Origin of the sequence: Pseudomonas sp. Marseille-Q5117 (assembly GCF_946901175.1) — a bacterium.
In the GTDB taxonomy this organism is placed as follows: Bacteria; Pseudomonadota; Gammaproteobacteria; order Pseudomonadales; family Pseudomonadaceae; genus Aquipseudomonas; species Aquipseudomonas iranensis.
Genome location: NZ_CAMPPP010000004.1, coordinates 1 through 57671, shown reverse-complemented (window position 1 = coordinate 57671; position 57671 = coordinate 1). Strand labels below are relative to the sequence as shown.

Sequence of the window (57671 nt, the reverse complement as noted above, 5' to 3'; positions counted from 1 at the left end):
AGTGATCGGCAACGGCGTGCGCCTGGCCAATGTGTCCCAGCAGTTCACCCAGGGTGACATCAACAACACTGGCAACGTGCTGGACATGGGGATCAACGGTTCCGGCTTCTTCACCATGAGCAACAACGGCTCGATCTCGTACACCCGTGCCGGTACGTTCAAGGTCGACGACCAAGGTTTCATTACCAATACCGACTACACCTCGCGTCTGCAGGGTTACGGTGTGGATGCCAATGGCAAGATCATCAACGGTGTGCTGACCGATTTGAAGATCGATACTTCGAACCTCGCGCCGAAATCCACTTCGGCGGTGACCTCGAGCATCAACCTGAATTCGTCGGCACCGAAAATCATCGATACTGGCGCCACTGCCGTCGTGTTCGATCCTTCCAAGCCTGAGACTTACACCAAGTCCTTCAGCACGCCGATCTATGACACTCAGGGCAACTCGCACGTCATGGATCAGTACATGGTCAAGACCGGCGACAACGTCTGGAAGGTCTACACTCTGGTTGATGGTCGCAACCCGGACGCTACCGGTACCAACCCTGTCACCACGCCGCCGGTGGCTTCGACGCTGACGTTCGACAGTTCAGGCAAACTGGTTCAGGTGAGCACGCCTAACCCGGCTGATCCGACTAACCCGATCATTAGCAGCGATCTCACGTTGAAAAACTGGGTGCCGGGCACCGTGACCAATGGCAACTTCACGCCTAATGGCGCAGCGGCGAACCCGAATGGCGTGACCATTTCCATGGCCAGCACCACCCAATACAACGCCGACACCTCACGCACGATCCCGACTCAGGATGGTTACGCTACCGGCCAGATCACCAACCTGACCATCGACGGCACCGGTACCCTGTTCGCTAACTTCAGCAACAACCAGAACAAGGCCATCGGCCAGGTCGCATTGGCCAGCTTCACTAACGAGCAAGGTCTGCAAGCTGTCGGCGGCACCAGCTGGAAGGAAACCTTTGCTTCGGGTATCCCGGGTTATGACGCTCCGGAAACCGGCACGCTGGGCTCCATTCAATCCAACTCGCTGGAGGAGTCGAACGTCAATCTGACCAATGAGCTGGTTGATCTGATCAAAGGCCAGAGCAACTATCAGGCGAACGCCAAGACCATTTCGACGCAGAGCACGATTATGCAGACCATTATTCAGATGACCTGACATTGATGTTTTGTAAAAAGCTGTAACGCAAAGCCCCTCTTTGAGGGGCTTTCTTGTTTAATGCGCAGCACCGGGCCAGTCATGCTTGACGAACCCGTCTCCTCGAGCCGGTTCATTTGCCTGCTCGCGCAAATCCGGGCCCCAATGAGCGGCTGGCCCAACTGCTGACAAGGACGCAACGATTCATGGTTTTTTCCTCTCGCTTGCGAATTGCGTTCGGAACGCTGTTCGTGACTGCTCTTCTGGTCTGGGTCTCGTGGGGTAATCAATGGGGCGCCGCGCCAAAGAAATACCTGACCGCGACCGTCGTCATCGAAGACATTGAAGAAACCGTGTTGGCCAGCGGTACGGTCAAACCTTTCCAGCAAGTGAGCGTCGGTGCGCAAGTCAATGGACAACTCCAGAGCCTGAAGGCGGGGCTGGGCGATACGGTGCACCGAGGTCAGTTGCTGGCTGAAATCGACCCGTTGCTACCTCAGAATGAACTGCTCAAAGCGCGAGCCGCATTGCTCAGTGTGCGGGCGCAGTACAAGGCCCGACAGGCGATGATTCGCCAGTACCAATTGGACTTTCGTCGCAAGCAAAGCCTGGTGGCCAGTGAAGCTGGGTCGCGTGCCGATCTCGAAATAGCCGAGGCGCAACTACAAAGCTCGCGCGCGGAATTGGCTTCCTTGGCGGCACAGATTTCCCAGGCAGAGATTGAAATCAGGATCGCCGAAGTCAATTTGGGCTACACGCGTATCAGCGCACCGATGGACGGGGAGGTCATCGCCGTAGTCACCAGACAAGGCCAGACGGTCGTGTCAGCACAGAGTGTTCCGACATTGCTGATTCTTGCCCGGCTGGACCGTATGACGGTCGAGGCTCGGATATCGGAAGCCGATGTAGTTCGAGTCAAGCCTGGTCAAACGGTGTCGTTCAATATTCTGGGCGATCCAGACCGACGCTTCACAAGCCATATTCGTGCAGTTGAACCGGCGCCCGAGTCCATTGCCCGGCAGGAGCAGTCGCAGGGAGCGAGCGGCTCGACTGGCGGCGGTGCAGACGCAGCGGTTTATTACAATGCGCTGTTTGACGTGCCGAATGACGACCGTTCGTTACGTCCCTCGATGACGGCACAGGTCAGTGTTCTGCTTGAATCAGCACAGAAAGCCACCACGGTCTCGGTGGCCGCGCTGGGTCGGCGCGCCGCTGACGGCCGCTACGAAGTGCGCCGAATGACAGGGGGCCAGCCGCAGACAGTGCTGGTCACAACCGGATTACGCAATGACCTTAACGTTCAGGTGCTGGAAGGGCTCAAGGAGCATGACGAGGTTGTCATCGGCGAAGAGCCGGAGCCGCAATGAACAGCTTTAACGAGCCCGAGCGCTCTGCGTCAGATCCGATGAAAGAAGCACGCTCTGTCATACCGCTGTTACGCTTGGAGGACGTGCAGCGTTGGTTCGCTGATGGCGAGGCGAGGACGCAAGTACTGCGTAATGTGAATCTGACCATTGGTGCCGGTGAAATGGTGGCCATCATCGGGCCGTCCGGTTCCGGCAAGTCCAGTCTGATGAACATTCTCGGATGTCTGGACCGCCCCTCTGCCGGTCGCTACTGCATCAATGGCGCCGACGTCTTCTCAATGAGCAGCGATGAGCTGGCGACGTTGCGACGCGAGCACTTCGGCTTCATTTTTCAACGTTTTCATTTGCTCTCGCATCTGAGTGCGGCAGCCAATGTGCAGGTCCCGGCGATTTACGCCGATCAGCCATCTACCCTGCATCGGCAACGAGCCGAAGAGCTGTTGCAGCGGCTTGGATTAGGGCAGCGGATGCAGTATCTGCCAGCGCAGCTTTCCGGTGGTCAGCAGCAACGAGTCAGCATTGCCCGTGCATTGATCAACGGCGGCCCTGTGATTCTGGCCGACGAACCTACCGGTTCGCTGGACTCGCGCAGTGGTGAAGAGGTAATGGCGATCCTGCGCGAGCTGCATCGCAGCGGTCATACGATCATCATCGTGACCCATGACTTGCAAGTGGCGCAGTGCACCGATCGCATCATCGAAATTCGTGACGGCGAGATCGTCGCAGATCAGGTGAATGCTGGCCGCAAACTTGTTCAGAGGCCGTCCGGCGAGCGCGCAAGCAAATCGCAGGATCAGCAGCGCGAGCCAGTGGCGGCGGTGCAATGGCGACGTTTGCGCGAAGCCTTCAAGATAGCTTGGGCTGCCTTGTGCAGTCATCGCATGCGCACGTTGTTGACCATGTTGGGGATCATCATCGGCATTGCCTCGGTGGTTTCGGTAGTGGCGCTGGGGCAGGGTGCTCAGACTCGAGTATTACGCGACATCAGTACCATGGGCACGAATACAGTCGATGTGTATCCAGGCAAGGACTGGGGTGACGAGCAGGCGAACTCGATACGAACATTGCAGCCAGTAGACTTGCAGATCATTCAGGCGCAGCGCTGGGTCGACAGCGTTTCACCGATGGTCAATGCCAGTCGGACGATCCGCTACCGCAACGTGCATGTCAGCGGCACCGTCAATGGTGTTGGTCAGGATTATTTCCAGGTGATGGGCATCCGCATGGTTCGAGGGGTAGTGTTCAGTGCCAGCGATGCAGTGCGTCGCGGTCAGACTGTGATCATTGATCACAACACTAGAAAACGATTGTTCAAGGACTGGGAGGAAGCGCTGGGCCAAGTGATTCTGGTGGGCGGGCTGCCTTGCACGATAGTCGGAGTCATGGAAAATCGCGATGACGGTTTTTCAGGACCGAGCCTTCAGGTTTATCTGCCCTACACGACGGTGATGAGTCGTTTGCTTGGGCAGAGCCATTTCAGTTCCATCAAGGTTCGGCTCAAGGATCAAGTTGTCAGCGCCGCGGCGGAACAAGCGCTGCAGACGCTATTGGTGGCGCGGCATGGGCGCGCCGATTTTTTCCTCAGTTCCAGCGACAGCATCCTGAAAATCGTACAGAAAACCACAGATACCCTGACCCTGCTGATTTCCGCCGTGGCGTTGATTTCGCTCATGGTGGGAGGTATCGGCGTGATGAATATCATGCTGGTATCGGTTACTGAGCGAACCCGGGAAATAGGCCTGCGCATGGCCGTCGGCGCACGGCGTGCGGACATCTTGCAGCAATTTCTGATCGAGGCGGTGCTGGTGTGCCTGCTGGGGGGGCTGCTAGGCGTCCTGTTGTCCTTGCTGGTCAGTCAGGTATTTGGCTATTTCGTGCAGACGATCGTGATGGAGTTCACTGCGCTGGCGATGATTTCAGCCTGTCTGTGCTCGCTTCTGGTGGGCGTTCTGTTCGGCTATATCCCGGCGCGCAATGCCGCCAGACTTGATCCGATTCAGGCGTTGTCCCGCGAATGACGCGCATCAACTTCAACAGTGCCTGGGCATTGCTGTTGCCTCTTTGCCTGGGCGGCTGTGGCACTTTGTTGCACAGCGATTATCGGCAGCCGGAAGTCCAGACACCCGCTTTCTGGTTCGGTGACATCGCGCACGAACGCTCATTGGTTACCAAGGCGCGATGGTGGGAAATTTTTTCCGATCAGTGCCTGAGCACGTTGATCGACGACGCACTGGTGCGTAATAACGATTTGGCTGTTGCTGGCCTGAGGGTGCGCCAGGCCACACTTCAGGCAGGACTTACAGGCACTGATATCGCGCCGGATCTTGATGTGGGGGCGGGGGCGGATTGGAGTCGTGGCCTTCATCGCGGCAATTCAAGTCAGCGTCGATTTTCAACCTCTTCATCGGTGCGTTATGAGATCGACTTGTGGGGGCGACTGGCGAGCGCGCGCGATGCTGCACAATGGGCATTACTGGCGACTGACTTTGATCGACGCGCCAGTTCTCTGAGCCTGGTCGGTAACACCGCGCGCTTGTATTGGCGAATTGGTCTCTTCAATGAACTGGCCAGTTCGGCGCGGGAAAGTATCCGCTACGCCGAGCAAACTTTGCATTTGGTGCAGGCCCAACATCGAGTTGGCGCGGCAACTGGGTTGGAAGAGGCGCAAGCCGAACAGGTGTTGGCCACTCAGCGTGCTGTGCTTAGCGATTATCTGCAGCAACTTGAAGTGGCGCGCAATGCGCTGGCTATCATTTTCAATCAGGCGCCCGAGCATCGCTTTTCCGAACTTGAAAAATTACCATCGTCGCCCTTGCCTGATGTACCGGCAGGCTTGCCTGCCGAATTGATTGCTCGGCGCCCCGATCTGCAAGCTGCGGAATGGAGGTTGCGGCAAGCGCTGTCAAACTATGATGCAACGCGTGCCAGCTTCTACCCAACTTTCTCGCTCACCGGCAATTTGACAACTGGCGCAAGTCAGCAGTTACGCCAAGTACTCAGTAATCCGGTTGGCTTATTGGGCGTTGGCATTAGCTTGCCGTTCGTTCAATGGAATGTTCGAAAGTACACAGTTGGCCTGTCTGAAGTGGACTATCAGGTAGCGGTTATCGAATTTCGGCAAGGACTCTATAGCGCTTTGGCGGAAGTCGAAGATGCGCTGTCGGCACAAGTTCAGCTAGCTGAGCAGGGAAGGCGACGTGAGCAGGCACTGGCGGCGGCAACCCAAGCCGAAGGATTGGCCGAGATTCGGTATCGCAGCGGGCAGACGGGTATAAAAGAGTGGCTGGATCTGCAAGAAAGTCGTCGGGCGGCGCAAATTTCTCTAGCACAGAATCGCTTCGAGCGTCTTCAGGCCCAAATGACGTTGCACCTGGCGCTAGGTGGAGGCTTTGCGCCTTGAGCGTTTGCCTAAACTTTATCAATGGAAGTTTTATCGTTAAGGAAGATGCCGTGATGGCGCGTTTGGATTAACCACTTTGCTTTTTTAGTTGATCCATTTATGCAACTATCGTTGTATGTTTTTTTGTGCCTGGTTGCACGGTTTTTAAGTATTTAATAGTTAGATAGTTACGTTGTTCTGATCTTTTGAGTGTTGTTATTGATTGCGCGGTGGCGTAAGGTTCGCCCTCTTTCGTCGAGTCTTTTGATGATTGATAAGTGCTGGGTTTCGGCACTTCTAATATCGTTTCTGCTTGAGTCGGCAAGATGCTTGTCTTGCGCTGTTCGTGTTGGAGACATTCACGTGAAATGGAGATCGTTATGTCGCTGCGTATGGGTTTTGGTCTGACTTTGGCCGCAAGTTTGTTGCTGGGTGCTGTAATCGCTCAGGCGGCACCGGCTTCCTGGTGGTTGTATGAGTCGGCTTCGACCGGCCGCACTATGTGCAGCAATGTCCCGCAAGCCAGCGGCTGGGTCCGCGTGGCAGGTCCTTTCAATAACGGCGGTTGCCGCCGTTAAGCACTGTTAAAGACTCTTTCAGTTGAGGAGTCTTTTTGCCGGTTCGTTAGAGCCGCAGTGTTTCAGGAAAAAAGAAAACCCCCGACAAACAGCAAGTCTGTCGGGGGTTTTCTTTTTTCTCGAGATATCAGGCGTCTCGCAACGCCTGAATCAGCTCAGCTTATTGGCAAGCTTCGCAATCCGGCTCGTCAATCGCGCAGGCCTTTGGCACTGGCGCCGGACCTGCCGGAGCGGCCAGAACCGAATCGTCGCCGTGGTTGCCGCCGCTGGAAACAGCGTTCAGTTTACCGGTGTTGATGGTCGACTTCTCGGTGCTGGTCGCGGCCAGGGCACGGAGGTAGTAGGTGGTTTTCAGACCGCGGTACCAGGCCATGCGGTAGGTCACGTCGAGCTTCTTGCCCGATGCGCCGGCGATGTACAGGTTCAGCGACTGGGCCTGGTCGATCCACTTCTGACGACGGCTGGCGGCGTCAACGATCCACTTGGTGTCCACTTCGAACGCGGTCGCGTAGAGCTCTTTGAGTTCTTGCGGGATGCGCTCGATCTGCTGCACCGAACCGTCGTAGTACTTCAGGTCGTTGATCATGACCGAGTCCCACAGACCGCGAGCCTTCAGGTCGCGAACCAGGTACGGGTTGATCACGGTGAATTCGCCCGACAGGTTCGATTTCACGTACAGGTTCTGGTAGGTCGGTTCGATCGACTGCGAGACGCCAGTGATGTTGGCGATGGTCGCGGTCGGTGCGATGGCCATGATGTTCGAGTTACGGATGCCTTTCTGTACACGGGCGCGAACCGGTGCCCAGTCGAGGGTTTCCTTCAGGTCGACGTCGATGTACTTCTCGCCACGCTGTTCGATCAGGATCTGTTGCGAATCCAGTGGCAGGATGCCCTTGGACCACAGCGAACCGTTGAACGTCTCGTAGGCGCCGCGCTCGTCGGCCAGGTCGCAGGAAGCCTGGATCGCGTAGTAGCTGACCGCTTCCATCGACTTGTCGGCGAACTCGACGGCAGCGTCGGAGCCGTAGGCGATGTGCTGCAGGTACAGAGCGTCCTGGAAGCCCATGATGCCCAGACCGACCGGACGGTGGCGGAAGTTGGAGTTCTTCGCTTGCGGCACCGAGTAGTAGTTGATGTCGATCACGTTATCGAGCATGCGCACGGCGGTGTTCACGGTGCGTTGCAGCTTGGCGGTATCGAGCTTGCCGTCGACGATGTGGTTCGGCAGGTTGATCGAGCCCAGGTTGCAAACGGCGATTTCGTCCTTGTTGGTGTTCAAGGTGATCTCGGTGCACAGGTTCGAGCTGTGGACCACGCCGACGTGCTGTTGCGGGCTGCGCAGGTTGCACGGGTCTTTGAAAGTCAGCCATGGGTGGCCGGTTTCGAACAGCATGGACAGCATCTTGCGCCACAGGTCTTTGGCCTGGATGGTCTTGAACAGCTTGACCTTGCCCGGGTACTCGGTCAGCGCTTCGTAGTACTCGTAGCGCTCTTCGAAGGCCTTACCGGTCAGGTCGTGCAGGTCCGGTACTTCGGATGGCGAGAACAGGGTCCACTTGCCGTCATCGAAGACGCGCTTCATGAACAGGTCAGGGATCCAGTTGGCAGTGTTCATGTCGTGGGTACGACGACGATCATCACCGGTGTTCTTGCGCAGCTCGATGAACTCTTCGATGTCCATGTGCCAGGTTTCCAGGTAGGCACACACCGCGCCTTTGCGCTTGCCACCCTGGTTCACGGCCACGGCGGTGTCGTTCACCACTTTGAGGAACGGCACAACGCCTTGCGACTTGCCGTTGGTGCCCTTGATGTACGAACCCAGCGCACGAACCGGCGTCCAGTCGTTGCCCAGGCCGCCGGCAAATTTCGACAGCATGGCGTTGTCGTGGATCGCGTGATAGATGCCCGACAGGTCGTCCGGCACGGTGGTCAGGTAGCAGCTCGACAGCTGTGGACGCAGGGTACCGGCGTTGAACAGGGTCGGGGTCGAAGCCATGTAGTCGAACGAGGACAGCAGGTTGTAGAACTCGATCGCACGGTCTTCTTTCTGCTTCTCTTCGATCGCCAGGCCCATGGCCACGCGCATGAAGAAGATCTGCGGCAGTTCGAAACGCACGCCATCCTTGTGGATGAAGTAGCGGTCGTACAGGGTCTGCAGGCCCAGGTAGGTGAATTGCTGATCGCGCTCGTGGTTGATCGCCTTGCCCAGTTTTTCCAGGTCGAAGGTGGCCAGCACAGGGTTCAGCAGTTCGAACTCGATACCTTTGGCGATGTACGCCGGCAGAGCCTTGGCGTACAGGTCGGCCATTTCGTGATGGGTGGCGCTTTCGGCGACTTCGAGGAAGTTCAGGCCTTCGGCACGCAGGGTGTCCATCAGCAGGCGGGCGGTGACGAACGAGTAGTTCGGCTCGCGCTCGACCAGGGTGCGGGCGGTCATCACCAGTGCGGTGTTGACGTCGGTCAGGGCCACGCCGTCGTACAGGTTCTTCAGGGTTTCGCGCTGGATCAGGTCGCCGTCGACTTCTTCCAGGCCTTCGCAGGCTTCGGTGACGATGGTGTTCAGGCGGCCCATGTCCAGCGGCGCGAGGCTGCCGTCGGCGCGGGTGATGCGGATCGACGGGTGCGCGTTGACTGCTGCTTCGGCAGGAGCGTGCGCTGCGCGCTCTTTCGAACGGCCGTCACGGTAGATCACGTAGTCACGGGCGACTTTCTGCTCGCCGGCACGCATCAGGGCCAGTTCGACCTGGTCCTGGATTTCTTCGATGTGGATGGTGCCGCCCGATGGCATGCGACGCTTGAAGGTCGCGGTGACCTGCTCGGTCAGGCGCGCAACGGTGTCGTGGATTCGCGACGAGGCGGCAGCGGTGCCGCCTTCAACTGCGAGGAACGCTTTGGTGATAGCGACGGTGATCTTGTCATCGGTGTAAGGAACGACAGTGCCATTACGCTTGATCACGCGCAGCTGGCCAGGCGCGGTGGCTGCCAGATCCGAAGTCGAATCGGCGGCCTGCGGCAAGGTGCCCTGCGGGTTCTCGCGAGTTGTGTCGGTTTGCATGGGGGGTGGTCTCCACATTCTCTATGTTTGTTTGGCACCGTCATGGTGCTCACCGTTCTGTACCGAAGCACTGCAACCGACGGGCGTCGGCATTAAAAACTTCGGAACAGTAGGAAAAAGGCTGCAACGCCGCATCCTTGCCGAAGTTTTGGTTACGAGCCGAAGCTCGCCACCGGATTCCTTCGCGGGTGGCAGTCATGACTGCAACACCCATACCGTTTTGTCCGTTTCGGACCAAATAAAACGGTGCCATCCGCCAGTGCGGTTTGGGCTTGAAAAAACTCGCTTGTTCTACCGGAAACTGGCCATAAAGCACTTGAGTTTCAGGTCTGAAATGTGGTTGGGCGTTTTAGGTGAAAACCCTATATGTAGGGTCTCTGTTTTCGCCGTGCTACAAGATAATGCGTTTCAGGGGGGGATTGCAACGTACTACCTGTGGATAAGCCTGTGCGTAATTTGTGTAAGAAACAGCGAAAACGCGTGTAGGCCGCGAACTTGCTGAGCCAGACCGTTTGTCACTGTTTTTTTGCCTGGAAAAACGCTTCAGCGGTTTTTTAAGGGCGCGAACCCTATCACAGAATTCCGCCTTGTCCGAACGCATTTACCGACTTGTTTTCCGGGTGAGCGGCGTTTATACAATCGCTGGGTGCATGGGCATTTTTATCCTCCTGAAACATGACAGATGATCGGGAGGTACACGCAGGATTGTGGGAGCGAGCCTGCTCGCGAATCGGTTGACCACTGAGCTGGTGCAACAGACGCTTTCGCGAGCAGGCTCGCTCCCACAGGTTTTGTCCGTGTCAGGCGATTGTCTTTCTTCTTTTAATAAAAACAGCAAGCAGAGGTCACCGGTGGAGCAACAAACCTGGCAGGTATTGATCGTCGAGGATGACCAGCGACTGGCCGAGCTCACCCGCGATTACCTGCAAGCCAATGGCCTGCGCGTGGAGATCGAAGGCAACGGCGCGCTGGCGGCGGCGCGGATCATCAAGGAGCAGCCGGATCTGGTGATCCTCGATCTGATGCTGCCCGGCGAGGATGGCCTGAGCATCTGCCGCAAGGTGCGCAGCCAGTACGACGGGCCGATCCTGATGCTCACCGCGCGCACCGATGACGCTGATCAGATCCACGGCCTCGACCTCGGTGCCGACGACTACGTATGCAAACCGGTGCGTCCGCGCTTGTTGCTGGCGCGGATCCAGGCTTTGCTGCGCCGCAGTGACACACCGGAGCCGGTCGCGGAAAAATCCCGGCGTTTGCAATTCGGTCCACTGGTGGTCGACAACGCGTTACGTGAAGCCTGGCTGAGCGACAACGGCATCGAGCTGACCAGCGCCGAGTTCGACCTGCTGTGGCTGCTGGTGTCCAACGCCGGGCGGATTCTTTCCCGGGAAGAAATCTTCACTGCATTGCGCGGCATCGGCTACGACGGCCAGGACCGCTCGATCGACGTGCGCATCTCGCGCATCCGTCCGAAAATCGGCGATGACCCCGATCATCCGCGCCTGATCAAGACCATCCGCAGCAAAGGCTACCTGTTCGTCCCGGAAGCCTGCGCAGACCTGGCGCTGTGAATTCGATCTTCCTGCGCATCTACGGCGGCATGTGCGCCGCGCTGATTCTGGTGGCGGTACTCGGCGTGCTGGCGCTGAACCTGCTCAATCAGGTGCGCAGCGAGCAATACCGCGAGCGCCTGGCCCACGGCACTTTCTCGCTGATGGCCGATAATCTGCAACCGATGAACCAGACCGAACGCCATCGCGCGTTGCTGGTGTGGGAGCGGCTGCTCGGTATTCCGCTGACGCTGAAGAAATTCGCCGAAACCGACCTCGATCTGGCCCAGCGCACCCGTGTGTTGCGAGGTCAGGCGCTGGTCGAGCAGACCGGGCCACACGCGGCCAAGGTCTATCGGCTGATCAGCGAAAAAGAGCAAATGATGCTGGTGGGCGAGGTGCAGCAAATCAGCGAGCAACTGGCCCGGGCGACCATTTACCTGCTGGCCGATGAACTGGTGCGGGTACCGGTCGGCGAACAGCCCAAGCGTCTGGCGCAGATAAAGCAGGAAAAAGGCTTCGGCTTCGATCTGCGTCTGGTCACGGTAAATGACGCCGACATGGACGAAGACCAGAGCCGCCGCGTGGCCGAGGGCGATACGGTGATGGCGCTGGGCAAGGGCGGCGATTCGATCCGCGTCTTCGCCGGCATGGTCGGCACGCCGTGGGTGCTGGAAATCGGCCCGCTGTATCAGATGAATCCGTACCCGCCGGAATGGCTGGTATTGATTGCCGCGCTGGGCCTGACCCTGATCGGCCTTATCGTTTATCTGTTGGTGCGTCAGCTCGAGCGACGTTTGCGCGGCCTCGAAGCGGCGGCCACGCGCATCGCCAAGGGCAGCCTGGAAACCCGTGTGCCGGCGCGCGGTGCCGACTCGGTTGGGCGGCTGGCGTCGGCGTTCAATGGCATGGCCGAGCACTTGCAGCAGTTGCTGGCGATCCAGCGTGAACTGGTGCGCGCGGTGTCTCATGAGCTGCGCACGCCGGTGGCGCGGCTGCGTTTCGGTCTGGAGATGATCGGCACGGCGACCACCCCGCAGGCACTGGAGAAATACCGCGAAGGCATGGATCACGACATCGAAGACCTCGATAAACTGGTCGACGAGATGCTCACTTACGCACGACTGGAGCAGGGCTCGCCGGCGCTGACTTTCCAGCGCATCGATCTGGATGCGCTGGTCAATCAGGTGATCGCAGAATTGGCGCCGCTGCGCGCCGAGGTCACGGTGCAGCGCGGTTTGTGTTTGTCATCGGCCGACAACGACGGCGCGTGGGTCGAGGCCGAGCCGCGTTATCTGCATCGGGCGCTGCAGAATCTGGTGGGCAACGCGATGCGCCATGCGCATTCGCAGGTGACGGTGAGTTATCAGGTCGGCCAGTTGCGTTGCCGGATCGACGTCGAGGACGACGGGCCGGGCGTGCCGGAAGTGGCATGGGAACGGATCTTCACGCCGTTTCTGCGCTTGGACGATAGCCGCACGCGGGCCTCGGGCGGGCATGGTCTGGGACTGTCGATTGTGCGACGGATCATTCACTGGCACGACGGCCGGGCGATCATTGGCAAGAGCAAGAGCCTGGGTGGGGCGTGTTTCAGTCTGAGCTGGCCGAGGAATCAGGAGCGCCGGTAGGATGTGTGGTGGCAGGGCTGGCCCCATCGCTGGCAAGCCAGCTCCCACAGGTTTTGCAGGTGTACATTGTATCTGCGTTCACCGCGAATACTGTGGGAGCTGGCTTGCCAGCGATGAGGACCATGCAGGCAATGCAAGACTTCAGGCTTGAATGCTGACCAGACTCAACAACTGCCCATCCTGCACTGCAAACTGCGCCTCCAGCTCCGATCCGTTGCGCCATTCGCTGGACAAATCAGTCAGCAACCGCAGCCTGACCTGACCCGCCGCAGTCCATTCCAGCACTTCGGCATGCTCGAAATAAAAGCGCTGCTGCACGATCGGGTACAGCGCTTTGAATAAACTCTCTTTCACCGAAAACGTCAGGGTCACCCGCAGCGCCAATTGCTCCTGCGAGCCTGCCGCCATGCGCTGCAATTCCGCCGGGGTGAGAATTTCCCCGGCCAGACGTTCGGCGCGCTCGTGGCTCAACAGGTTTTCCAGATCCATGCCCAAGCCGCGCCAGTGCTGTTTGTTGGCGACAATCGCCGCCGCACGGCCAGTGCTGTGGGTGATCGAACCGCAGATGTGCGCCGGCCAAACCGGCGCGCGGTCTTCGCCAATCGGCGGGACGATATTCAGGCCTTCGAGTTGTTGCAGCGCGGCCCGCGCGCAGATGCGTCCAGCGAGAAACTCGGCCTGGCGCTTGGCCACCGAGCGCTGAATGCTCGGCGGCGCCGGCACAGCGCTGCGCTGGAAGTCATCGCCAAGCAGGCGTGCCGGGTCGAAGTGGGTACTGAGCAGCACGGTATCGACCAGGACCGTCGGCAACGGCCAATGGCTGTCGAGCGCAGTGCAGCAGGCGGGCAGGGCGGGGGTGGTATGCATGGCGGGCATTTTGCCGGTTAGTCGGGGCGAGGTCGAGATCGGCGGTGAAGCCTTCGCGAGCAGGCTCGCTCCCACAAGGGATCTTCTGGGCGACAGATATCCGGTGTGGGAGCGAGCCTGCTCGCGAAAGCCGCGCCTCGGTCTTTACTGACTCAACCGAAAATCTTCTTGAAGAACGCCTGCATATCCGCCCACGACTTTTCATCCGCCGCCTTGTTGTAACCAATGTCCGGCCCGCCATGCTCGCCATGGCTCAGGCGATCGGCATCCGGGTTGCTGAAACCATGCTTGGCGCCATCCAGACTGACGAACTGGTAGTCCGCCCCGGCCTTGTCCATCTCCGACTTGAACGCGGTGACGTGGTCCTGAGTGACCATGCTGTCCAGCGCACCGTGCTCGACGAGGATTTTCGCCTTGACGCTGCCCGGAGTCGCCGGGGTCTTGGTTGCCAGCGCGCCATGGAAACTCACCACGCCGGCCAGCGGCACACCCTGACGCGCCGCATTCAGCACCACGGCGCCACCGAAGCAATAGCCGATGGCGGCGATCCTGTTCGGGTCGGTCTGCTTTTGCTTCTTCAACAGATCGAGCCCGGCGGCGAAGCGCTTGCTCGCCGCATCGGCGTCCTTGGTCGCTGCCTGCATGAACGCCATGGCGTCTTTCGGGTGCTCGGTGTTTTTGCCGTCGCCGTACATATCGATGGCCAGCGCGCTGTAGCCGAGTTCGGCGAGATCCCGCGCGCGGCGCTTGGCGTAATCGTTCAGCCCCCACCATTCGTGGACCACGACAACGCCGGGGCGTGGGCCTTTGATCGCGTCGTCATAGGCGTAGTAGCCGATCAGTTGGCTGCCGTCGGCGCTTTGGTAGGGAATTTCTTCAGTCTTGATCGCAGCCTGGGTGAAGCTGCTGACTGCCAGCAAAGTGAGGGCGAGGAACAGGCGCATGGTCGGGTCTCCTTATTGAAAGTGGTCAGAACAGCCTAGTCGATCCGGTTCAGGTCAGGTTCAGAGACGGTTCAGGGGCCGTACAGGGGCGGCTCAGTAACCTTGCGCCATACCCAAACAGCACTGTGAAAGAGGAAATACCCATGACTCGTATCAACAAACTGCTGCTGGCTTTTACCCTGTTAGGCTCCAGCATCGCGGCGAACGCCGACGACACCAGCAACTTCGCCGGCCTGACGTTCGGCCAGACCAGCGACAAGATCGACAAGTCCCACGCGCTCAACAACAATCTCGGCAACCCCAACGTCACCGGGGCCATCGACGGCAACAACACCTACGGCATGCGCCTCGGTCAGCAAAACAGCCAGGGCCGCTACTACGCCACCTACGACAACGTCTCCGGCTCGCACAATGGCGTTAAACTGCGCCAGGAAAATCTGCTCGGCAGCTATGACCTGTTCTACCCGGTGGGCGGCAGCACCAAGTTGTTCGGTGGCGCCACGGCCGGTCTGACCAAGCTGACGCAGGATTCGCCAGGTTTCAGCCGTGACAGCGATATCGGTTACGCCATCGGTGGCCAGGTGGGTGTGTTGCAGCAAGTTTCGCAGAACACCTCGATAGAACTCGGTTACCGTTACCTGCGCAGCAACGCCAGCACCGAAATGAAAGAGAGCGGCGGCAGCAAACAGGGCTCGCTGGACTTGACCAGCAGCGCGCAGACCTACCTGTCGGCCAACTACTATTTCTAAGCGGTTGCCGCCGATTGAAGTGTGGGAGCGAGCCTGCTCGAAAGGGGTGTATCAGCCGACATTTGCTTGGCTGATCCACCGGATTCGCGAGCAGGCTCGCTCCCACAGGTAGTTGCCTGGAGAGTTCAAGTGATAGGGAGAAAGGCATGAAACTGTTGGTCGTCGAAGACGAGGCGCTGTTGCGTCATCACCTGCAAACCCGCCTGACGGAAAGCGGTCATGTGGTCGAGTCCGTGGCCAATGCCGAGGAGGCGCTGTACCAGACCGGTCAGTACAACTTCGATCTGGCGGTGATCGATCTCGGCCTGCCGGGCATGGGCGGCCTCGACCTGATCCGCCAGTTGCGCTCGGGCGGCAAGACCTTCCCGATCCTGATCCTCACCGCGCGCGGCAACTGGCAGGACAAGGTCGAAGGGCTCGCCGCCGGTGCCGACGATTACGTGGTCAAGCCGTTCCAGTTCGAAGAGCTCGATGCGCGCCTGAACGCATTGCTGCGCCGCTCCAGCGGCTTCACCCAGTCGACCATCGTCGCCGGGCCGTTGCTGCTCGACCTCAATCGCAAACAGGCCAGCCTCGATGAGCAACCGCTGGCGCTGACTGCTTACGAATACCGCATCCTCGAATACCTCATGCGCCACCATCAGCAGGTGGTGCCCAAGGATCGCTTGATGGAGCAGCTCTATCCGGACGATGACGAGCGCGATCCGAATGTCATCGAAGTGCTGGTCGGCCGTCTGCGCCGCAAGCTCGAAGGCCCGGCCGGGTTCAAGCCGATCGACACCGTGCGCGGCCTTGGCTACCTGTTCAATGAGCGCTGCACTTGATCCGTTCTCTTCGCGTTCGCTTGATGCTCGCCGCCACCACGTTGGCGGTGTTGTTCATGCTCGCTTTGTTGCCGGCGATGCAGGGCGCGTTCAGCCTTGCCTTGCAGGACTCGATCGAACAACGCCTGGCCTCCGACGTCACCACATTGATCTCCGCCGCACGGGTGGAGAACGGTCGGCTGGTGATGCCGTCGCAATTGCCCGACGAGCGTTTCAACCTCACCGATTTCCGCTTGCTCGGCTATATCTACGACCGCGACGGCAAACTGGTGTGGCGCTCGAAAGCCACCCAGGAAGAACAGATCAACTACAAACCGCGCTACGACGGCCTCGGCAACGAGTTCGCGCGGATTCGTGAAGCCAGCGGTCAGGAGTTCTTCGTCTACGACGTCGAAGTCAAATTGCTCGGCGGCAAAAGCGCAGCGTTCAGCATCGTCGCTCTGCAACCGGTGCGCGAATACGAAACCACCCTCGAAGGCCTGCGCGAAAATCTCTATCTAGGCTTCGGCGCGGCATTGCTGGTCTTGCTGGCGCTGCTCTGGATCGGCCTGACCTGGGGCCTCAAGGCCTTGCGCCGCTTGAGCCAGGAACTCGACGAAATCGAAGGCGGTACCCGCGAAAGCCTGACGGAAAAACACCCGCGTGAACTGCTGCGCCTGACCGGCTCGCTCAACCGCTTGCTGCTCAGCGAACGCCAGCAACGCAGCCGCTACCGCGACTCCCTGGACGACCTCGCCCACAGCCTGAAAACCCCGTTGGCGGTACTGCAAGGCGTCAGCGAAGACATGGCCCAGCGCCCGGAAGACCGCGATCAGGCCTGGGTGCTGCAAAGTCAGATCGAACGCATGAGCCAGCAGATCAGCTACCAATTGCAACGGGCCAGCCTGCGCAAAAGCGGCCTGGTGCGCCATCAGGTGCGCCTGCAACCAGTGCTCAAAAGCCTCTGCGACACGCTGGACAAGGTCTACCGCGACAAACACGTGCGCGTGACCTTTGATCTGCCCGAGCACTGCTACGTGCCGATCGAGCAGGGCGCCTTGCTGGAAATGCTCGGCAACCTGCTGGAAAACGCCTACCGCCTGTGCCTCGGCGAAGTGCGGGTCAGCGTGCGCGAGTCCTTGGCCGGGATCGAATTGTGCGTCGAGGATGATGGCCCGGGCGTGCCACTCGATCAGCGTGCGCGGATTCTTGAGCGTGGCGAACGCCTGGATGCCCAGCATCCCGGGCAGGGCATCGGGCTGGCGGTGGTCAAGGACATCATCGAAAGCTACAACGCGCGTTTGGCTTTGGGTGATTCACCGATGGGCGGGGCGGCGTTCAGGATTCATTTTCCTGCGGTGTGAAGGTTGGCAGTGCCAGCCTCTTCGCGAGCAGGCTCGCTCCCACCTTGAAACGCATTCTCCTGTGGGAGCGAGCCTGCTCGCGAAGGCGTCTGACTTCACAACTCCTGCGCCCGATAAGCCCCCGGTGTCAGCCCCGTCCATTTCTTGAACGCCCGGTGAAACGCCGAAGGCTCAGAGAACCCGAGCTGCTCGGCAATCTGCTGCAACGACAGATCCGCGCGGCCCAGATGGTAGATGGCGATATCCCGCCGCAGTTGATCTTTCAGCTCCTGAAAACTGGTGCCTTCCTCGCGCAAATGCCGGCGCAAGGTCTGCGGGCTGATATGCAGATGCGCCGCAACCGCTTCCAGATCAGGCCAGTGCGCAGCGTCGCGGCTGAGCAAGCGGCGCAGGCGGCTGCTCAGGCTGTCGCCGTCGTCCGGGCGCGAGAGCAGGTCGGCGGGGGAGCGTTCGAGAAAATGCTTGAGCGTGCGTTCGTCCTGCAACAGCGGCATGGCCAGGTAGCGACTGTGAAACAGCAGGCTGCTCTGCTCGGCATCAAAGGTCAGCGGGCAGGGGAACAGCAGATCGTATTCGCCGCCGTGCTCGGGGCGCGGATAGCTGAAAGTCGCTTGCTCCAGGCGAATGCGCTGGCCGATCAGCCAACTGCCGAGGCGGTGCCAGATCACCAATAGACTCTCGCTGAGAAAGTGATCCGGGTCCCACCACTGCGCGTCGTCCAGGCTCAAACGCACCCATTCGTCTTCACGGCGCAGGGTCAGGCATGGGGCGTCGGGGAACAGGCTGTAGAACAACAAGCCACGTTGCAGAGCCTTCTCCAGATTGCGGCAGTGAATCGAGGCGTGGCACATCATGGCGAAGCTGCCGGGCTTGCTCGGGGCGTTACCGAAACCCAGGTATTCGTCGTCCAGCGCCAGCCACAAGCCCTGAATCAGCCGGGTGAACTGCTCCGGGGCAATCCGCGCGCGGGGCTCGTCGAGCAATTCCGCGCTGATCCCAAGTTGCTGCAACAGGCCTGAATAATCCAGGCCGCGCCGGCGTGCACCGCCAAGGGCGGCACGGGCGAAATGGCTGGCGATGGTGCGTTCGCGCATAAGCGGCAATCCTTGTTCAGGCACCGATCGTAACGGCGGGCCGGCAACGCAACAAGGCGGATTTCCGCCAAATTGCAGGACGCCGAACGCTCAGTTGGCGGAAATCCGCCATGCCTCAAGTCACTGATTGGTGACAGGAAAATCCCGCAGCCCCTGATATCAAAAGGCTTGCTGCCATTCGCACCAATCTGGCACGACGTTTGCGATACAAGCGACAGAAGCGTGCATTTCTCCGCCCGGAAAGATGCCGTTCCAACAACAAATCCCTCCAGTGCAGGAGGGTTCGCAATTAAGGTTCAGCGCTCGACAGATGGATGTTGCCGCTGGACGCTTGAGGAAACCTGCAATGACGACTCGTCAGCCACTGTACAAATCCCTGTATTTCCAGGTGATCGTTGCCATCGCCATCGGCATCCTGCTTGGTCACTTCTATCCGCAGACCGGTGTGGCCCTCAAGCCACTGGGTGACGGCTTCATCAAGCTGATCAAAATGGTCATCGCCCCGATCATCTTCTGTACTGTTGTCAGCGGCATCGCCGGCATGCAGAACATGAAGTCGGTGGGCAAGACCGGCGGCTACGCGCTGCTGTACTTCGAAATCGTTTCCACCATTGCCCTGCTGATCGGTCTGGTCGTGGTCAACGTTGTGCAGCCGGGCGCCGGCATGCACATCGACGTCACCACCCTCGACGCCTCGAAAATCGCCACCTACGTGACGGCCAGTAAAGACCAGAGCATTGTCGGTTTCCTCCTCAATGTGATCCCGAACACCATCGTTGGCGCGTTCGCCACCGGTGACATCTTGCAAGTGCTGATGTTCTCGGTGATCTTCGGCTACGCCCTGCATCGCCTGGGTTCGTACGGTCGTCCGCTGCTGGACATGATCGATCGCTTCGCCCACGTGATGTTCAACATCATCAACATGATCATGAAACTGGCGCCGCTGGGTGCTTTCGGTGCCATGGCGTTCACCATCGGTGCCTACGGTGTCGGCTCGCTGGTGCAACTGGGCCAGTTGATGATCTGCTTCTACATCACCTGCGTCCTGTTCGTCGTGCTGGTGCTGGGTGCGATCTGCCGGGCTCACGGTTTCAGCGTGTTCAAGCTGGTGCGCTACATCCGTGAAGAACTGTTGATCGTACTGGGCACCTCTTCGTCGGAATCGGCACTGCCACGCATGCTGATCAAGATGGAGCGTCTGGGCGCGAAGAAATCGGTTGTTGGTCTGGTGATCCCGACCGGTTACTCGTTCAACCTCGACGGTACTTCGATCTACCTGACCATGGCCGCCGTGTTCATCGCCCAGGCGACCGATACGCACATGGACATCACCCACCAGATCACTCTGCTGCTGGTACTGCTGCTGTCCTCCAAAGGCGCGGCGGGTGTGACCGGTTCGGGCTTCATCGTGCTGGCCGCGACACTGTCGGCAGTAGGTCACCTGCCGGTTGCCGGTCTGGCGCTGATCCTCGGTATCGACCGCTTCATGTCCGAAGCCCGCGCCCTGACCAACCTGGTCGGTAACGCGGTAGCGACCATCGTCGTGGCCAAGTGGGTCAAGGAACTGGACACCGATCAACTGCAGACCGAGCTGGCTTCCGGTGGTCGCGGTATCTCCGACGAGCGTGAAGAAGACGACCTGGGTGTGGCTGAAGGCCCAATCCCGAGCAATGTGAAGTAAATACAAGAACTGCGCATCAGTACGATGTGAAGTTGTAAAAAATCCCTTGTGGTGAGGGATTTACCCCCGATGAACCGCACAGCGGCCTCTTCTTCCAATTCCAGAGAAGGGGCCGCTTCGCGACCCATCGGGGATAAATCCCCTCGCCACAGGGGTTTTTTCTTGCCCAGGATTTGAGCGCAACGGTCACACCTGCTGACATTTGCGGTGATTGCCGCATCGACAATGGCTGCCTAGGCTGAGTGCATCGCCCAAGGAGTTCGCCCATGTCTGCACCGCTGGCCTCACTGAAGATTCTCGATTTCTCCACCTTGCTGCCGGGGCCGTTCGCCTCGTTGCTGCTGGCGGACATGGGCGCCGAGGTGCTGCGCATCGAATCGCCAACCCGTATGGATCTGCTGCGGGTGCTGCCGCCGCATGATGGCGCGGTATCGGCCAGCCACGCCTATCTGAACCGCAACAAGCGCAGCCTGGCGCTGGATCTGAAACAGCCCGAAGCGCTGCAGATCATCAAGCAACTGCTGGGCGAGTACGACATCGTGCTCGAGCAGTTTCGCCCCGGGGTGATGGATCGTCTGGGCCTGGGTTATGAGGCATTGAAGGCGATCAATCCAAAGCTGATTTATGTGTCGATCAGCGGTTACGGCCAGAGCGGGCCGTACAAGGAACGCGCCGGGCATGACATCAACTATCTCGCGCTGGCGGGACTCGCCAGCTACACCGGGCGCGCCGACAGCGGGCCGTTGCCGCTGGGCATGCAGGTGGCGGACGTGGCGGGCGGCTCGCTACACGGAGTGATCGGCTTGCTGGCTGCGGTGATCGCCCGCCAGCAAACCGGGCAGGGCACCCATCTGGATGTGAGCATGACCGATTGCGCGTTCAGCCTGAACGCCATGGCCGGCGCGAGTTATCTGGCCTGCGGCGCGGAACCGGGCCGGGAAGACCAGATGCTCAATGGCGGCAGCTTTTACGATTATTACCGCACCCGGGATGGGCGCTGGATGTCGGTGGGCAGTCTGGAGCCGGCCTTCATGCAGCAAATGTGCACGGCGCTGGGCCGGCCGGAACTGGCCGCGCAAGGGTTGTCGCCCAAGCCTGAGCAACAACAGGCCTTGAAAGAGGCATTGCGCGTCGAATTCGAACGGCATGATTTTGCAGAACTGTGTGAGTTGTTCGCCGGGGTCGATGCCTGTGTCGAGCCGGTACTGAGTCTGGGCGAGGCGCTGCGCCATCCGCAGTTGCAGGCGCGGGATCTGGTAACGCAGGTGCCGCGCGGAGATGGCACGACGCAGGCGCAGATGGTCTGTCCGTTGAAATTTTCTGAGGCGTTGCCGGCGCCAAGGCATGTTGGGGCGGGGTTGGGGCAGCATACGGAGGAGGTGTTGGGGGAGTTGGGGTTGAGTGCTGAGCGGATCGCCGAGTTGCGTTCGGCCAAGGTGATTCTGTAGCGCCCATGCCGCCGCCTTCGCGAGCAGGCTCGCTCCCACATTGGAATGCATTCCCCTGTGGGAGAATTGCCGAGTTGCGTTCGGCCAGGGTGATTCTGTAGCGCTCATGCCGCCGCCTTCGCGAGCAGGCTCGCTCCCACATTGAAATGCATTCCCCTGTGGGAGAATTGCCGAGTTGCGTTCGGCCAGGGTGATTCTGTAGCGCTCATGCCGCCGCCTGCGGGCAGGCTCGCTCCCACATTGAAATGCATTCCCTGTGGGAGCGAGCCTGCTCGCGAAGGGGCCAGTCAGGGCACCGCAGAACTGACTATTCCACCCGCATCTCACCACTGAACACCAGCGTACTGCGGCAGCGCCGGCACAGATACCGCCGCCCTTGCCGCACCAGACCATGGCGCTGGGCGGTAAACGGGAAATCACTGTCGGGGCACGGGCATTTGTAGATATAGCGGGTCACGCTGCGCCGCTTGATTTCATAGGTGTGGCAGCGATCCGGCGGCAATTCGTAGACGCCGCGCATGATCAGTTGCCACTCCTCGCCATGGGGCTGGATGCGGTCGCCGAACAGTTGATGAGCGATCAGGTGAGCGACTTCGTGTGCCACGGTCTGCTTGAGGAAGTGCTCGGTGTTTTCCCGGTACAGCTGCGGGTTGAAGCGCAGCAGGTTCTCGTGCAGATGCGCGACACCGGCTTTCTGCCCGCGCAGCTTGAGGCTGACGACGGGGCGTTTGAAGGAGCGTTTGAAAAAGGATTCAGCGAGTTGGTAACAATCTTCGACGCGGGTATTGAGTTGCTCGGGCATGCTTGATGGATCTCCAGAGACGCCGAGTATGCCGCAACCCCGGCGACTTGCGAATCGCTGACCTGCCGAATGGTCGTCGCCCGAACGAGAAGGCCGCCTTGCGGCGGCCTGTATTGGCAGATGTTGTTTTTCTCAGGGAGGAAACAGGTCAGTTGGTATAGACCGGGCCGACACCCAGGCCCCAGACAATCACGGTGAACGCCATGATCGCCACCAGCACCACCAGGCCGACGGCGAGCACCGAGCTGGAAAACAGAAAACCTTCATCCGAAGGGATGTTCATGAAGGTCGGCAGGCCGACATACAACAGATACACCGTGTAGCAGATGGCCGCTGTGCCGACGATCATCCCCAGCCACATGTGCGGATACAGTGCCGCCAGACCGCCGACGAACAACGGTGTCGCGGTGTATGTGGCAAAGGCCACGCAACGGGCCAGGCTTGGATTGGCGTCATAGGTGCGCGCCATCCAGTGCACGAAGGCGCCCATCACCGCGACCCCGCCGAGCATCGCCAGGTACGACATGATGGTCATCCACAAGGCGCTTTCGAACGTGAGCATCACCGGCGCGCGATTGCCGATCACCCAACCGACCTGGGTCGTGCCGATGAACGCCGACACAGCGGGGATCGCCGCCAGAATCAGCGTGTGCGTCAGGTACATGTGGCTGATGCTTTCCTCTTGGTCGCCACGGATCTCCTTCCATTCCTGATCGGGGTGGGTAAACAGTCCCACTACGTGATGGATCATGCCATTCACTCCTCTTGTCATTGCCATCGCCCCCCAACGGAGCGCCTACGGGCCAAGATGGCCGAGCAAATACAGGTCTTCAGATGTGTGCGACCTTATGTCGCAGTATAGAAAGGACTCCAGCGCACCGGTATGCCGGGCTTAGAGCAAATCGCGCTGTAAACGGGGTGGGTAATCGCCTCGGAGTCTTGCGGTGAAGGCATTTATGAGGTTGAAACACTTTTGTGGCGAGGGGATTTATCCCCGTTCGGCTGCGCAGCAGTCGCCAGGCCATTCACCGAGCAGTGTCAGGCAATACCAGTTATCGGGTTTCGGTGCTTCGCAACCCGGCGGGGATGAATCCCCGCGCCACAGATCTTCGCGCTACTGGGGTTTTTGCGTAAAATGCCGGCCTTTCGTCACACCTCACGGATTTCGCGTCATGGGCACTCTTACAGTCAACCAGAACAAACTGCAAAAGCGCCTGCGCCGCCTGGCCGGCGAAGCGGTCGCCGATTTCAACATGATCGAAGACGGCGACAAGGTCATGGTCTGCCTGTCCGGGGGCAAGGACAGCTACACCATGCTTGACGTGCTGATGCACCTGCAGAAGGTTGCACCGATCAAGTTCGACATCGTCGCGGTGAACATGGATCAGAAACAGCCGGGCTTTCCCGAGCACGTGCTGCCGGCCTACCTGAAAGAACTGGGCATCGAGTACCACATCGTCGAGAAGGACACTTACTCGGTGGTCAAGGAACTGGTGCCGGAAGGCAAGACCACCTGTTCGCTGTGCTCGCGCCTGCGTCGCGGCACCCTGTACACCTTTGCTGACGAAATCGGCGCGACGAAAATGGCCCTCGGTCATCACCGCGACGACATCGTCGAAACGTTCTTCCTCAACATGTTCTTCAACGGCACCCTGAAAGCGATGCCGCCGAAGCTGCGCGCCGACGACGGCCGCAACGTGGTGATTCGCCCGCTGGCGTACTGCAACGAGAAGGACATTCAGGCCTACTCGGACCTCAAGCAATTCCCGATCATCCCGTGCAACCTCTGCGGCTCGCAGGAAAATCTGCAGCGCCAGGTGGTCAAGGAAATGCTCCAGGACTGGGACCGCAAGACCCCGGGCCGCACCGAATCGATTTTCCGCAGCCTGCAAAACGTGGTGCCGTCGCAACTGGCCGACCGCAACCTGTTCGACTTCACCAGCCTGAAGATCGACGAGACCGCGGCTTCGCGTTTCGTCAATGTCGTCAATCTGTAAACACAACCTGTAGAAGCGAGCCCTGTGGCGAGGGGATTCACCCCCGCGGGGGCGTGAAGCGGCCCCAAAATCTCGGGGTCTGCTGCGCAGCCCAGCGGGGATGAATCCCCTCGCCACAGGGGCGTGCTTCTGCAGGTGTTATTCATTTCCAAACCTCAGGAGAGGGCATGCGCGATTACAAGTGGCTGCACGAATACTGTCTGAACCGTTTCGGTTCGGCGGCTGAACTGGAAGCCCATCTGCCCGTTCCCAAGACCCCCGCACAACTGCGCAAGATCCGCGACGACCGCTACCTCTCGACCATGGCCCTGCGGGTTTTTCGCGCCGGGCTCAAGCACAGCCTGGTCGACGCCAAGTGGCCGGCGTTCGAAGAGGTGTTCTTCAAGTTCGATCCGGAAAAAGTCGTGCTGATGAGCGCCGAACACCTTGAGCGCCTGATGCAGGACGCGCGGATCATCCGCCATCTGGGCAAACTGAAAAGCGTGCCGCGCAATGCGCAGTTCATTCTCGATGTGGAAAAGGACAAGGGCAGCTTCGGCGCGCTGATCGCCGACTGGCCGGTGACCGATATCGTCGGCCTGTGGATCTACCTGAAAAAGCACGGCCACCAACTCGGCGGGTTGTCGGCGCCACGCTTTTTGCGCATGGTCGGCAAGGACACGTTCGTGCCGAGCTACGACGTGGTCGCGGCGCTGAATGCACAGAAGATCGTCGACAAAGTGCCGACCAGCCAGCGTGATCTGGCGACGGTGCAAAACGCCTTCAACCAATGGCACGAACAGAGTGGCGGACGGCCGATGAGCCAGATTTCGATGATGCTCGCCTATACCGTCAACCATTGAGTCAATCCGATCGTTCCCATGCTCCGCGTGGGAACGCCGCCCGGGACGCTCCGCGTCCCTGAGACGCAGAGCGTCTCTGGATGCATTCCCACGCAGAGCGTGGGAACGATCGGTGTAGCAACTGATGGCGGTTGTTCAGGCGACGCTGATCTCGCCTTCGCCAGCCAATTTGCGATTCAGCTGATAGCGCCAGCGCACATACAACAGCGCCGAGCAGAACACCGCCAGGCTCGCGGCCATTTCCAGCAGGCCGAACAGCTGCCGGTTGGGGTCGTACGCCGCCAGTGCGCCTTTGATGAAATACAGGTTCACCACAAAACACATCCACGAATGGCCACGGGCGCTGCCCATGATCATCGCCGGGGCGAGTACCAGCCACGGGATCAGCTCGACCAGCAGAATCACCCAAGGCCGCGCGCCATGCAGATCGGCGAACACCAGGTAATAAACAGCGAGCAAGCCGGCGAGGGCGAAAAAGCTCAGCAGGCTGAGCACGCGCATCGCCTTCACCCGTGGCTCGAGCCACTCTATCGAGGGCAGGACTTTCGGCTTCTTCGCCATCAGCCCACCAGCTTCTGCGCGGTTTTCGCCAGACGCAGACCGAGTGCGCGACACAGCGCCACTTCATGCTGATCAAGACCGTTCTTGCCGTCGGCACCGGCGTGATGGCTGGCCCCGTACGGCGTGCCGCCACCTTCGGTTTCGAGCAGGGCCGATTCGCTGTAGGGCAGGCCGGTGATCAACATGCCGTGATGCAACAGCGGCAACATCATCGACAACAGCGTGGTTTCCTGACCGCCGTGCAGGCTGGCGGTGGAGGTGAACACGCCGGCCGGTTTGCCGACCAGCGCGCCAGTCAGCCAGAGGTTGCTGGTGCCGTCGAGGAAGTACTTGAGCGGCGCGGCCATGTTGCCGAAACGCGTCGGACTGCCCAAGGCAAGGCCGGCGCAGTTCTTCAAATCATCGAGGCTGGCGTAGAGCGCGCCTTCAGCGGGAATCTCCGCCGCCACCGCTTCGCACTCGGTGGAAATCGCCGGCACTGTGCGCAGACGCGCTTCCATTCCGGCCTGCTCGATACCACGGGCGATTTGCCGGGCCATCTCGTTGGTCGAACCGTTGCGGCTGTAATAGAGAACCAGAATGTACGGCGTGCTCATGGCAACAACTCCAGCACGTTTTCCGGCGGGCGACCGATGACGGCCTTGTCGCCGACTTCCAGAATCGGCCGCTCCATGAGTTTCGGGTGTGCGGCGATGGCGTCGATCAATTGCTGCTCGCTGAGGCTGGCGTCGGCCAGGTTCAGGGTTTTGTATTCCTCTTCACCGCTGCGCAGCAGCTGCCGCGCGCTGATCCCGAGCTTGCCGAGCAGGGCCTTGATCTGCGTGGCGCTGAGCGGCGTTTCCAGGTAGCGCACGACGGTCGGATGCAAGCCGCGGGCTTCGAGCAGTTCCAGCGCGCCGCGGGATTTCGAGCAGCGCGGATTGTGATAAAGCGTCAGATCGGTCATGGCGGGTCGCTTCTGGCGTAAAGTGGCGGCTATTCTAACTGTGCGGCGCGCAATCCAGAACCGTCAGAGGCGATGGGTCGCAGGCGCTTTCGAATTTTCACAAGGAACACGACATGACACGGCGATTGGCAGCGGCATTGACGATTCTCGGGGCGTTGATGCTGGGGGGCTGCGGCAATGATTACGGCATCGACCAGAACGGCCAGAAGGTAGCGTCCGAACGTCTGGACAAACAATGGGTGGTGCTTAACTACTGGGCCGAATGGTGTGGCCCGTGCCGCACGGAAATTCCCGAGTTGAATCATTTGGCTGATGAGCTCAAGAGCAAGAACGTCGGTGTGTTCGGGGTCAACTTCGACAACGTGCAGGGCGCGGAGCTGAAAGAGGCGAGCGAAAAACTCGGCATCAAGTTCACCGTGCTGGCGCAGGATCCGGCCGAGCTGTTCGACTTGCCGCGCAGTGAGGCGCTGCCGGTAACCTTCATCATCGATGACAAGGGCAAGGTGCGTGAGCAGTTGCTGGGCGAGCAGACGGCGGCGGGGGTGATGGCCAAACTGGAGTCGTTGCGGAACAAGTAACCTGTGGCGAGGGGATTCATCCCCGTTGGGCTGCGTAGCAGCCCTGAGTTTGCAGTTCGCCTGGAACTGCGCAGGGGGCCGCTTCGCGACCCAACGGGGATAAATCCCCTCGCCACAGGTAACCCCCTGCGGGCGTAGAAGGGGCTCAGCCCTCTTCCAGCCACCAGCGCAACGGTTTGCCTTCAGCCGGCCAGAAGCGTATCTGCTCGATCGGCGAAATGTCCCAGCGTTCGGCTTTTTCCAGCGCCTGCAAAAAGCGTTGTTCCTGCTCCATCAACGCCGGGGCGCAGAGCTTGCGGGTCTTGCCGATCTTGCCGAAGCTCAGCTTGTCGCCGTCCTGCGTGTACGGCGCGAACCAATGGTTGCAGCCGCCGTTGCCGTAGGCGCGGCCGTCATCGCCGAGGGTCACGGTCAGATGGCTGTAATCCATCAGTGGCCGCTCGCCGATCCATTCCAGAATGTAGCTGCGGTTGTGCTGCAGTTGCACCGGCTCTGCGGCGCAACCGACCAGGCCGACACCGATCAGTGCGGTCAGGGCGAGGCGTTTCATCACGCAGGCTCCTGGCATTTCGGGCACAGGTGCTTGTCGCCCACGGCTTTCCAGCCGAGCTCGGCGATGCGCGCGGTGGCGGCGGGTTTCTCGGCGGTCTTGCCGAGTTTGGCATCCACGGCAAATTCAAAGCTCAGCTCTTTCGCGCAGCTGTCGCAGTTGACCTGCCAGGTGTGGATGGCCAGTTCGCCGAACACCGGGCCTGTGGTCATTGCGGTCCATTGGCCTGGCGGATTGATCAGGTGGCGAACCGTGTCGACGGTCAGGCGCATGGACAAATCCTTGCTGCCTTTGAGCGTGACCAACAGGGCATCGCCGATACGGATCGAGCCACCGTTGCCGGTCACCTGATAGCGGCCCGGAACCAGGGCGCGGCATTCGGTGAGGGTGTGTTGCGGGTTCATCAGGGTGTAGCGGAAATCGTGTTCGACCATGGGTCCTCCAAATATGCGCGACATGCTAGCACGGGCTCGATTGCAGAATGATGCACGCGTGCGACCTTCGATCCGGTTCAAATGCGCCGGCAGTCATGGCAAACTGCCGGCCCCCGAATCTGAAGGAACGGAACATGGCGCTGATCGAATGTTATGAATGCAAGCGGAGCATCAGTTCCGAAGCGCTGGTGTGCATTCACTGCGGCGCGCCGATGGCCGAGCACGCCGCAATGCAGGCGCAATCGACGGCGGCACCGGTGCAAGCCTCGACGATTTCCTTCGGCAGCCTGCCACGCAACAACGCAGTGCCCGAGGCGGTTGCGCCGCCAGTGTCCGAGCCTTTACCCAAAGTGATGCCGGCAGCGGCGGGGCGCCCACGTCGTCAGCAGGCTGCGGAACAGGCCCGCCACGAACAACAACCGCTCAACGCTGATGGCAGCCGCCCGGTGGAGGGCTGGCTGAAAATCATGGTGTTTCTGTTGCCGGCGTTTTTCGTCTGGTTTCTGCTGCGCAACGGCCATTCCAGCAAACAGCGCCTGCTCGGTTTCGGCTGGCTGGGCTTGCTGATCCTGGCGTCTTCGCTGTCCAAGTAAGCGCTTCAACCCTCGACCTGGTTCTGCGGCGCACCCGCCGCCCAGGTCGCGATGTTGTGCAGGGTGGTCGCGGCAATCGCGCCCAATGCTTCGCGGGTCAGAAACGCCTGATGCGCAGTGATGATCACGTTGGGAAACGTCAGCAGACGCGCCAGCACATCGTCCTGCAACGGCAGGTCGGAGCGATCCTCGAAAAACAGCTGCGCCTCTTCCTCGTAAACATCCAGCCCCAGATAACCGAGTTGGCCGTCCTTCAGCGCGTCGATCAGCGCCGGCGTGTCCACCAGCCCGCCACGCCCGGTGTTGATCAGCATCGCCCCGGCCTGCATGTGCGCCAGTGAGTCGCGATTGATCAGATGCTTGCTCTGTTCGTTGAGCGGGCAATGCAGGCTGATGATCCGCGACTGCGCGAGCAATTCCGGCAGGCTCAGATAACGTGCGCCCAACGCCAGCACCTCGGGGTTGGGATACGGATCGTAGGCCAGCAATTCACAGCCGAAGCCGTGCATGATTTTCGCGAAGGTCGCACCAATCTGCCCCGTGCCGACGATGCCGACGGTTTTGCCGACCAGATCGAAACCGGTCAGGCCATGCAGGCTGAAATCGCCTTCGCGGGTGCGGTTGTAGGCACGGTGCAAGCGACGATTGAGGGCGAGGATCAGCGCCACGGCATGTTCGGCCACGGCATGCGGCGAGTAGGCCGGCACACGAACCACGGCCAGGCCAAGGCGTTTCGCCGCTGGCAGGTCGACATGGTTGTAACCCGCCGAACGCAGGGCAATCAGCCGCGTGCCGCCGGCAGCAAGGCGTTCCAGCACCGGGGCGCTGAGGTCGTCATTGATGAACGCGCAGACCACTTCGTGCTGCTCGGCCAATGCCGCCGTATCGAGGCTGAGCCGCGCCGCTTGAAAATGCAGTTCAAGCCCGGCCGGGCAGTCGGCGGCGAGGAAGCTGTCGTGATCGTAGGTCTGGCTGCTGAAAATGATTGTGCGCATGAATCCTCCTGGAACATCGACGCGGGCCGCAACGGCCCGCGACAACTGTAACGCTTTGCGCGCGCCGTGCCTTGCCGCAGGTCAGGCGCTGATGCGCGCCTGCGCCGCGAGTCGATTGATCGAGCGCTCCAGTTCATCCAGTGCGGCAGCGGCTTTCGGATCGTCCTGCTTGAGCAGGGTTTCGCTGCGCTGGCAGGCGGCGCGCAGTTGCGGCACGCCGCAATAACGGGTGGCGCCATGCAAACGGTGCACGCGTTCGAGCAGGGCATTCTGGTCGTGGCTGTCACGCGCGGCGCGTATCGCTTCGCGGTCGGCTTCCAGCGACGCCAGCAGCATGGCGAGCATGTCCGCCGCCAGATCCGCCTTGCCGGCCGCCAGACGCAAGCCTTCTTCGTGATCGAGCACCGGCAGTTCCTGCTGATTCGCCGCGCTGTCGCCGTTGCGCTCCGGCGCCTGATTGCGCAGGGCCAGTCCGGTCCACTTCAACACCACCTGCGCCAGTTGCCGCTCGCTGATCGGTTTGGTCAGGTAGTCGTCCATGCCGCTTTGCAGCAGCGCGCGTTTTTCGTTGGCCATGGCGTGGGCGGTGAGGGCAACGATCGGCAGCGGTGTGCAATGCCGCTCGCTTTCCCACTGGCGAATGGTTTCAGTGGTCTGGCGGCCGTCCATGCCGGGCATCTGCACGTCCATCAACACCAGATCGAAAGATTCGCTCTGCACCGCTTTGACTGCTGCGTAACCGCTTTCCACCGCGAGCACGCGGGCGCCCATGTCTTCGAGCAGGGTCTGCACCAGCAACAGATTCGCCGGGTTGTCGTCGACACACAGCACGCGCGGCGCACGGCTCGATAATGGCTCGCCCGGTTCGCTGCGGGTCTGGCGCGGATTGACCAGATCGGACAGCGCCCGGCGCAATTTGCGCGTACACGCCGGTTTGGCCTGAAGCTGGCTGTGCGGGTTGGGCACCGACAGGTGAAACAGCGTCTGTTCGGTGGTCGGGCACAGCACCAGCACTTTGCAGCCCAAATGTTCAAGGTCCCAGATGTGCTGATTCAAACGCTCCGGGAGCATGTCGTTGCTGGTGATGCCGATCACTGCCAGATCGATCGCCTGATCGGTCTGATGCGCGCCGGTGACGCCATTGCTCAGGCTCTCCAGAGTATTGAACGGCGTAACTTGCAGTCCGCAGTCTTCCAGCTGATGTTGCAAGGCCTGACGCGCCAGTTCGTGATTTTCCAGCACCGCCACACGGCGCCCGAGCAATGGCGCGGCGGGCAGGTCTTCGGCGTCGTCGCGGGTCTTGGGCAGGCTCAGGCTGATCCAGAATTCCGAACCTTCGCCCGGCGTGCTGTCGACGCCGATCTCGCCGCCCATCTGCTCGATCAGGCGCTTGGAGATCACCAGCCCCAGGCCGGTGCCGCCGGGTTGGCGCGACAGCGAATTATCCGCCTGACTGAAAGCCTGGAACAGCGCGCGGACATCCTGACTCGACAGACCGATGCCGGTGTCCTGAATGCTGATGCGCAGTTGCACGCTGTCTTCGTGTTCGTCTTCGAGCATCGCCCGGGCGACGATGGTGCCTTCGCGGGTGAACTTGATGGCGTTGCTGACCAGATTGGTGAGGATCTGCTTCAAGCGCAGCGGATCGCCGACCAGCGACAGCGGCGTATCGCGATAGACCAGGCTGACCAGCTCAAGCTGCTTGGCGTGCGCGGCCGGAGCGAGGATGGTCAGGGTGTCCTGCAACAGGTCGCGCAGGTTGAACGGAATGTGATCGAGTACCAGTTTGCCGGCCTCGATCTTCGAGAAGTCGAGAATCTCGTTGATGATTCCCAACAGGCTGTCGGCGGACTTTTCGATGGTGCCCAGATAGTCGAGCTGGCGCGGGGTCAGTTCGCTTTTCTGCAACAGGTGAGTGAAGCCGAGAATGCCGTTGAGCGGCGTGCGGATCTCGTGGCTCATGTTGGCGAGGAATTCGGATTTGATCCGGCTGGCTTCCAACGCTTCTTTGCGCGCCAGGTCCAGTTCGATGTTCTGGATTTCGATGGTTTCCAGGTTTTGCCGCACGTCCTCGGTGGCCTGATCGACGCTGTGCTGCAATTCTTCGCGAGCGTTCTGCAGGGTGCCGGCCATGCGGTTGATGCCCGAGGCCAGTTCATCCAGTTCCTGGCTGCCGAGGGGCGGCAAGCGGGTTTCCAGATGACCGTCCTTGAGCTGCGCAACTGCTTGTTTGATCTGGCTCAGCGGACGATTGATGGTGCGGCCCATGCGCAACGCGAGGAGGGCGGCGCCGGCAAGTCCGGCGGCGATCAGCAGCAGGCTGGCGAACAGGCTGCGATAGCCGCGCAGCAACATGCCGTTGTGCGACAGCTCCAGCTCGACCCAGCCGAGCAGGCGTTCGGATTCTTCGGGAATGATTTCGCCGGCGAGGTTGCGGTGCTTGCCGAACACCGGCATCAGGTAGCGCGTTGCGTCATTGCCGCTGCGTCGTTGCAGCAGCGCGCTGTCGCCGCTCGGGGCCTGATTGAGCATGGTCGGGCCGGCGTGGGCCAGTGGCGAGCGGTCCGCCGCGAGGAAAGTCACCGCACGCACGTCGGGTTGTTCAAGGGACTGGGTGGCGATGCGTTCAAGCAGATCGGCGTCGCCGTGACCCATCGCCGGAGCCACCAGCGGCGCCAGTTGCTCGGCGATCATTTCGCCGCGCTGCATCAATTGGCTGTGCAGGTCGGTCTGCTGCGTCCAGGTGAAATAGCCACCCAGCACCAGCGCCATCAGGCTGGTCGGCAACAAGGTCAGCAACAGCACGCGACCTTTGATTCCCAGTTTCTTGAGCACGCCTATCTCCCGCATCCCGCTGATCTGTTGACACATGCGTGCATCCGGCACGCGACATGGGCGCAGTGTAGCGATTTGCAGGCGGGCAATCTTGCGGAAAATGCAGCGCCGCCCACGCACTCGTTCGTCCGACAAGCCAAGCTTGTGTTGCCCGCTGTCGGACAATCTTGAATAATCCGCCAACTGAGAATTACTTGCAGATACTCATGACTCCTGTTTCCGTTGGCCAGCCACGCATCCTTTCCATTGAAGACGATCCGGTCCTCGGCGCGTATGTGCACGAGCATCTGGGCCGCAGCGGTTTTCAGGTGACCTGGTGCCAGAACGGCCAGGAAGGTCTGAACATCGCCCAGTGCCAGCCTTTCGACGTGGTGCTGATGGATATTCTGCTGCCGGGGCTCGATGGTCTGCAGTTGTTGACGCAATTGCGGCAGAGCCATTCGACGCCGGTGCTGCTGATGTCGGCGCTGGGTGCCGAGGCCGATCGCATCAGTGGTTTCCGCCTCGGTGCCGATGACTATCTGCCCAAGCCGTTCAGCATGGCCGAGTTGCATGTGCGCATCGAAGCGATCCTGCGCCGCGTGGCCTTGGATCGGCGCCCGCCTGCGGTTACCGCTGCGGTGGTCAGCGGCGCCCTGCGTTTCGATGACGAACAGTGCGATGTGTTTTTCCGCGAGCAAGCGGCCGGGCTGACCCGCAGCGAATTCCGTCTGCTGGAAACCCTGCACCGCAACAACGAGGAGGTGCTGAGCAAGGCCTTCCTTTATCAGCACGTCCTGCAACGCGGCTTTGCGGCGCACGACCGCAGCCTCGACATGCACATCAGCCAGATCCGCCGCAAACTCAAAGCCATCGGTTACACCGAGCGCGAAGTGCGCACGGTGTGGGGCAAGGGCTACGTCTTGAGCGGCGCCGATGAAACTGTCTGAACTGCCGGGGCGGCATTCGCTGTTCTGGAAACTGGCGTGCCTGCTGGTGGCGTTCTGTCTGCTGATGATCTGGTTGAGCTGGTCGTGGGGCCGCTACATGGAGGAGCGCAATCAGTTCCTCTCCAGTGACGCGCGCAGCACCCTCAGCCGTTATGCCGCACAAGCCGAACAAGCGTGGCAGCGCGGCGGGCGCAATGGTGTCGATGACTGGTTGCAGAGCATGGAATTGCGCGAGGCCAGTTGGGTCGGGGTGATCGGCGCTGATTTGCAGTCGCTGAGCAGCCAGCCGTTGAACGCGGCAGAGGTGCAGCACCTGACCTTTTTGCGCGGCCTCGACTGGCCGATCCACAAGAAGGGCCGACCCTGGCTGCGGGTACCGTTCCCTCAGGATCCGGCCGTCGGCATCCTCGTCATCGAGCTGCCTGAACGTTTTATCCCGGGCAAGTACCGGGTGTTCTGGCGCGTCATTACCAACGGCGTGATTCCCGGGCTGTTCACCCTGTTGCTCTGCGTCGGCTTGTACCGCCTGTTGGTGGTGCCGCTGAACAACCTGCGCGAACAGGCCAACGCCTGGCGCGCCGACCAGTTGAATGTGCGCCTGTCGAGCGGCATCACCCAGCGCCCGGATGAACTCGGTGAGCTGGCGCGGGCCTTCGATTCCATGTCCGAGCGCCTGCAAACCACGGTCGCCTTGCAGCAGCAATTATTGCGCGACTTGTCCCACGAACTGCGCACGCCGCTGAGCCGCCTGCGCGTGGCCAGTGAAAGCGAACAGGGCCTGGCGCAATTGCGCGAGCGCATCGGCCGCGAGGTCGACGGCATGCAACGTTTGGTCGAAGACACCCTGCAACTGGCCTGGCTCGACACCGACCGCTCGCCGTTGCCGGATGAAGCGATCCAGATTCAGGCGCTGTGGGAAATGCTCACCGACAACGCCTGCTATGAAAGCGGCTGGCCGAGTCTGCAACTGCAATGCTCGGTCGAGGCATCGTGCTGGGTGCGCGGCAACCTCAATACCCTCGCGCAAGCGCTGGAAAACATCCTGCGCAACGCCATTCGTCACTCGCCCGAGGGCGGCATCGTGCGGCTCGATGGACGGCGCGATGGCGAGTATTGGCATTTGTGGCTGGAGGATCAGGGCGGCGGCGTGGCTGACGAAGATCTGCAGCGAATCTTTTCGCCGTTCATTCGATTGGATGGATCGAGACCCGGGGATGGTGGCTTTGGCCTGGGCTTGAGCATTGCCCGCAACGCGGTGCAACGGCAGGGCGGGTTGCTCTGGGCGGAAAACACGGGGGCGGGGCTGCGGTTGAATTTGCGCTTGCTGGCGGATGATGGTGTTGCCTATACGGACGCCTTCGCGAGCAGGCTCGCTCCCGCAATCGCTGTGCATTAACCGCAAATCGCATAAGCAACATTCATCCCCTGTGGGAGCGAGCCTGCTCGCGAATTCCAAGCAGCACCACGAGAACTGAGTGTTGCGCAAATAAAAGTCGCACCACTGGCGCGACTTTTATTCGCTTATTCCCATAAACCATAAGCACCGCACTTTGCGTGATATGGCCTGCGCGGGTTTGCCGGTATGATAGGCGCCCCCGCACGTCTGGATTGCGAATACGCCATGACCCTGCAGTACCCAACCATCGCCGATTGCGTCGGCAACACGCCGCTGGTGCGTTTGCAGCGCCTGCCCGGCGCCACCAGCAACACCCTTTTGCTCAAGCTCGAAGGGAACAACCCGGCGGGTTCGGTCAAGGACCGCCCGGCGTTGTCGATGATCACTCGCGCCGAGTTGCGCGGGCAGATCAATCCCGGCGATACGCTGATCGAGGCGACCTCCGGCAACACCGGCATCGCGCTGGCGATGGCCGCTGCGATCAAGGGTTACAAGATGATCCTGATCATGCCGGACAACTCCAGTGCCGAGCGCAAGGCAGCGATGACCGCGTATGGCGCCGAGCTGATTCTGGTGACTCAGGAAGAGGGCATGGAAGGCGCCCGCGATCTGGCTCAGCGTATGGAAGCCGAAGGCCGAGGCAAGGTGCTCGACCAGTTCGCCAATGGCGACAACCCCGAAGCGCACTACACCACCACCGGCCCGGAAATCTGGCGTCAGACCCAGGGCAGCATCACCCATTTCGTCAGTTCGATGGGCACCACCGGCACCATCATGGGCGTGTCGCGCTACCTCAAAGAGCAGAGCGACAGCGTGCAGATCGTCGGTCTGCAACCGATGGAAGGCTCGGCCATTCCCGGCATCCGCCGCTGGCCGCAGGAATACCTGCCGAAGATTTATCAGGCTGACCGCGTCGATCGCATCGTCGACATGGCGCAAAGCGAAGCCGAAGACGTTACCCGGCGCCTGGCCCGCGAAGAAGGCATCTTCTGCGGCGTGTCCTCGGGCGGTGCGGTGGCAGCGATGCTGCGCTTGTCCAAAGAAGTTGAAAACGCGGTGATCGTCGCGATCATCTGCGACCGTGGCGACCGTTACCTGTCGACCGGCATTTTCGACGCGCCGAACTGATGGCCAAACACGAGAGAGGCCTGCGCTTCCAGCCCACCGGCGGCAGCAAGGCGCCACAGATCCCGACCGGCAAAAAGCAGCGCTTGAGTATCGAGCGCCTGGCCAATGACGGTCGCGGTATCGCGTTTTTTGAAGGCAAAACCTGGTTCGTCCTCGGCGCCCTTGCCGGTGAAGAGGTCGAAGCACGAGTGCTCGGCGCCCACGGCAAAGTGGTCGAGGCGCGTACCGAGCGCGTGTTCAAAGCCAGCGAGTTGCGGCGCCCGGCAGCATGCCCACACTTCGGCCGCTGTGGCGGTTGCAGCGTTCAGCACTTGCCCCACGCTGAACAACTCGCCCTGAAACAGCGCATGCTCGCCGAGCAATTGTCGCGGGTGGCTGGTGTCGAACCTGAAGAGTGGGCAGCGCCGCTGACCGGCCCGGAATTCGGTTACCGTCGGCGTGCGCGCATCGCCGTGCGCTGGGACATGAAGGCAAAAAAACTCGAAGTCGGTTTCCGCGCTGCCGGCAGTCAGGACATCGTCGCGATCAGCGAATGCCCGGTGCTGGTACAGCCCTTGCAGCCGATCATGACCCGTTTGCCGGAGATGCTGCGGCGCCTGAGCAAACCGCAGGCGCTGGGCCATGTCGAGTTGTTCAGCGGCTCATCACTGGCGGTATTGCTGCGGCACATGGCGCCGTTGTCCGAAGCGGATCTGACGATTCTCAAGGATTTCTGCCAGTTCCATGAGGCGCAATTGTGGCTGCATGGCGAAGGTGAACCGCAACCGGTCGAGGCCGGTCAGAGCCTCGGTTATCGCCTGGAACAGTGGGGTCTCGAGCTGGCGTACCGGCCGGGAGACTTCGTTCAGGTCAACGCCGGGGTCAACGAAGCGATGATTGCGCAGGCGCTGGACTGGCTGAAGCCAACGGCTGACGAACGCGTACTTGACCTGTTTTGCGGGTTGGGCAATTTCGCCCTGCCGCTGGCCAGGAGCGTCCGTGAAGTGGTCGCGGTGGAGGGCGTGCAGACCATGGTCGAGCGGGCCGCTGCCAACGCCGTCAGTAACAATTTGCATAACACAAAGTTTTTTCAAGCCGATTTATCCCAGCCTTTGAGCGATGCCCAGTGGATCGGAAACGGCTTTTCTGCGGTACTCTTGGACCCACCGCGTGACGGTGCTTTCGAGGTGGTGCGCAAGCTCGCGACCCTGGGTGCCAGGCGGTTGGTATATGTGTCGTGCAACCCGGCCACGCTGGCGCGCGACACGCAGGAATTGATCAAGCAGGGCTACCGGTTAAAACGTGCCGGGATTCTCGATATGTTTCCTCAGACGGCACATGTCGAGGCCATGGCGTTATTTGAAGCGAGCCAGGACGGCTCGTCTGAATCCGCCTGATCTGTCCGCGCAGCGCTCGCCTGAGCCCCGCGAGCGCGAACGGACATTGAGGATCAGCGATTTGACGCATTGAATCTGCGTCGTAGGGAAGGTAAAGCAGCATGGTACAGGTGAGAGCACACCAGCCGATCAACACCGACGGCAGTATCAATCTCGAGGCCTGGCTCGATCACGCGGTCAGTGTCGATCTGGCACTGGATCGCGAGGCCTTGAAAGAAGCCTGCGAGTTCGCTCGCGAGGCCGAACAGCAGTCCAACGCGAAGAAGAATCTGTGGGCCGAAGGCTCCGGCAGTTTCAGCACGGGCCTTGAGATCGCCGAGATCCTCGCCGACCTCAAGCTCGATCAGGATTCGCTGGTCGCCGCCGTTTTGTATCGCGGCGTGCGTGAAGGCCAGATAGAGCTGGCGGCCATCGGCCAGCGCTTCGGTCCGGTAGTGGCCAAGCTGATCGACGGCGTGCAGCGCATGGCGGCCATCAGCGCCAGTCTCAGCCCACGGCAATCGATGGTAATGGGCACGCAAGGGCAGGTCGAGAACCTGCGCAAAATGCTCGTGGCCATGGTCGATGACGTACGCGTTGCGCTGATCAAACTGGCCGAACGCACCTGCGCCATCCGTGCGGTGAAAACCGCCGACGATGAAAAGCGCAACCGCGTCGCTCGCGAAGTCTTCGACATCTATGCGCCACTGGCGCATCGCCTCGGCATCGGTCACATCAAATGGGAGCTGGAGGACTTGTCCTTCCGCTATCTCGAACCCGATCAATACAAGCAGATCGCCAAGTTGCTCCACGAGCGGCGGCTGGACCGCGAGCGTTTCATCAGCGACGTGATGACCCAGCTAAAGGACGAACTGCAGGCCACCGGCGTCGACGCCGACATCAGCGGCCGGGCCAAACACATCTACTCGATCTGGCGCAAAATGCAGCGCAAGGGTCTGGAATTCAGCCAGATCTACGACGTTCGCGCGGTGCGCGTGCTGGTGCCGGAAATGCGCGACTGCTACACCGCGCTCGGCATCGTCCACACCCTGTGGCGGCACATCCCGAAAGAATTCGACGACTACATCGCCAACCCGAAAGAGAACGGCTACCGCTCGCTGCACACGGCGGTGATCGGCCCGGAAGGCAAGGTCCTCGAGGTGCAGATCCGCACCCATTCCATGCACGAGGAGGCCGAACTCGGCGTCTGCGCGCACTGGCGCTACAAGGGCACCGACGTCAAATCCGGCTCGAACCATTACGAAGAGAAAATCTCCTGGCTGCGTCAGGTGCTTGAATGGCACGAAGAGCTGGGTGATATCGGCGGTCTGGCCGAACAGCTGCGCGTCGACATCGAGCCCGATCGGGTTTACATCTTCACTCCCGACGGGCATGCCATCGACTTGCCGAAAGGCGCGACGCCGCTGGACTTCGCCTATCGGGTGCACACCGAAATCGGCCACAACTGCCGGGGCGCGAAGATCAACGGCCGTATCGTGCCGCTGAACTACAGTCTGCAGACCGGCGAGCAGGTCGAGATCATCACCAGCAAACACGGCACGCCGAGCCGCGACTGGCTGAACCCGAACCTCGGTTACGTCACCACCTCGCGGGCGCGGGCGAAGATCGTCCATTGGTTCAAGTTGCAGGCTCGCGATCAGAACGTTGCGGCCGGTAAAACCCTGATCGAGCGCGAACTCAATCGCCTCGGCTTGCCGGCGGTGGATTTCGACAAGTTGGCCGAAAAGGCCAACATGAAAACCGCCGAAGACATGTTCGCCGCCCTCGGTGCCGGCGACCTGCGTCAGGCGCATCTGGTCAACCTTGCGCAGCAATTGGTCGAACCGGAGCGCGGCAACGAGCAACTGGAGCTGATCCCACGCAAGGCCACCGGTTACAAACCGGGCAAGCGCGGCGATATCCAGATCCAGGGCGTCGGCAACCTGATGACGCAAATGGCCGGTTGCTGCCAGCCGCTGCCGGGCGATGCGATTGTCGGTTACATCACCCAGGGCCGTGGCGTGAGCATTCACCGTCAGGACTGCGCCTCGGTGCTGCAACTGGGCGGGCGCGAGCCGGAGCGGATCATTCAGGTCAGCTGGGGCCCGGTGCCGGTGCTCACCTATCCGGTGGACATCATCATCCGCGCCTACGACCGTTCCGGGCTGCTGCGTGACGTCTCGCAGGTGCTGCTCAACGAGCGCATCAACGTGCTGGCGGTCAACACCCGCTCGAACAAGGAAGACAACACCGCGCTGATGTCGCTGACCATCGAGATCCCCGGACTGGATGCGCTCGGGCGGCTGCTGGGGCGGATTTCGCAACTGCCGAACATCATCGAAACCCGGCGTAACCGTACCCCGTGAAGATGACTCTGATCCCATGTGGGAGCTGGCTTGCCAGCGATGCAGACGACTCGGTCTCTCAGGAGAGTCGAGGTGATGCAATCGCTGGCAAGCCAGCTCCCACAGGATTTTGTGGTGAGCCTGATAAATGATGTATTCACTCGAAGACCTGCTCCATCTGATGTCCCGTCTGCGCGATCCGCAGTTCGGTTGTCCGTGGGACATCAAGCAAACCTACGCGACCATCGTCCCGCACACCCTCGAAGAAGCCTATGAAGTGGCCGATGCCATCGAGCGTGGCGATCTCGATCACTTGCAGGGCGAGTTGGGCGATCTGTTGTTTCAGGTGGTGTATTACAGCCAGTTGGCCAAGGAAGAGGGGCGGTTCGAATTCGCCGGGGTGATCGACAGCATCACGCGTAAACTGATCCGCCGTCATCCGCATGTGTTCCCGACGGGTGACCTGTACGCGCCGCTCGACGTGCCGCGCTTGAGCGAAGAGCAGGTCAAGCAGCGCTGGGAAGAGATCAAGGCCGAAGAGCGCGCCGAGAAAGCCTCTGCGCCCGAGCAGTTGTCCTTGCTTGATGATGTGCCGGCCACCTTGCCGGCACTGTCGCGCTCAGCCAAGTTGCAGAAGCGCGCCGGGCAGGTCGGTTTCGACTGGCCGGATGCCTTGCCGGTCCTCGACAAGGTCCGCGAAGAGCTCGATGAAGTGCTCGAAGCCATGTCCGAAAACGATCCGGTGGCGGTGGCCGACGAGATCGGCGATCTGCTGTTTTCCGTGGTCAATCTGGCCCGGCATCTGAAGGTCGATCCGGAAACCGCCTTGCGCGGCGCCAACGGCAAGTTTGAAAGACGTTTCCGTTTTATCGAACAGGCATTGCGCGACACCCACCGTCCCATGGAAGATTGCACCCTCGAAGAGTTGGACGCCCTGTGGGGCGAAGCCAAACGCCAGGAAAAGAATGAGCCCAGCTGCGGCTGAGCCGTTGCCCAAGTGAGTAAGCATTGATGAGCCTTTCCCTTCGCGACCAGTTGCTCAAAGCAGGCCTGGTCAACCAAAAGCAGGCCAAGCAGGTCAGCAAAGACAAGCAGAAGCAACAACGCCTGGCCCACAAAGGCCAGGCCGAGCTGGACGATTCGCAGCAGCGCGCCGCCCAGGAAGCCATGGCCGAGAAGGTCAAGCGCGACCAGGAGCTGAACCGTCAGCAGCAGGAGAAGGCCGAGGCCAAGGCCCGCGCCGCGCAGGTCAAGCAGTTGATCGAAGTCTCGCGTCTGCCCAAGCTGACCACCGAGGATTACTACAACTTTGTCGACGACAAGAAGGTCAAGCGCATCTCGGTCAACACGCTGATGCGCAACAAGCTCAGCAGCGGTTCGCTGGCGATCGTGCACCACAACGGCGGCTATGAAGTGATTCCCCGTGAAGCGGCGCTGAAGATCCAGGAGCGCGACCCGCAGCGCATCGTCCAGCTCAACGTGCAGACCGAAGAGGTCAACGCCGAGGACGATCCGTACGCGGCGTACCAGATCCCTGACGATCTGATGTGGTAAATCCACGGCTGTAACAGCGACGAACCCCGCTCATGGCGGGGTTTGTCGTTTTCAAATGCTGTGTTGTTTCAGGCGGACTTCAGTTCTCTTTGTTGCTCCAGCACTTCCAGTTCAGCCTTGTAGTTATGGGCATCTATTTCGTTGTGGAACATGCCGACCAGCAAGTCTTGTTGATGCACATCCCAGATACGGATACCGGCGGCCAGGCCTTCGTGGGACATGTGTGAATCGTCGCGTTCAGTTACTTTTACAGTCATCTGCTAGCTCCAAATCTCAAGTTACTGCACCAAGGCGTGTGCAGGACTCTGTTATAGGATTTGTTAGTCAGCTAAGTAAACCGCCAATTGGCGCAAGGTGTTGTTGCGGATTTCGCAACAAAGCTGGAGGCCGCGTAAACCGCGACATTCGGTCGCAGGGCGGTAAGTTTCATGACAGAAGTTTCATCTCCAGAACGCTCTGGATCCCTGTCTTTGATCGTTCCCACGCTCCGCGTGGGAATGCCTCTGGGGACGCTCCGCGTCCAGTGACGCGGAGCGTCACGGGCTGCATTCCCACGCGGAGCATGGGAACGATCAACAACACTGACCGGAAGTTTCCCGGCTGATTTCTGCAGACGAAAAAAAAACGCCCCGAACCAGTCGGGGCGTTTTCATGTGCGGCTCAGCGGTGGGGAATTACTTGCCTTCCCAGCGCTTCAGCACCAGCGTGGCGTTGGTGCCGCCAAAGCCGAAGCTGTTGCTCATCACGGTGTTGATGGTGGCGTTCTCGCGGGTCTTGGTCAGCACCGGCAGATCGGCCACTTCCGGGTCGAGCTCGTCGATGTTGGCGGAGCCGGCAATGAAGTTGCCTTCCATCATCAGCATGCAGTAGATCGCTTCGTGCACGCCGGCTGCGCCCAGGGAGTGACCGGACAGGCTCTTGGTCGAGCTGATCGCTGGAGCCTTGTCGCCGAACACTTCACGCACACCTTTCATTTCCGCAACGTCGCCGACCGGAGTCGAAGTGCCGTGGGTGTTCAGGTAGTCGATCGGGGTGTCGACGGTGGACAGCGCCTGCTGCATGCAGCGGATCGCGCCTTCGCCGCTCGGGGCAACCATGTCGTAGCCATCGGACGTTGCGCCGTAGCCAACGATCTCGGCGTAGATCTTCGCGCCACGGGCCAGAGCGTGTTCCAGCTCTTCGACGACAACCATGCCGCCGCCGCCAGCGATGACGAAACCGTCGCGGTCCTTGTCGTACGCGCGGGAAGCTTGTTCCGGGGTATCGTTGCGCTTGCTGGACAGAGCGCCCATCGCGTCGAACAGGAACGACTGGCTCCAGTGCTCTTCTTCACCGCCACCGGCGAAGACGATGTCCTGCTTGCCCATCTGGATCTGTTCCATGGCGGTACCGATGCAGTGAGCACTGGTGGCGCAGGCAGAAGCGATGGAGTAGTTCAGGCCCTTGATCTTGAACGGCGTGGCCAGGCAAGCGGAAACGGTGCTGCTCATGGTCCGCGTTACACGGTACGGGCCAACGCGCTTCACGCCTTTCTCGCGGAGGATGTCCAGCGCTTCCATCTGGTTCAGCGTGGAAGCACCGCCGGAGCCAGCGATCAGGCCGGTACGCGGGTTGGACACCTGCTCTTCGGTCAGGCCGGAGTCAGTGATGGCGTCTTTCATGGCCAGGTAGGCGTAAGCCGCTGCATGACCGACGAAGCGATAGATCTTGCGATCGATCAGCTCTTCAAGGTTGAGGTCGATGGAGCCGGAAACCTGGCTACGCAGACCCATTTCAGCATATTCCGGGTTGAACCGGATGCCAGGGCGGCTTGCACGCAGGTTAGCGGAGACGGTCTCTTTGTCATTGCCCAGGCACGAAACGATGCCCAGACCAGTGATAACGACGCGGCGCATGCGAATAACCCTTAGAAGTTGTCAGTGGAGGTGAACACGCCGACGCGCAGGCCTTCGGCGGTGTAGATTTCGCGTCCGTCGACACTGACCGAACCATCGGCGATGGCCATGTTCAGCTTGCCCTTGAGGACGCGTTTGATATGAATGTTGTAAGTGACTTTCCTGGCGGTCGGCAGCACCTGGCCGAAGAATTTCACTTCGCCCGAACCCAGCGCACGGCCGCGGCCCGGCAGACCTTGCCAGCCCAGGAAGAAACCGACCAGTTGCCACATGGCATCCAGACCCAGGCAGCCCGGCATCACCGGATCGCCTTCGAAATGGCAGGCGAAGAACCACAGGTCAGGGTTGATATCCAGCTCGGCGACCAATTCACCTTTGCCGTACTTGCCGCCTTCTTCGCTGATATGGGTGATGCGATCCACCATCAGCATGTTCGGGGCGGGCAGTTGCGCGTTACCTGGGCCGAACAGCTCACCGCGACTGCAGCGCAGCAGGTCTTCCCGAGTAAAGGCGTTTTGTTTGGTCATGCGAGCTCCTCAATAATCCCATGCGGCAGGTGGGGCAGATCTTCCCGACCGTTCAAGGCGTTCATGCCTCGAACCGGCAGCCTACTCATAGACTATTGCGTTGTGGTGAAAGTCACAGCACCAAGGACATGAATGTACACTTGTGCACTGAAATTTTTAATCAAGCCCCTTTTGGGGCTCGTTCGGGTGCCTAAGACTGCCGCACTTTCGCTTTTCACGCCAGTCGCAGATGGTCGAAAGGCCCACACTACGACACCCAGCGCTGCAAAATCTGCTGCAGGTCATTGCGTTTGAACGGCTTGGCCAAGTAATCGTTCATCCCCGCTGCCAGACAGGTTTCGCGATCGCCCTGCAAGGCGTTGGCGGTCAGCGCGATGATCGGCACATCGCGGCGTCCGGGCAGGTCGCGGATCTGCCGCGTGGCCTCGTAGCCGTCGATGATCGGCAGCCGGCAATCCATCAGAATCACTTCGAACTCGCCACCCTCGGCACTGCGCACCGCTTGCGCGCCATCGGTCGCCACGCTGACGGCAAAACCCAGACTGCGCAGCATCGCTTCGATCACGGTCTGGTTGACCGGGTTGTCTTCGACCAGCAACACATGGCGTCCTTCACCCTGACCACTACCGTTCGGCGCTCGCGGCGCGGCCAGCGCTGGCATTGCCTGTTTATACAGTGCCAGCGGGATTTCCAGGGTGAACACCGAGCCACGACCTTCTTCGCTCTGCGCGCGCAACGTACCGCCCATGCGTTCGGCCAGGGTCCGTGCGATCGGCAGACCAAGACCGGTGCCACCGTAACGACGGGAGATCGAACTGTCGGCCTGCTGGAAGGCGTTGAACATCAGCTCCAGACTCTCCGAAGAAATGCCGATGCCGCTGTCGCGCACCGAGCAGGTGAACCAAAGCAGTTCGTGATCCAGCGATTGCCATTGCGCCTCGATGCTGACCCGGCCCTGCTCGGTGAACTTCAAGGCATTGCCGACCAGATTGACCAGAATCTGCCGGATCCGCGTCGGATCGCCCTGCACCTGCAAGCCGCGCATGTCGTCGGGAATGCGCAGATTCAGTGCCAGGCCTCGCTGCACGGCGCTGTGCTGGAACGATTGCGCGCAGGCGCCGATCAGCTCGGCGAGATTGAACGGGATGTGCTCAAGCTCCAGCTCCGAACGCTCGATTCGCGAGAAGTCGAGAATGTCATTGATGACCTTCAGCAGATGTTCGGTCGACTCCGAAGCGAGTGCGGCGTATTCGACTTGCTCCTCGGTCATCTCGGTGGTTTCGAGCAACTGCAACATGCCCAGCACGCCGTTCATGGGCGTGCGCAGTTCATGGCTCATCATCGCCAGAAAATCCGATTTGGCGTTGTTGGCCTTTTCCGCTTCTTCGCGGGTCTGGATCAGCTGCGCCATCGCCTGCTGCTGCTCGCGGCTGGCCTGTTCCAGCGCCTGAGCAAGATTATTGATGTGCTGCGACAGCGCGCCCAGTTCGGTGTCGTCGACAATCGGCAGCGGTGTTTTGTAGTCGCCTTCCTGAATCGCCTTGACCGCATCGCCGATGTCGCGGATGGGCTGCGACAGACTGCCGGCCAAACGACGGGCGACGACGAAGGTGAAGAGCAGGGCGAACAGCGCGAGAATCCCGGCCTTGAACAGGATCTCCTGCTGGCGCTGACTGAACGCATCGTTGGACAGGCCGACGATCACTCGCCCCAGATAATCCTCGCCGGCGGCGCTGTTGCTGACCTTGCCGTCCTGGAAGAAGTCGTTGTGCAAGGCGATCCGCTGCAAACGCACCGGCGCCTGGAACACTTCGACCTGATGCGGGCGGCTGTGGCTATCAGCCGGTTGTTCGACATACACCAAAATCCGGTTGGCGCTGTCCTGCACTTCGAGAAAACGCACGTTGGGCGTGGCGAGTGTCGCCTTGAGCAGGCTTTCCAGCACTTCGTTGTTGCCGGAGATCACCCCGTATTCCGTGGCCGGGGCGAGTTGGTTGGCGATCAGTTGGCCGGTGTGGTTCAGCTCCTGACGCAAATCCTGGATGCGCACGAAGGTAAAGAAGCTGATCAACAGCAACGTCAGCAGCAGCGCCGGGCCGAGGCTGATCAGCTGCGTGCGGGTGTTGATGTCCCAACGGCGACGAAAACTCATGGGCGGCGCTCTCCTTCGGCCAAGGCACTGGCGACAGATGCTTCATTCAGCGGTTCGATGCCTAAGGAACGAGCCACCTGCGCATTACTTGAGACTTTGAAACGAGCGGGATAAAGCGTTCGTGGCCAGGCACTGGTCGGCTGGTCGAGCAAATGATCGAGAATCGCCAGCCAGTCACTCTGGTCGCTGTAGGTGCTGGCGAGGCTGCCCGCGCGAACGAAGGCAATGTTGGGGCCGATCAGCGCAACCTGCCGCGAGTAGCTGCTGAGCAAAAGGTTTTTCGCCGTTTGCGAGTTGTACAGGTCGGGATCGTCGAGGCCGAGCAATACGTCGCTGTTTTTCAGCACCGCTTGCAGCGGACGGCTGTCGTGGGTGTTGTCCCAGCGCTGGCTGACGATGTCCAGATTCAACGGCCGCGCAGCCGCACGCAATTCGTCGAGAAGGAACTCGCCATGCTCATCGAACAACACGCCGACGCGTCGGGCCTGCGGCAGAATCCGTCGGATCAGTTGCAATTGCCGGCTCAGCGGCGGATCGCTCCAGAGCAGACTCAGGCGCGCCGGTTGGGCATCGGCGAAACGCTGGCGCGCCTGCAAGCGGCTGATGCGCAACACCAGCGTCGACGGGCCTTGTGAGTCTTGCAGACGCCAGTCGAGGCTGGGCAGATCGAGCAGGATCAAGCGCAGACTGGCCGGTAATTTGCCCGGTGCCGGCAAACTGGCCAGCGGCTGGAACCGCACATTGTCGGTCGGGCGCAGTTCACTCAGCGCTTGTACGAAGGCCTGCACGCCGGGGCTTTCCTCGGCGCCGGTCAATAGAATATCCGCCGCCTGCACCGCGACGCCGTGCAGCCACGCGGTCATGAACAGGCAGAGCCCGGCCAGCCAGTGACCCAGGGTGGGCGTCTTCCGTGACGGGCCGGTGCGCATCCTAGAACTCCAGCTCGGCACTGAAATACATCACCCGGCGTTCATCGTAATTATTGTCGACGAAGGTGTTCGGCTGATGGTCGAGGCGCTGTTGCAGCACGCCGGCCAATTGCAGCTGAGCTTTGCCAATGGCGATGCGTTTGGCGATGCGCGTGTCGACGCGTTCGAAGCGATAGCCGTTGAGCGCGTTGTCGCCGTAATAGAAGAGGGCGCTGTTCCAGCCATGGCCCCAATTGCGCAGCCAACCGGCGGAACCGCTGTTGCGCGCGGTAAACTGTTGGTCCAGCGGATTGCTCGCCTCGGCGTCGACGAAGGCGTAGGTCAAACGCAAGCGGTCGGCGCTGCTGAGGCGCCAGTCCAGCTGCGTTTCGCTGCCACGAAAGCGCGAGCTGTTGGCGTTGCTGGCGATGTACTGATTGTTGCGCAGCGGCTCGCTGATCATCCCGGTGATTTCGTCGTAGAACAGCTTCACGTCGACAGCCAGTCCGAGTTCGGCGAAGTAACCGTTGTAGCCCAACTCGCGCGAGCGCATGTGTTCCTGATCGAGATCACCGGGGCCACGTGTCTTGACGAAATAGCGCGCCGACGACTGGCCGTAGGCCGAGGGTCGCAGGTTGCTGACCTGATAGCTCCAGTTGACGTTGTTCTCGAACATGTCCGGCGAGCGGATCGCTTCCGAGTACACCGCGCGCAGGCCATGACGCGGGTTGATCAGGTAGTTGACCGCGAAGCGCGGGGTCAGCGAACTGCCGATCAGTTGTGTGTCTTCGAACATCGCCCCGCCCTGCACCAGCCAGTGCTCGGTAGCGCGCCATTCCAGTTGGCCGAAGGCGCGCCAGGTGGTGTCGTCGAGGGTGCCGTTGAAGTAGGTTTCGGAATCGGCGCGGTCGTAGCGGTAATTCAGGCCGCTGACCAGGCGCAGGCTGTCGGACAGGCTGAGGGTGTCCTGCAGCTCGAGGTCGTAGCGCGATTCGCGGGCGCTCTGGTCGATATCGCCGCACAAGGTCTGGCTGGCACCGTTGCGCCATTGTTCGAGCACTTGATTGGCCAGCGCCATTTCCTGCGGCGTGCCGGGTGCCGCGCCGGGGCCGGTGAACTGGTTGATGTTGCGCGCCAGCCGTTCGGTGTAATTCGGGTTGAGCTGCCACAGCTGCGCCAGCTCGGGGCTGAACGATACCTCGGCATCGCAGGCGCGCCAGACTTGCTGGCGATCCCAGTGCTGCGCCGAACCTTGCACATAAAGGCTATGTTCGGGATTGATATCGAGGTTCCAGCGCACCGAACCGGCGTAATCCTTGGCCACCACGTCGGAATTGTTCCCGGCGTCGGTAATCCCCGAGAACACCGGGCGGTAGGTATAAGGTCGCTGATTGCTGCCGTCCTTGGCGTTGAGCTGCCAGTCGAGGCTTTGTCCTTCATTGAGGTCGTGGCTGACCGCCAGGCTCAGACGATTCAAGCGTCGACTGTCGCGATAATCGGCGCCGTTGCGGTCGCTGTCGAAACCGTCGTCTTCCTGGCCGGACAGCGACAGGCGCAGATCACCGCCATCCCACCCGGTGCCCTGACTGGCATAAACGTCGTTGATGCCACGCTGGCCACGGGTGATTTTCAGGCGCGTGCCATGGCTGTCGGCCGGGTGGCGGGTGATGATGTTGATCACCGCCATCAGCGCGTTGGCACCGTAGCTGACCGTGTTCGGGCCGCGAAACACCTCGATCCGGTCAATGTCTTCCATCGCTACCGGGATATCGCTCCAGTCCACCGTCGCCAGGCCGGCGCGGTACACCGAACGGCCATCGATCAACACCTGCATGCGCCGTGCTTCGCTGGCGTTGGTGCCGTGGTAATTCACCGCCGGCTGATTGCCGTTGATGCTGCCAACCATCATCCCCGGCACCAGTCGCAGTAGCTCGCTGATGTCGCGGGCACCGCTGGCGCTGATCAGTTCGCTGTCGAGAACGGTCATGCTCCCGGGCACTTCCGCTGGCGGCTGTTTCAGCCGCGTGGCCGTGAGCACCTGCGGCAGCGTCTGGCTGTCGACGAACAGATCGTCCGCCAGCACCAGCGGGCTGAACAGCAGCGCCAGGAGCAGCGGCGAGCGCGGGGGAGGAGGGCCAGAAAACACGACACAGCCTGCAGAGAGAAGAATTGGCGCGCATGTTAACCGAGGGCGGCGACTTTTCCAGTGACGTTGCAGGCATTTTCCTAGGTTTTATTGGTCTTCTTCCTACAAATGTCGGTAATTGTTGCTGGGGCTGGCCGCCACCGGGTCGCCCCGTATAATGCCCGGCATCGCCACTGGTATGGATTAACGGATTGCATATGACTGAACAGCGCCCGATTGCGGTCCTGGGAGGCGGAAGTTTTGGTACCGCCGTGGCCAATCTGCTGGCCGAGAACGGCCATCAAGTCCTTCAGTGGATGCGTGACCCCGAGCAGGCCGAGGCCATCCGGGTCAACCGCGAAAACCCGCGTTATCTCAAAGGCATCAAGATTCTCCCGGGCGTGACTGCTGTCACCGACCTGCAAGCCACTCTCGATGCCTGCGATCTGTGCTTTGTCGCGCTGCCATCCAGCGCGTTGCGCACGGTACTCGCCGCCCACGCCGAGCGTTTGAGCGGCAAGATGCTGGTCAGCCTGACCAAAGGCATCGAAGCGCAGACCTTCAAGCTGATGAGCCAGATTCTCGAAGAGATCGCCCCGCAGGCGCGCATTGGCGTGTTGTCCGGTCCGAACCTGGCGCGGGAAATCGCCGAGCACGCACTGACCGCCACGGTGGTCGCCAGTGAAGACGAAGAACTGTGCAAAGCGGTGCAAGCCGCCCTGCACGGGCGCACCTTCCGCGTCTACGCCAGCGCCGACCGTTTCGGTGTCGAGCTGGGCGGCGCGTTGAAAAACGTTTACGCGATCATCGCCGGCATGGCGGTGGCATTGGAAATGGGCGAGAACACCAAGAGCATGCTGATCACTCGCGCCTTGGCCGAGATGACCCGCTTTGCGGTGAATCAAGGCGCCAACCCGATGACCTTCCTTGGTCTGGCCGGGGTTGGCGATCTGATCGTCACCTGTTCGTCACCCAAGAGCCGCAACTACCAGGTCGGCTTCGCCCTCGGTCAGGGCTTGAGCCTCGATGAAGCGGTGTCGCGTCTCGGCGAGGTCGCCGAAGGGGTCAACACCCTCAAGGTGCTCAAGGCCAAGTCCCAGGAAGTCGGCGTGTACATGCCGCTGGTCGCCGGGCTGCACGCGATCCTGTTCGAGGGACGCACGCTGGAGCAGGTGATCGGTCTACTGATGCGTGCCGAGCCGAAAACCGACGTCGACTTTATTTCCACCAGCGGTTTCAACTGATTCAGCTGTTACACGGACAGGAAGCAAGCCATGAACGATCCGAAAAGCGAAACCCAGTACGAATCCATCCTCCTGCGGGTGTTGTGGATGATCGTTTATCTGCTGGTCTGGCAAGTCGCGCAGTTCATCCTCGGCGCGGTGGTATTGGTGCAACTGATCTACCGCCTGATCTACGGCGCACCGAGCGCCAGCCTGATGAATTTTGGCGACAGCCTCAGCCAGTTCCTCGCGCAGATTGGCCGCTTCGGCACGTTCCACAGTGACCAGAAGCCCTGGCCGTTCGCCGACTGGCCTGCGCCGCGCACCCCGGAAGGGGAAGCGCCGCACACCGTCGCCCCGGCCGCGCATCCGGTGCGCGATGAGGAGCCCAAGCTATGAAACTGTGGGTATTGCGTCATGGTGAGGCGGTGCCTCACGGCTCGAAAATCGATTCCGAGCGCGAGCTGACCGAGCATGGTCGTAAAGAAGTTCTGCGCAGCGCGGCGCATCTGATGGGCCAGCCGCTGACGGCGATCTACGCCAGCCCTTACGTGCGGGCGCAGCAGACCGCGCAGATCGTGCGCGAGGCATTGGGGTTCGAGCCGGAGATCCGTACGGTCGAGTGGCTGACGCCGGAGAGCGATCCGGACAAGGTCGCCGAGCAATTGGTCGCGGTGAGCAATGTGCTGCTGGTCAGCCACAACCCGTTGGTGGGCAATCTGCTCAGCTATCTGCAGCACGGCGCCGGGCATCCGCCGGAGAAGGTCAGTACAGCGGGGCTGGCGGAGCTTGAGCACAGCGAGCTGCTGATTGGCTCGATGAAGCTCAACAGTCTCAAGCACCCTTAACGCCATATCCCTGTGGGAGCGAGCCTGCTCGCGAAGGCGGCGTGTCATTCACCCTTTTTGGGGCTGACATACTGCATTCGCGAGCAGGCTCGCTCCCACAATGATTTCTGCCAACCCATGAAATTATTTGTTTGAAAATTCCAACCAAGCACTTGCTTGGTTGACTACGCTTGCTCCAGACCAAAAAAAACAGGAGCGAGTCGCATGTCTGCCGCCTTCCGTTTGCCGCTGGACGTGTTCTACGAACGGGAAGCCCGGCACCCGCGCCAGCGCTTTCTGGTGCAGCCCATCGGCGGTGGTCAGGTGGAGACGCTGACGTGGGCCGATGTCGGCCATCAGGCCCGCTGCGCCGCGCACTGGTTGCGGGCGCGGGAGCTGCCGCCCGGCAGCCACATCGCCCTGATCTCGAAAAATTGCGCGCACTGGATCATCGCCGATCTGGCGATCTGGATGGCCGGGCATGTGTCGGTGCCGCTGTACCCCAATCTCACCGCTGAATCCGTGGCGCAGGTGCTGACTCACTCGGAAAGTGCGCTGGCGTTCATCGGCAAGCTTGATGATTGGGCAGGTATGTCCCATGGCGTGCCGACGGGCCTGCCGACCATCAGCCTGCCGCTGCATCCGCCGGGGGACTTCGACTTCAGCTGGGCGGACCTGCAGAGCTGTTCGCCGATCCAGGACGATCCGCGTCCGGCCGCCGAGCAACTGGCGACGATCATCTACACCTCCGGCACCACCGGCCTGCCTAAAGGCGTGATGCACAGTTTCGCCAATCTCGGTTTCGCCACCAGTCGCGGCACACAGCGGTTCGGGCTCAACGAGAACGATCGGCTGCTGTCGTATCTGCCGCTGTGCCACGTCGCCGAGCGCATGTTTGTCGAACTGGCGTCGATCTACACCGGGCAGACCGTGTTCTTTGCCGAAAGCCTCGAGACTTTCATCACCGATCTGCAGCGCGCGCGGCCTACGGCAATGTTCGGCGTGCCGCGTATCTGGACCAAATTCCAGATGGGCGTGTACAGCAAGATCCCGGCGCAGCGCCTGGACTTTCTCCTCGGGCTGCCCTTCATCGGCAAGCGCGTCGGGCACAAAGTGCTGGCCGGGCTCGGCCTGGATGCCTTGCGCGTAGCGTTGTCGGGCGCCGCGCCGGTACCGCAGACCTTGCTCGCCTGGTATCAGAAACTTGGCCTCGATGTGCTGGAGGTGTACGGCATGACCGAGGGCTGCGGCTATTCGCATATCTGCCTGCCGGGGCGATACAAGCAAGGCTGGATTGGCCAGCCGTGCCCGGAAGTCGAGGTGCGCATCGATGAGTCCGGCGAAGTGCAGGTGCGCAGTAAGGCCAACATGCTCGGCTATTTCAAAGAACCGCAGAAAACCGCCGAGACCCTCACCGCAGACGGCTTTCTGCGCACCGGCGACAAGGGCGAGCAGGACAGCGAAGGGCGCCTGCGCCTGACCGGGCGACTCAAGGAAATCTTCAAGACCAGCAAGGGCAAATACGTCGCGCCGGCGCCGATCGAAAATCGTCTGGCGGTGCATTCACGCATCGAACAGGTGTGCGTGGTCGGCGATGGCCTGAGTGCACCGCTGGGGTTGTGCGTGCTGTCCACCGTCAATCAGCAAGAGCCTCGTGCCAGTCTGCACGCCAGCCTAGAAAAGCTGCTGGAAGAGGTCAACGCCGCCCTCGACAAGCACGAACGCCTGCGCCGGCTGGTGGTGGTCAAGGACAACTGGGCGGTGGATAACGGCTTCCTCACGCCGACCCTGAAAATCAAACGCAACGTCATCGAAGACCGCTACGGCGCACGCTTCGAAGAATGGAGCGCGCGCAGCGAGGCGGTGCTGTGGCAGGATTGAGCATCGATTACAACAACAAAGGAAGTCTGTGATGAGCTTGTGGCGTACTACTCCCGACATCGAACAGTTGAACGCAATCCAGAAGAACACCATTGGCGAAGTGCTGGATATTCGCTTCGAAGCCTTCGACGAACAGTCGCTGACCGCGAGCATGGTTATCGACCATCGCACCCATCAGCCTTACGGTCTGCTGCATGGCGGCGCATCGGTGGTGCTGGCGGAAACCGTGGGTTCGATGGCCAGTTATCTGTGCATCGATGCCAGCAAATTCTATTGCGTCGGCCTGGAGATCAACGCCAACCATTTGCGCGGGTTGCGCAGTGGGCGGGTGACGGCGGTAGCCACGCCGATCCATATCGGCCGCACCACGCATGTCTGGGACATCCGTTTGACCAGTGATGAAGGCAAGGCCAGTTGCGTGTCGCGCCTGACCATGGCGGTGGTGCCGCTGGGGGAACAGCCGCCGCTGCGTTGACATTTATCGGGTTCCGTCAGGTCGAGCCCTCACCCCAGCCCTCTCCCAGAGGGAGAGGGGGCCTACCGTGTGGTTTTCGCGATCCTCGTCGACCTGATAAATCGAGTCGAGCTCAGGTCCCGGACACGCCCCCGATCTGCTCCCTTTCCCCTCGCCCCATTGGGGGAGAGGGCTGGGGTGAGGGGGCAGCGGTCTCGCTGATACACATCACCCTGACCGGACTGTCATCATTCCTGGCACTTACAGTCATTGCTGCGACGCCGGCTCTTGCGGACAATCAACGCCACGATTCCCGCTCATGGATTTGCCCGCATGTCGCAACCGATCTTTTTCGCCCACGCCAACGGCTTCCCTTCGGGGACCTATGGCAAGTTGTTCGCGGCGCTGGCGCCGGAGTATCGGGTCGTGCATCTGGAGCAGCACGCCCATGACCCGCGTTTTCCGGCGGACGACAACTGGTACAACCTGGTCGATGAACTGATCCATCACCTGGAGCAGCAAGAACAGCCGGTATGGGGCGTCGGCCACTCCTTTGGCGGTCTGCTGCACTTGCACGCGGCGTTGCGCTGTCCCGAGCTGTATCGCGGCGTGGTGATGCTCGACTCACCGGTGCTGACCCGCACCGATCAGTGGGTTATTCGCGCAGCCAAGCGTTTTGGTTTCATCGACCGGCTGACCCCGGCCGGGCGCACCCTCGGGCGCCGTGAAGAATTCGCCGATCTCGACAGTGCACGCAGTTACTTTTCCGGCAAAACCCTGTTTCGCGGCTTCGATCCGGAATGCTTCGATGCCTACCTGCAACACGGTTTGCATCAGGTCGACGACAAGCTGCGTCTGCGTTTCGACCCGGCCACCGAAATCAGCATTTATCGCGGCGTGCCGCACACCAGTCCGGGGCGCACCCGCCAGTTGCAGGTGCCGCTGGCCATCGTGCGCGGGCACAAGAGCCGCGTGGTCATGCGCCATCACACACGTTTCGTCTCGCGCCTGCCCCAGGGCGAGGCGCTGAGCATGCCTGGCGGGCACATGTTCCCGCTGGAGCGCCCACAAGATACGGCTCGATTGCTAAAGAGCCTGTTCATGCGCTGGGAACAGCGGCAGAACAAGGATTGCGCATGAGCCCGACCTGCGAAGAAGTGCGTCTGAATCTGCCGCACATCGAGTTGGCTGCGCATCTGTTCGGCCCCGAGGACGGCTTGCCGGTGATCGCGTTGCACGGTTGGCTCGACAACGCCAACAGCTTTGCTCGGCTGGCGCCGAAGCTCCACGGTTTGCGTATCGTCGCGCTGGACATGGCCGGCCACGGTCATTCCGCTCATCGGCCAAGCGGCGCCGGTTATGCCCTGTGGGACTACGCCCATGATGTGCTGCAAGTCGCCGAGCAGCTGGGCTGGAAGCGTTTCGGCCTGCTCGGGCATTCGATGGGCGCGATTGTCTCGATGGTGCTGGCCGGTTCGCTGCCCGAGCGCATCAGTCATCTGGCGCTCATTGATGGCGTGATTCCTCCGACAGACAAAGGCGAAAACGCCGCCGAGCGCATGGGCATGGCCCTACAGGCGCAACTTGATCTGCGCGAAAAGCGCAAACCGGTCTATACCACCCTCGAGCGTGCCATCGAGGCGCGGATGAAAGGCCTGGTGGCAGTCAGTCGCGAGGCCGCCGAACTGTTGGCCCAGCGCGGTTTGATGCCGGTGCCCGGCGGTTACACCTGGCGGACCGACAATCGCCTGACCCTGCCATCGCCGCTGCGCCTGACGGAAGAACAGGCAATGGCGTTTGCCTCGCGCGTCAGTTGCCCGGCGCATCTGGTAGTCGCGGCGGATGGCATGCTGGCCAGGCATCCTGAGTTGCTGGAGCGTCTACCCTTCAGTCACGAACAGTTGCCGGGCGGGCATCATCTGCACCTGAATGACGAGGCTGGCGCAGGTCTTGTAGCAGACTGTTTCAATCGCTTTTTCGCCATGCCTTGACTTGCTACCGGCAACTGCCGAGGCTGGGCGGGTTGAAACAGGAGACAAACTTGATGGATTTCTATACCGCTGCGACCCCGACCAGCCCAGCCATGACCGTCCGGTGAGCCTGACTATGCGGCCACTCAGTCTTTTCGCGCTGTGCTGCTTCAGCTCCTTGTCCTTCGCTGCCGATGTGCCGGGCAGCCAGGATCTGCAAATCGTGCCGCGTCTGGCCGACGCACAGATCGTCGACTATCGCCCGGCGGCCGAGCCGGAGCGCATCTACCCGCTGGGCTCGATCCGCAAGATCAGCGGCCAGTTGCGCTTCGACGGCCAGGTCACCGCCCGCGGCCAGACCACCTCGGTAACCTACGAGTTGCCGCCGGAACATTCCGCCACCGAAGCCTTCACCGCCGCCCGCGAAGCCCTGCAACAGCAGGACGCCGAATTGCTGTTCTGGTGCCAGGCCCGCGATTGCGGCGAAAGCAGCCTGTGGGCCAACGAAGTGTTCGGCAACGCCAAGCTGTATGGCTCTGACGAGCAACAGGCTTATCTGTTGCTCAGGCTGGCGGCGCCAAAGGACAACACGCTGGTGGCGCTTTACAGCATCACTCGCGGCAATCGCAAAGCCTATCTGCATGTCGAACAGTTCGAGGCGACTGCGCCGTTGGGCGAACTGCTGCCGACCTCGGCAACCCTGCTGCGCCAGTTGAAAAGCACCGGCGAGCTGGATTTCCCGAAACTCGCTGATGAGCCGGATGCCACCTGGCTGCGCCTGATTTCCCGTGGCCTGAATCTCGACACGACCTTGCGGGTCACGGTTTCCGGGCCCAAGGCCGAAGCCTGGCGCCAGGCGTTGATCACTCAGGGGGTGCGGGCGGCCCGGGTGGAAACCGGCAATCTCGAAGGCTCTGGCCTGCGCATCGACCTGTTGCGATAAGCTGTGCCGGGCGAGCACGCACGCAGTGTTCGCCTACTCTTTCGCTGACTGACTTTGCCGGGACTTTCCATGCTCAATAACGATCGCCTGCTGGTGCAGATTCTGCTGCTGGTGTTGTTTGGTGCCAGCCTGTGGGTGATGGCGCCGTTCTGGTCGGCGCTGTTCTGGGGCGCGGTGCTGGCGTTCGCCAGTTGGCCGCTGATGCGTTTGCTCACCCGTGCGCTCAATGGCCGCGAATCGCTGGCAGCGTTGATCCTGACACTGGGCTGGATGTTGCTGGTGGCGGCGCCGCTGGTGTGGCTGGGTTTCAATCTTGCCGATCATGTGCGCGATGCCACGGCATTAATCAAGGATGTGCAGGTCGACGGTTTGCCGGAAGCGCCCACCTGGCTTGGTAGCGTGCCTTTGGTTGGTGAGCGACTGGTGGCGATGTGGGACAGCATCGATCAACAGGGCGCGGCGTTGATGGTCTCGATCAAGCCGTATCTGGGCCAGGTCGGTAACTGGCTGCTGGCACGCAGTGCGCAGATCGGCGGCGGGATTCTCGAGCTGACGCTGAGCCTGGTGTTCGTGTTCTTTTTCTACCGTGACGGGCCACGACTGGCGGCGTTTGTGCACAGTCTGCTGCAGCGCTTGATTGGCGATCGTGCCGGTTATTACATCGAATTGGTGGCGGGGACGGTGCAGCGGGTGGTCAACGGTGTGATTGGTACCGCGGCGGCGCAGGCGGTGCTGGCGTTGATCGGCTTTTTCATTGCCGGGGTGCCGGGGGCGCTGGTGCTGGGGATCGTCACGTTTATGCTGAGTCTGATTCCGATGGGGCCACCGCTGGTCTGGGTGCCGGCCACGGCTTGGCTGGTGTGGAAGGGGGAGTACGGGATGGCGATCTTTCTCGGGATCTGGGGGACGTTCATCATCAGTGGCGTGGACAATGTGCTCAAGCCGTATCTGATCAGCCGTGGCGGCAATCTGCCGTTGGTGATTGTGTTGCTCGGGGTGTTTGGCGGGTTGATTGCCTTTGGCTTTATCGGGTTGTTTATTGGGCCTACTTTGTTGGCGGTGGCTTATAGTTTGTTGACGGACTGGAGTAAGAGTCAGGCTCGGGTCTAGGGGGGGGCTTGGCGGCCTTTGGGCCGACCATGCTCTTGGGGTTTTGGGTGTATATCCGTTTCTGCGGGTGTTGCGGCTGGCGGTTCCGCTCTTACAGCGGGGCACTTTTGCAGACGCCCAAAAGTAACCAAAACGCTTTACTCCTGCGTT

Annotated in this window: 51 protein-coding genes (1 of these 51 running past the window's edge); 32 read left to right on the top strand and 19 right to left on the bottom strand. The window is 60.9% G+C overall.

Annotated elements, in window-relative coordinates; all coding sequences use genetic code 11:
* From flgE to OC605_RS08700, 5 genes are all read left to right on the top strand, one after another.
* On the top strand, positions 1–1177 hold the 3' portion of the coding sequence (flgE, locus tag OC605_RS08720; protein ID WP_125926494.1) for a flagellar hook protein FlgE. It extends 158 nt beyond the left edge of the window; only the last 1177 of its 1335 coding nucleotides appear in the window; the start codon falls outside the window, past its left edge; it ends in the stop codon at positions 1175–1177.
* A 185-nt stretch (positions 1178–1362) separates the two neighbouring features.
* Entirely contained in the window at positions 1363–2523 is a 1161-nt protein-coding gene (locus OC605_RS08715) for an efflux RND transporter periplasmic adaptor subunit (protein WP_262136697.1), read from the top strand.
* Between the two features lie 38 nt (positions 2524–2561).
* Positions 2562–4541: a MacB family efflux pump subunit gene (locus OC605_RS08710; protein WP_262136872.1), complete on the top strand. Its 1980-nt coding sequence runs from the start codon at positions 2562–2564 to the stop codon at positions 4539–4541.
* Positions 4538–5923 (top strand): efflux transporter outer membrane subunit, encoded by a 1386-nt coding sequence (locus tag OC605_RS08705; protein WP_262136696.1) that lies wholly within the window; start codon positions 4538–4540, stop codon positions 5921–5923. Before OC605_RS08710 ends, OC605_RS08705 begins: the two co-directional genes overlap by 4 nt.
* Positions 5924–6282: 359 nt before the next feature.
* Positions 6283–6480, top strand: coding sequence for a hypothetical protein (locus OC605_RS08700; RefSeq protein ID WP_232245600.1), 198 nt, complete (start codon positions 6283–6285; stop codon positions 6478–6480).
* 160 nt (positions 6481–6640) lie between these two features.
* Here OC605_RS08700 and OC605_RS08695 read toward each other — a convergent pair whose 3' ends face one another.
* On the bottom strand, positions 6641–9535 hold the full coding sequence (locus OC605_RS08695) for a ribonucleoside-diphosphate reductase subunit alpha (RefSeq protein WP_024013986.1): 2895 nt from the start codon (positions 9533–9535) through the stop codon (positions 6641–6643).
* A gap of 851 nt (positions 9536–10386) precedes the next feature.
* On the opposite strand from OC605_RS08695, the gene OC605_RS08690 reads away from it, so the two are divergent.
* Together OC605_RS08690 and OC605_RS08685 are read left to right on the top strand one after the other, a co-directional pair.
* The gene (locus OC605_RS08690; protein WP_056788095.1) at positions 10387–11109 is read left to right on the top strand and encodes a response regulator; all 723 of its coding nucleotides are present in this window, start codon (positions 10387–10389) and stop codon (positions 11107–11109) included.
* Positions 11106–12716 (top strand): ATP-binding protein, encoded by a 1611-nt coding sequence (locus OC605_RS08685; RefSeq protein ID WP_073472175.1) that lies wholly within the window; start codon positions 11106–11108, stop codon positions 12714–12716. The genes OC605_RS08690 and OC605_RS08685 overlap by 4 nt, the downstream gene beginning before the upstream one ends.
* Before the next feature lie 141 nt (positions 12717–12857).
* Here OC605_RS08685 and OC605_RS08680 read toward each other — a convergent pair whose 3' ends face one another.
* Positions 12858–13583, bottom strand: a complete 726-nt coding sequence (locus OC605_RS08680) for a 4'-phosphopantetheinyl transferase (RefSeq protein WP_262136695.1) — start codon at positions 13581–13583, stop codon at positions 12858–12860.
* A gap of 152 nt (positions 13584–13735) precedes the next feature.
* Entirely contained in the window at positions 13736–14527 is a 792-nt protein-coding gene (locus tag OC605_RS08675; RefSeq protein WP_262136694.1) for a dienelactone hydrolase family protein, read from the bottom strand.
* A gap of 143 nt (positions 14528–14670) precedes the next feature.
* On the opposite strand from OC605_RS08675, the gene OC605_RS08670 reads away from it, so the two are divergent.
* The 3 genes from OC605_RS08670 to OC605_RS08660 all read left to right on the top strand — a co-directional run bounded on the left by OC605_RS08670 (position 14671) and on the right by OC605_RS08660 (position 17443).
* Positions 14671–15276, top strand: a complete 606-nt coding sequence (locus OC605_RS08670) for a porin family protein (RefSeq protein WP_262136693.1) — start codon at positions 14671–14673, stop codon at positions 15274–15276.
* Positions 15277–15422: 146 nt separating this feature from the next.
* Positions 15423–16100 (top strand): response regulator transcription factor, encoded by a 678-nt coding sequence (locus OC605_RS08665; RefSeq protein WP_016773623.1) that lies wholly within the window; start codon positions 15423–15425, stop codon positions 16098–16100.
* The gene (locus OC605_RS08660; protein WP_024013980.1) at positions 16097–17443 is read left to right on the top strand and encodes an ATP-binding protein; all 1347 of its coding nucleotides are present in this window, start codon (positions 16097–16099) and stop codon (positions 17441–17443) included. Before OC605_RS08665 ends, OC605_RS08660 begins: the two co-directional genes overlap by 4 nt.
* Positions 17444–17538: 95 nt before the next feature.
* On the opposite strand, the gene OC605_RS08655 is transcribed toward OC605_RS08660, so the two are convergent.
* On the bottom strand, positions 17539–18537 hold the full coding sequence (locus OC605_RS08655) for an AraC family transcriptional regulator (protein WP_262136691.1): 999 nt from the start codon (positions 18535–18537) through the stop codon (positions 17539–17541).
* A gap of 346 nt (positions 18538–18883) precedes the next feature.
* On the opposite strand from OC605_RS08655, the gene OC605_RS08650 reads away from it, so the two are divergent.
* Positions 18884–20218, top strand: a complete 1335-nt coding sequence (locus OC605_RS08650; protein ID WP_186567718.1) for a dicarboxylate/amino acid:cation symporter — start codon at positions 18884–18886, stop codon at positions 20216–20218.
* A 266-nt stretch (positions 20219–20484) separates the two neighbouring features.
* Positions 20485–21666 carry a CaiB/BaiF CoA transferase family protein gene (locus tag OC605_RS08645; RefSeq protein ID WP_262136690.1) on the top strand — a complete coding sequence of 394 codons (1182 nt, stop codon included), beginning with the start codon at positions 20485–20487 and terminating at the stop codon, positions 21664–21666.
* A 307-nt stretch (positions 21667–21973) separates the two neighbouring features.
* On the opposite strand, the gene OC605_RS08640 is transcribed toward OC605_RS08645, so the two are convergent.
* Both OC605_RS08640 and OC605_RS08635 read right to left on the bottom strand, forming a co-directional pair.
* A complete protein-coding gene (locus tag OC605_RS08640; RefSeq protein WP_024013976.1) occupies positions 21974–22468 on the bottom strand; it encodes a SprT family zinc-dependent metalloprotease in 495 nt (164 codons plus the stop codon).
* A gap of 148 nt (positions 22469–22616) precedes the next feature.
* Positions 22617–23219, bottom strand: coding sequence for a Yip1 family protein (locus tag OC605_RS08635; RefSeq protein ID WP_016773629.1), 603 nt, complete (start codon positions 23217–23219; stop codon positions 22617–22619).
* Positions 23220–23640: 421 nt separating this feature from the next.
* Here OC605_RS08635 and ttcA point away from each other — a divergent pair, with 421 nt between their 5' ends.
* Both ttcA and OC605_RS08625 read left to right on the top strand, forming a co-directional pair.
* On the top strand, positions 23641–24465 hold the full coding sequence (ttcA, locus tag OC605_RS08630) for a tRNA 2-thiocytidine(32) synthetase TtcA (RefSeq protein WP_024013975.1): 825 nt from the start codon (positions 23641–23643) through the stop codon (positions 24463–24465).
* Between the two features lie 167 nt (positions 24466–24632).
* Entirely contained in the window at positions 24633–25307 is a 675-nt protein-coding gene (locus tag OC605_RS08625) for a DNA-3-methyladenine glycosylase I (protein WP_262136689.1), read from the top strand.
* Positions 25308–25442: 135 nt separating this feature from the next.
* Here OC605_RS08625 and OC605_RS08620 read toward each other — a convergent pair whose 3' ends face one another.
* From OC605_RS08620 to arsC, 3 genes are read right to left on the bottom strand one after another with little or no spacing between them, the layout of a single operon-like run.
* Entirely contained in the window at positions 25443–25868 is a 426-nt protein-coding gene (locus tag OC605_RS08620) for a DUF2069 domain-containing protein (RefSeq protein WP_076563849.1), read from the bottom strand.
* Positions 25868–26464 carry an NAD(P)H:quinone oxidoreductase gene (gene wrbA / locus OC605_RS08615; protein WP_041479575.1) on the bottom strand — a complete coding sequence of 199 codons (597 nt, stop codon included), beginning with the start codon at positions 26462–26464 and terminating at the stop codon, positions 25868–25870. The genes OC605_RS08620 and wrbA overlap by 1 nt, the downstream gene beginning before the upstream one ends.
* Positions 26461–26814, bottom strand: a complete 354-nt coding sequence (gene arsC, locus OC605_RS08610) for an arsenate reductase (glutaredoxin) (RefSeq protein WP_125926502.1) — start codon at positions 26812–26814, stop codon at positions 26461–26463. The genes wrbA and arsC overlap by 4 nt, the downstream gene beginning before the upstream one ends.
* A gap of 113 nt (positions 26815–26927) precedes the next feature.
* On the opposite strand from arsC, the gene OC605_RS08605 reads away from it, so the two are divergent.
* Complete coding sequence (locus OC605_RS08605) at positions 26928–27392, top strand: TlpA disulfide reductase family protein (protein WP_262136688.1); 465 nt, start codon at positions 26928–26930, stop codon at positions 27390–27392.
* A 145-nt stretch (positions 27393–27537) separates the two neighbouring features.
* Here OC605_RS08605 and OC605_RS08600 read toward each other — a convergent pair whose 3' ends face one another.
* Together OC605_RS08600 and OC605_RS08595 are read right to left on the bottom strand one after the other, a co-directional pair.
* Positions 27538–27942 carry an META domain-containing protein gene (locus OC605_RS08600; RefSeq protein WP_262136687.1) on the bottom strand — a complete coding sequence of 135 codons (405 nt, stop codon included), beginning with the start codon at positions 27940–27942 and terminating at the stop codon, positions 27538–27540.
* Positions 27942–28376 (bottom strand): hypothetical protein, encoded by a 435-nt coding sequence (locus OC605_RS08595; RefSeq protein WP_039757838.1) that lies wholly within the window; start codon positions 28374–28376, stop codon positions 27942–27944. The genes OC605_RS08600 and OC605_RS08595 overlap by 1 nt, the downstream gene beginning before the upstream one ends.
* Positions 28377–28510: 134 nt before the next feature.
* On the opposite strand from OC605_RS08595, the gene OC605_RS08590 reads away from it, so the two are divergent.
* Complete coding sequence (locus tag OC605_RS08590; RefSeq protein ID WP_262136685.1) at positions 28511–28969, top strand: hypothetical protein; 459 nt, start codon at positions 28511–28513, stop codon at positions 28967–28969.
* A gap of 5 nt (positions 28970–28974) precedes the next feature.
* On the opposite strand, the gene OC605_RS08585 is transcribed toward OC605_RS08590, so the two are convergent.
* Together OC605_RS08585 and OC605_RS08580 are read right to left on the bottom strand one after the other, a co-directional pair.
* Positions 28975–29964 (bottom strand): 2-hydroxyacid dehydrogenase, encoded by a 990-nt coding sequence (locus tag OC605_RS08585; protein ID WP_262136684.1) that lies wholly within the window; start codon positions 29962–29964, stop codon positions 28975–28977.
* An 81-nt stretch (positions 29965–30045) separates the two neighbouring features.
* Positions 30046–32799, bottom strand: a complete 2754-nt coding sequence (locus OC605_RS08580) for a response regulator (protein WP_262136683.1) — start codon at positions 32797–32799, stop codon at positions 30046–30048.
* Between the two features lie 206 nt (positions 32800–33005).
* Here OC605_RS08580 and OC605_RS08575 point away from each other — a divergent pair, with 206 nt between their 5' ends.
* From OC605_RS08575 to OC605_RS08545, 7 genes are all read left to right on the top strand, one after another.
* Entirely contained in the window at positions 33006–33728 is a 723-nt protein-coding gene (locus tag OC605_RS08575; RefSeq protein WP_016773641.1) for a response regulator transcription factor, read from the top strand.
* Entirely contained in the window at positions 33715–35124 is a 1410-nt protein-coding gene (locus OC605_RS08570; protein ID WP_262136682.1) for a sensor histidine kinase, read from the top strand. Before OC605_RS08575 ends, OC605_RS08570 begins: the two co-directional genes overlap by 14 nt.
* A 225-nt stretch (positions 35125–35349) precedes the next feature.
* On the top strand, positions 35350–36252 hold the full coding sequence (gene cysM / locus OC605_RS08565; protein WP_039757833.1) for a cysteine synthase CysM: 903 nt from the start codon (positions 35350–35352) through the stop codon (positions 36250–36252).
* Positions 36252–37628 carry a 23S rRNA (uracil(1939)-C(5))-methyltransferase RlmD gene (gene rlmD, locus OC605_RS08560; protein WP_186567726.1) on the top strand — a complete coding sequence of 459 codons (1377 nt, stop codon included), beginning with the start codon at positions 36252–36254 and terminating at the stop codon, positions 37626–37628. Before cysM ends, rlmD begins: the two co-directional genes overlap by 1 nt.
* 101 nt (positions 37629–37729) lie before the next feature.
* Positions 37730–39973 (top strand): GTP diphosphokinase, encoded by a 2244-nt coding sequence (relA, locus tag OC605_RS08555; RefSeq protein WP_041479585.1) that lies wholly within the window; start codon positions 37730–37732, stop codon positions 39971–39973.
* Positions 39974–40103: 130 nt separating this feature from the next.
* The gene (gene mazG / locus OC605_RS08550) at positions 40104–40937 is read left to right on the top strand and encodes a nucleoside triphosphate pyrophosphohydrolase (protein ID WP_024013963.1); all 834 of its coding nucleotides are present in this window, start codon (positions 40104–40106) and stop codon (positions 40935–40937) included.
* A 26-nt stretch (positions 40938–40963) separates the two neighbouring features.
* Complete coding sequence (locus OC605_RS08545; RefSeq protein WP_016773645.1) at positions 40964–41506, top strand: DUF2058 domain-containing protein; 543 nt, start codon at positions 40964–40966, stop codon at positions 41504–41506.
* A 68-nt stretch (positions 41507–41574) separates the two neighbouring features.
* Here OC605_RS08545 and OC605_RS08540 read toward each other — a convergent pair whose 3' ends face one another.
* The 6 genes from OC605_RS08540 to OC605_RS08515 all read right to left on the bottom strand — a co-directional run bounded on the left by OC605_RS08540 (position 41575) and on the right by OC605_RS08515 (position 49134).
* Positions 41575–41763, bottom strand: coding sequence for a hypothetical protein (locus OC605_RS08540; protein ID WP_262136681.1), 189 nt, complete (start codon positions 41761–41763; stop codon positions 41575–41577).
* 417 nt (positions 41764–42180) lie between these two features.
* Positions 42181–43401 carry a beta-ketoacyl-ACP synthase I gene (fabB, locus tag OC605_RS08535; RefSeq protein WP_016773647.1) on the bottom strand — a complete coding sequence of 407 codons (1221 nt, stop codon included), beginning with the start codon at positions 43399–43401 and terminating at the stop codon, positions 42181–42183.
* Between the two features lie 11 nt (positions 43402–43412).
* Complete coding sequence (fabA, locus tag OC605_RS08530; RefSeq protein WP_133340714.1) at positions 43413–43928, bottom strand: 3-hydroxyacyl-[acyl-carrier-protein] dehydratase FabA; 516 nt, start codon at positions 43926–43928, stop codon at positions 43413–43415.
* 247 nt (positions 43929–44175) lie between these two features.
* Positions 44176–46080 (bottom strand): ATP-binding protein, encoded by a 1905-nt coding sequence (locus OC605_RS08525; protein WP_110646680.1) that lies wholly within the window; start codon positions 46078–46080, stop codon positions 44176–44178.
* Complete coding sequence (locus OC605_RS08520) at positions 46077–47009, bottom strand: ABC transporter substrate-binding protein (RefSeq protein WP_262136680.1); 933 nt, start codon at positions 47007–47009, stop codon at positions 46077–46079. Before OC605_RS08520 ends, OC605_RS08525 begins: the two co-directional genes overlap by 4 nt.
* A gap of 1 nt (position 47010) precedes the next feature.
* Positions 47011–49134 (bottom strand): TonB-dependent receptor plug domain-containing protein, encoded by a 2124-nt coding sequence (locus tag OC605_RS08515; protein ID WP_262136679.1) that lies wholly within the window; start codon positions 49132–49134, stop codon positions 47011–47013.
* Positions 49135–49331: 197 nt separating this feature from the next.
* Here OC605_RS08515 and OC605_RS08510 point away from each other — a divergent pair, with 197 nt between their 5' ends.
* From OC605_RS08510 to OC605_RS08470, 9 genes are all read left to right on the top strand, one after another.
* On the top strand, positions 49332–50357 hold the full coding sequence (locus OC605_RS08510) for an NAD(P)H-dependent glycerol-3-phosphate dehydrogenase (protein WP_024013958.1): 1026 nt from the start codon (positions 49332–49334) through the stop codon (positions 50355–50357).
* Positions 50358–50387: 30 nt separating this feature from the next.
* Positions 50388–50735: a DUF4389 domain-containing protein gene (locus OC605_RS08505; RefSeq protein ID WP_016773653.1), complete on the top strand. Its 348-nt coding sequence runs from the start codon at positions 50388–50390 to the stop codon at positions 50733–50735.
* A complete protein-coding gene (gene sixA, locus OC605_RS08500; RefSeq protein ID WP_262136678.1) occupies positions 50732–51184 on the top strand; it encodes a phosphohistidine phosphatase SixA in 453 nt (150 codons plus the stop codon). The genes OC605_RS08505 and sixA overlap by 4 nt, the downstream gene beginning before the upstream one ends.
* Before the next feature lie 204 nt (positions 51185–51388).
* Positions 51389–53044 (top strand): AMP-binding protein, encoded by a 1656-nt coding sequence (locus tag OC605_RS08495; RefSeq protein ID WP_262136677.1) that lies wholly within the window; start codon positions 51389–51391, stop codon positions 53042–53044.
* A gap of 31 nt (positions 53045–53075) precedes the next feature.
* The gene (locus tag OC605_RS08490; RefSeq protein WP_016773655.1) at positions 53076–53519 is read left to right on the top strand and encodes a hotdog fold thioesterase; all 444 of its coding nucleotides are present in this window, start codon (positions 53076–53078) and stop codon (positions 53517–53519) included.
* Between the two features lie 312 nt (positions 53520–53831).
* The gene (locus OC605_RS08485) at positions 53832–54638 is read left to right on the top strand and encodes an alpha/beta fold hydrolase (RefSeq protein ID WP_016773656.1); all 807 of its coding nucleotides are present in this window, start codon (positions 53832–53834) and stop codon (positions 54636–54638) included.
* Positions 54635–55489, top strand: coding sequence for an alpha/beta hydrolase (locus OC605_RS08480; protein ID WP_133340768.1), 855 nt, complete (start codon positions 54635–54637; stop codon positions 55487–55489). Before OC605_RS08485 ends, OC605_RS08480 begins: the two co-directional genes overlap by 4 nt.
* Before the next feature lie 115 nt (positions 55490–55604).
* Positions 55605–56411: a DUF4892 domain-containing protein gene (locus OC605_RS08475; protein ID WP_262136869.1), complete on the top strand. Its 807-nt coding sequence runs from the start codon at positions 55605–55607 to the stop codon at positions 56409–56411.
* 69 nt (positions 56412–56480) lie between these two features.
* A complete protein-coding gene (locus tag OC605_RS08470) occupies positions 56481–57521 on the top strand; it encodes an AI-2E family transporter (protein WP_024013952.1) in 1041 nt (346 codons plus the stop codon).
* Positions 57522–57671 lie beyond the last annotated feature (150 nt).

Bases quoted from the DNA above. Each gene is read 5' to 3' on its own strand.
- OC605_RS08695 (WP_024013986.1), bottom strand. From the start codon at position 9,535: ATGCAAACCGACACAACTCGCGAGAACCCGCAGGGCACCTTGCCGCAG.
- OC605_RS08485 (WP_016773656.1), top strand. From the start codon at position 53,832: ATGTCGCAACCGATCTTTTTCGCCCACGCCAACGGCTTCCCTTCGGGG.
- OC605_RS08525 (WP_110646680.1), bottom strand. From the start codon at position 46,080: ATGAGTTTTCGTCGCCGTTGGGACATCAACACCCGCACGCAGCTGATC.
- OC605_RS08570 (WP_262136682.1), top strand. From the start codon at position 33,715: ATGAAACTGTCTGAACTGCCGGGGCGGCATTCGCTGTTCTGGAAACTG.
- OC605_RS08545 (WP_016773645.1), top strand. From the start codon at position 40,964: ATGAGCCTTTCCCTTCGCGACCAGTTGCTCAAAGCAGGCCTGGTCAAC.
- OC605_RS08475 (WP_262136869.1), top strand. From the start codon at position 55,605: ATGCGGCCACTCAGTCTTTTCGCGCTGTGCTGCTTCAGCTCCTTGTCC.
- OC605_RS08495 (WP_262136677.1), top strand. From the start codon at position 51,389: ATGTCTGCCGCCTTCCGTTTGCCGCTGGACGTGTTCTACGAACGGGAA.
- OC605_RS08590 (WP_262136685.1), top strand. From the start codon at position 28,511: ATGGCGCTGATCGAATGTTATGAATGCAAGCGGAGCATCAGTTCCGAA.
- OC605_RS08650 (WP_186567718.1), top strand. From the start codon at position 18,884: ATGACGACTCGTCAGCCACTGTACAAATCCCTGTATTTCCAGGTGATC.
- OC605_RS08640 (WP_024013976.1), bottom strand. From the start codon at position 22,468: ATGCCCGAGCAACTCAATACCCGCGTCGAAGATTGTTACCAACTCGCT.
- OC605_RS08595 (WP_039757838.1), bottom strand. From the start codon at position 28,376: ATGGTCGAACACGATTTCCGCTACACCCTGATGAACCCGCAACACACC.
- OC605_RS08665 (WP_016773623.1), top strand. From the start codon at position 15,423: ATGAAACTGTTGGTCGTCGAAGACGAGGCGCTGTTGCGTCATCACCTG.
- OC605_RS08715 (WP_262136697.1), top strand. From the start codon at position 1,363: ATGGTTTTTTCCTCTCGCTTGCGAATTGCGTTCGGAACGCTGTTCGTG.
- OC605_RS08670 (WP_262136693.1), top strand. From the start codon at position 14,671: ATGACTCGTATCAACAAACTGCTGCTGGCTTTTACCCTGTTAGGCTCC.
- OC605_RS08675 (WP_262136694.1), bottom strand. From the start codon at position 14,527: ATGCGCCTGTTCCTCGCCCTCACTTTGCTGGCAGTCAGCAGCTTCACC.
- OC605_RS08540 (WP_262136681.1), bottom strand. From the start codon at position 41,763: ATGACTGTAAAAGTAACTGAACGCGACGATTCACACATGTCCCACGAA.
- OC605_RS08585 (WP_262136684.1), bottom strand. From the start codon at position 29,964: ATGCGCACAATCATTTTCAGCAGCCAGACCTACGATCACGACAGCTTC.
- arsC (WP_125926502.1), bottom strand. From the start codon at position 26,814: ATGACCGATCTGACGCTTTATCACAATCCGCGCTGCTCGAAATCCCGC.
- OC605_RS08490 (WP_016773655.1), top strand. From the start codon at position 53,076: ATGAGCTTGTGGCGTACTACTCCCGACATCGAACAGTTGAACGCAATC.
- ttcA (WP_024013975.1), top strand. From the start codon at position 23,641: ATGGGCACTCTTACAGTCAACCAGAACAAACTGCAAAAGCGCCTGCGC.
- OC605_RS08705 (WP_262136696.1), top strand. From the start codon at position 4,538: ATGACGCGCATCAACTTCAACAGTGCCTGGGCATTGCTGTTGCCTCTT.
- fabB (WP_016773647.1), bottom strand. From the start codon at position 43,401: ATGCGCCGCGTCGTTATCACTGGTCTGGGCATCGTTTCGTGCCTGGGC.
- OC605_RS08600 (WP_262136687.1), bottom strand. From the start codon at position 27,942: ATGAAACGCCTCGCCCTGACCGCACTGATCGGTGTCGGCCTGGTCGGT.
- OC605_RS08645 (WP_262136690.1), top strand. From the start codon at position 20,485: ATGTCTGCACCGCTGGCCTCACTGAAGATTCTCGATTTCTCCACCTTG.
- OC605_RS08625 (WP_262136689.1), top strand. From the start codon at position 24,633: ATGCGCGATTACAAGTGGCTGCACGAATACTGTCTGAACCGTTTCGGT.
- rlmD (WP_186567726.1), top strand. From the start codon at position 36,252: ATGGCCAAACACGAGAGAGGCCTGCGCTTCCAGCCCACCGGCGGCAGC.
- OC605_RS08510 (WP_024013958.1), top strand. From the start codon at position 49,332: ATGACTGAACAGCGCCCGATTGCGGTCCTGGGAGGCGGAAGTTTTGGT.
- relA (WP_041479585.1), top strand. From the start codon at position 37,730: ATGGTACAGGTGAGAGCACACCAGCCGATCAACACCGACGGCAGTATC.
- OC605_RS08480 (WP_133340768.1), top strand. From the start codon at position 54,635: ATGAGCCCGACCTGCGAAGAAGTGCGTCTGAATCTGCCGCACATCGAG.
- OC605_RS08575 (WP_016773641.1), top strand. From the start codon at position 33,006: ATGACTCCTGTTTCCGTTGGCCAGCCACGCATCCTTTCCATTGAAGAC.
- OC605_RS08680 (WP_262136695.1), bottom strand. From the start codon at position 13,583: ATGCATACCACCCCCGCCCTGCCCGCCTGCTGCACTGCGCTCGACAGC.
- cysM (WP_039757833.1), top strand. From the start codon at position 35,350: ATGACCCTGCAGTACCCAACCATCGCCGATTGCGTCGGCAACACGCCG.
- OC605_RS08470 (WP_024013952.1), top strand. From the start codon at position 56,481: ATGCTCAATAACGATCGCCTGCTGGTGCAGATTCTGCTGCTGGTGTTG.
- OC605_RS08655 (WP_262136691.1), bottom strand. From the start codon at position 18,537: ATGCGCGAACGCACCATCGCCAGCCATTTCGCCCGTGCCGCCCTTGGC.
- OC605_RS08605 (WP_262136688.1), top strand. From the start codon at position 26,928: ATGACACGGCGATTGGCAGCGGCATTGACGATTCTCGGGGCGTTGATG.
- OC605_RS08620 (WP_076563849.1), bottom strand. From the start codon at position 25,868: ATGGCGAAGAAGCCGAAAGTCCTGCCCTCGATAGAGTGGCTCGAGCCA.
- OC605_RS08520 (WP_262136680.1), bottom strand. From the start codon at position 47,009: ATGCGCACCGGCCCGTCACGGAAGACGCCCACCCTGGGTCACTGGCTG.
- OC605_RS08710 (WP_262136872.1), top strand. From the start codon at position 2,562: ATGAAAGAAGCACGCTCTGTCATACCGCTGTTACGCTTGGAGGACGTG.
- sixA (WP_262136678.1), top strand. From the start codon at position 50,732: ATGAAACTGTGGGTATTGCGTCATGGTGAGGCGGTGCCTCACGGCTCG.
- OC605_RS08700 (WP_232245600.1), top strand. From the start codon at position 6,283: ATGTCGCTGCGTATGGGTTTTGGTCTGACTTTGGCCGCAAGTTTGTTG.
- OC605_RS08505 (WP_016773653.1), top strand. From the start codon at position 50,388: ATGAACGATCCGAAAAGCGAAACCCAGTACGAATCCATCCTCCTGCGG.
- mazG (WP_024013963.1), top strand. From the start codon at position 40,104: ATGTATTCACTCGAAGACCTGCTCCATCTGATGTCCCGTCTGCGCGAT.
- OC605_RS08635 (WP_016773629.1), bottom strand. From the start codon at position 23,219: ATGATCCATCACGTAGTGGGACTGTTTACCCACCCCGATCAGGAATGG.
- wrbA (WP_041479575.1), bottom strand. From the start codon at position 26,464: ATGAGCACGCCGTACATTCTGGTTCTCTATTACAGCCGCAACGGTTCG.
- fabA (WP_133340714.1), bottom strand. From the start codon at position 43,928: ATGACCAAACAAAACGCCTTTACTCGGGAAGACCTGCTGCGCTGCAGT.